This is a genomic window from Mycobacterium sp. 94-17, assembly GCF_035617725.1.
Classification (GTDB): Bacteria; Actinomycetota; Actinomycetes; order Mycobacteriales; family Mycobacteriaceae; genus Mycobacterium.
In genome coordinates, this window is record NZ_JAPIYN010000006.1 from 113,893 (window position 1) to 169,243 (window position 55,351).

61 protein-coding genes and 2 pseudogenes (2 of these 63 running past the window's edge) are annotated in these 55,351 nt (G+C 68.1%); 40 read left to right on the plus strand and 23 right to left on the minus strand.

What is annotated here, in order from left to right; all coding sequences use genetic code 11:
- The 3 genes from OQ789_RS09530 to OQ789_RS09540 all read left to right on the plus strand — a co-directional run.
- Positions 1–263 carry the final stretch of an FAD-binding oxidoreductase gene (locus OQ789_RS09530; RefSeq protein WP_324685244.1) on the plus strand. Its footprint begins 1,171 nt before the window's first position, so the window shows 263 of its 1,434 coding nt (coding positions 1,172–1,434); its start codon lies beyond the left edge, outside the window; the stop codon is at positions 261–263.
- 149 nt (positions 264–412) lie between these two features.
- The gene (locus OQ789_RS09535) at positions 413–544 is read left to right on the plus strand and encodes a hypothetical protein (protein ID WP_324685246.1); all 132 of its coding nucleotides are present in this window, start codon (positions 413–415) and stop codon (positions 542–544) included.
- Between the two features lie 163 nt (positions 545–707).
- Positions 708–1,385: a Crp/Fnr family transcriptional regulator gene (locus OQ789_RS09540; protein WP_324685247.1), complete on the plus strand. Its 678-nt coding sequence runs from the start codon at positions 708–710 to the stop codon at positions 1,383–1,385.
- A 29-nt stretch (positions 1,386–1,414) separates the two neighbouring features.
- Here the strand turns inward: OQ789_RS09540 and OQ789_RS09545 are convergent.
- Positions 1,415–1,540: pseudogene (locus OQ789_RS09545) on the minus strand (alpha/beta fold hydrolase); the annotation flags it as partial.
- 88 nt (positions 1,541–1,628) lie between these two features.
- A complete protein-coding gene (locus tag OQ789_RS09550) occupies positions 1,629–1,991 on the minus strand; it encodes a nitroreductase/quinone reductase family protein (protein WP_420716075.1) in 363 nt (120 codons plus the stop codon).
- A gap of 135 nt (positions 1,992–2,126) precedes the next feature.
- Here OQ789_RS09550 and OQ789_RS09555 point away from each other — a divergent pair, with 135 nt between their 5' ends.
- From OQ789_RS09555 to OQ789_RS09570, 4 genes are read left to right on the plus strand one after another with little or no spacing between them, the layout of a single operon-like run.
- A complete protein-coding gene (locus tag OQ789_RS09555) occupies positions 2,127–2,855 on the plus strand; it encodes an esterase (protein WP_324685249.1) in 729 nt (242 codons plus the stop codon).
- A 29-nt stretch (positions 2,856–2,884) separates the two neighbouring features.
- Entirely contained in the window at positions 2,885–3,322 is a 438-nt protein-coding gene (locus tag OQ789_RS09560) for an SgcJ/EcaC family oxidoreductase (protein ID WP_324685250.1), read from the plus strand.
- Between the two features lie 42 nt (positions 3,323–3,364).
- The gene (locus tag OQ789_RS09565; protein ID WP_324685251.1) at positions 3,365–3,955 is read left to right on the plus strand and encodes an arsinothricin resistance N-acetyltransferase ArsN1 family B; all 591 of its coding nucleotides are present in this window, start codon (positions 3,365–3,367) and stop codon (positions 3,953–3,955) included.
- On the plus strand, positions 3,952–4,908 hold the full coding sequence (locus OQ789_RS09570; RefSeq protein ID WP_324685252.1) for a dipeptidase: 957 nt from the start codon (positions 3,952–3,954) through the stop codon (positions 4,906–4,908). Before OQ789_RS09565 ends, OQ789_RS09570 begins: the two co-directional genes overlap by 4 nt.
- Before the next feature lie 24 nt (positions 4,909–4,932).
- On the opposite strand, the gene OQ789_RS09575 is transcribed toward OQ789_RS09570, so the two are convergent.
- Positions 4,933–5,625 carry an Mce protein gene (locus OQ789_RS09575; RefSeq protein WP_324685253.1) on the minus strand — a complete coding sequence of 231 codons (693 nt, stop codon included), beginning with the start codon at positions 5,623–5,625 and terminating at the stop codon, positions 4,933–4,935.
- Positions 5,616–6,224, minus strand: coding sequence for a hypothetical protein (locus tag OQ789_RS09580; protein ID WP_324685254.1), 609 nt, complete (start codon positions 6,222–6,224; stop codon positions 5,616–5,618). Before OQ789_RS09580 ends, OQ789_RS09575 begins: the two co-directional genes overlap by 10 nt.
- Before the next feature lie 254 nt (positions 6,225–6,478).
- On the opposite strand from OQ789_RS09580, the gene OQ789_RS09585 reads away from it, so the two are divergent.
- The 3 genes from OQ789_RS09585 (at position 6,479) to OQ789_RS09595 (ending at position 8,616) form a co-directional block, all read left to right on the plus strand.
- On the plus strand, positions 6,479–7,738 hold the full coding sequence (locus OQ789_RS09585) for a TetR/AcrR family transcriptional regulator (RefSeq protein WP_324685256.1): 1,260 nt from the start codon (positions 6,479–6,481) through the stop codon (positions 7,736–7,738).
- A 263-nt stretch (positions 7,739–8,001) separates the two neighbouring features.
- Positions 8,002–8,226 carry a hypothetical protein gene (locus OQ789_RS09590; RefSeq protein WP_324685440.1) on the plus strand — a complete coding sequence of 75 codons (225 nt, stop codon included), beginning with the start codon at positions 8,002–8,004 and terminating at the stop codon, positions 8,224–8,226.
- A 9-nt stretch (positions 8,227–8,235) separates the two neighbouring features.
- On the plus strand, positions 8,236–8,616 hold the full coding sequence (locus OQ789_RS09595) for a hypothetical protein (protein ID WP_324685258.1): 381 nt from the start codon (positions 8,236–8,238) through the stop codon (positions 8,614–8,616).
- Between the two features lie 38 nt (positions 8,617–8,654).
- Here the strand turns inward: OQ789_RS09595 and OQ789_RS09600 are convergent, their stop codons facing one another.
- The 3 genes from OQ789_RS09600 to OQ789_RS09610 form a co-directional block, all read right to left on the minus strand.
- Positions 8,655–8,819: a hypothetical protein gene (locus tag OQ789_RS09600; protein WP_324685259.1), complete on the minus strand. Its 165-nt coding sequence runs from the start codon at positions 8,817–8,819 to the stop codon at positions 8,655–8,657.
- A gap of 132 nt (positions 8,820–8,951) precedes the next feature.
- The gene (locus tag OQ789_RS09605; protein ID WP_324685261.1) at positions 8,952–9,641 is read right to left on the minus strand and encodes a class I SAM-dependent methyltransferase; all 690 of its coding nucleotides are present in this window, start codon (positions 9,639–9,641) and stop codon (positions 8,952–8,954) included.
- An 82-nt stretch (positions 9,642–9,723) separates the two neighbouring features.
- Entirely contained in the window at positions 9,724–10,623 is a 900-nt protein-coding gene (locus OQ789_RS09610; protein WP_324685263.1) for a class I SAM-dependent methyltransferase, read from the minus strand.
- A 163-nt stretch (positions 10,624–10,786) separates the two neighbouring features.
- Here OQ789_RS09610 and OQ789_RS09615 point away from each other — a divergent pair, with 163 nt between their 5' ends.
- On the plus strand, positions 10,787–11,209 hold the full coding sequence (locus OQ789_RS09615) for a nitroreductase family deazaflavin-dependent oxidoreductase (RefSeq protein WP_324685264.1): 423 nt from the start codon (positions 10,787–10,789) through the stop codon (positions 11,207–11,209).
- 324 nt (positions 11,210–11,533) lie between these two features.
- Positions 11,534–13,093 (plus strand): SulP family inorganic anion transporter, encoded by a 1,560-nt coding sequence (locus tag OQ789_RS09620; RefSeq protein ID WP_324685265.1) that lies wholly within the window; start codon positions 11,534–11,536, stop codon positions 13,091–13,093.
- Here the strand turns inward: OQ789_RS09620 and OQ789_RS09625 are convergent.
- The gene (locus OQ789_RS09625; RefSeq protein WP_324685266.1) at positions 13,090–13,947 is read right to left on the minus strand and encodes an LLM class F420-dependent oxidoreductase; all 858 of its coding nucleotides are present in this window, start codon (positions 13,945–13,947) and stop codon (positions 13,090–13,092) included. The genes OQ789_RS09620 and OQ789_RS09625 overlap by 4 nt on opposite strands.
- 135 nt (positions 13,948–14,082) lie before the next feature.
- Between OQ789_RS09625 and OQ789_RS09630 the strand changes: the two genes are divergently transcribed.
- Both OQ789_RS09630 and OQ789_RS09635 read left to right on the plus strand, forming a co-directional pair.
- Complete coding sequence (locus OQ789_RS09630) at positions 14,083–15,006, plus strand: 2-hydroxyacid dehydrogenase (protein WP_420716079.1); 924 nt, start codon at positions 14,083–14,085, stop codon at positions 15,004–15,006.
- 145 nt (positions 15,007–15,151) lie between these two features.
- Positions 15,152–15,577: an ATP-binding protein gene (locus OQ789_RS09635; RefSeq protein ID WP_324685442.1), complete on the plus strand. Its 426-nt coding sequence runs from the start codon at positions 15,152–15,154 to the stop codon at positions 15,575–15,577.
- Positions 15,578–15,590: 13 nt separating this feature from the next.
- Here OQ789_RS09635 and OQ789_RS09640 read toward each other — a convergent pair whose 3' ends face one another.
- A complete protein-coding gene (locus OQ789_RS09640; protein ID WP_324685269.1) occupies positions 15,591–16,808 on the minus strand; it encodes a cytochrome P450 in 1,218 nt (405 codons plus the stop codon).
- Between the two features lie 113 nt (positions 16,809–16,921).
- Entirely contained in the window at positions 16,922–18,280 is a 1,359-nt protein-coding gene (locus OQ789_RS09645) for a wax ester/triacylglycerol synthase family O-acyltransferase (RefSeq protein WP_324685271.1), read from the minus strand.
- A 145-nt stretch (positions 18,281–18,425) separates the two neighbouring features.
- Here OQ789_RS09645 and OQ789_RS09650 point away from each other — a divergent pair.
- Positions 18,426–18,578, plus strand: a pseudogene (locus tag OQ789_RS09650) (methylenetetrahydrofolate reductase C-terminal domain-containing protein); the annotation flags it as partial.
- A gap of 9 nt (positions 18,579–18,587) precedes the next feature.
- Here the strand turns inward: OQ789_RS09650 and OQ789_RS09655 are convergent.
- Positions 18,588–19,919 carry an MFS transporter gene (locus OQ789_RS09655; protein ID WP_324685444.1) on the minus strand — a complete coding sequence of 444 codons (1,332 nt, stop codon included), beginning with the start codon at positions 19,917–19,919 and terminating at the stop codon, positions 18,588–18,590.
- Positions 19,920–20,205: 286 nt separating this feature from the next.
- Positions 20,206–20,781 (minus strand): hemerythrin domain-containing protein, encoded by a 576-nt coding sequence (locus OQ789_RS09660; protein ID WP_324685272.1) that lies wholly within the window; start codon positions 20,779–20,781, stop codon positions 20,206–20,208.
- Between the two features lie 288 nt (positions 20,782–21,069).
- Between OQ789_RS09660 and OQ789_RS09665 the strand changes: the two genes are divergently transcribed.
- From OQ789_RS09665 to OQ789_RS09675, 3 genes are all read left to right on the plus strand, one after another.
- Positions 21,070–21,954 carry a cyclopropane mycolic acid synthase family methyltransferase gene (locus tag OQ789_RS09665; protein WP_324685274.1) on the plus strand — a complete coding sequence of 295 codons (885 nt, stop codon included), beginning with the start codon at positions 21,070–21,072 and terminating at the stop codon, positions 21,952–21,954.
- Positions 21,955–22,079: 125 nt separating this feature from the next.
- Complete coding sequence (locus OQ789_RS09670) at positions 22,080–22,595, plus strand: hypothetical protein (RefSeq protein WP_324685276.1); 516 nt, start codon at positions 22,080–22,082, stop codon at positions 22,593–22,595.
- 67 nt (positions 22,596–22,662) lie between these two features.
- Positions 22,663–23,016 (plus strand): VOC family protein, encoded by a 354-nt coding sequence (locus OQ789_RS09675; RefSeq protein WP_324685277.1) that lies wholly within the window; start codon positions 22,663–22,665, stop codon positions 23,014–23,016.
- A 28-nt stretch (positions 23,017–23,044) separates the two neighbouring features.
- Here the strand turns inward: OQ789_RS09675 and OQ789_RS09680 are convergent, their stop codons facing one another.
- Complete coding sequence (locus tag OQ789_RS09680) at positions 23,045–23,311, minus strand: YdeI/OmpD-associated family protein (RefSeq protein ID WP_324685278.1); 267 nt, start codon at positions 23,309–23,311, stop codon at positions 23,045–23,047.
- On the minus strand, positions 23,308–24,201 hold the full coding sequence (locus tag OQ789_RS09685; RefSeq protein WP_324685279.1) for an SCO6745 family protein: 894 nt from the start codon (positions 24,199–24,201) through the stop codon (positions 23,308–23,310). The genes OQ789_RS09680 and OQ789_RS09685 overlap by 4 nt, the downstream gene beginning before the upstream one ends.
- A gap of 61 nt (positions 24,202–24,262) precedes the next feature.
- Here OQ789_RS09685 and OQ789_RS09690 point away from each other — a divergent pair, with 61 nt between their 5' ends.
- On the plus strand, positions 24,263–24,982 hold the full coding sequence (locus OQ789_RS09690) for a CoA pyrophosphatase (protein ID WP_324685280.1): 720 nt from the start codon (positions 24,263–24,265) through the stop codon (positions 24,980–24,982).
- A 34-nt stretch (positions 24,983–25,016) separates the two neighbouring features.
- Here the strand turns inward: OQ789_RS09690 and OQ789_RS09695 are convergent, their stop codons facing one another.
- Positions 25,017–25,772: a haloacid dehalogenase type II gene (locus OQ789_RS09695; protein ID WP_324685282.1), complete on the minus strand. Its 756-nt coding sequence runs from the start codon at positions 25,770–25,772 to the stop codon at positions 25,017–25,019.
- A gap of 94 nt (positions 25,773–25,866) precedes the next feature.
- Between OQ789_RS09695 and OQ789_RS09700 the strand changes: the two genes are divergently transcribed.
- Positions 25,867–26,757: an SAM-dependent methyltransferase gene (locus OQ789_RS09700; RefSeq protein ID WP_324685284.1), complete on the plus strand. Its 891-nt coding sequence runs from the start codon at positions 25,867–25,869 to the stop codon at positions 26,755–26,757.
- Positions 26,758–26,844: 87 nt separating this feature from the next.
- On the opposite strand, the gene OQ789_RS09705 is transcribed toward OQ789_RS09700, so the two are convergent.
- A complete protein-coding gene (locus tag OQ789_RS09705) occupies positions 26,845–27,450 on the minus strand; it encodes a PadR family transcriptional regulator (RefSeq protein WP_324685286.1) in 606 nt (201 codons plus the stop codon).
- Positions 27,451–27,571: 121 nt separating this feature from the next.
- Here OQ789_RS09705 and OQ789_RS09710 point away from each other — a divergent pair, with 121 nt between their 5' ends.
- Both OQ789_RS09710 and OQ789_RS09715 read left to right on the plus strand, forming a co-directional pair.
- Positions 27,572–27,994 (plus strand): nuclear transport factor 2 family protein, encoded by a 423-nt coding sequence (locus tag OQ789_RS09710; RefSeq protein ID WP_324685288.1) that lies wholly within the window; start codon positions 27,572–27,574, stop codon positions 27,992–27,994.
- A gap of 11 nt (positions 27,995–28,005) precedes the next feature.
- Entirely contained in the window at positions 28,006–29,043 is a 1,038-nt protein-coding gene (locus tag OQ789_RS09715) for an LLM class F420-dependent oxidoreductase (RefSeq protein ID WP_324685289.1), read from the plus strand.
- 21 nt (positions 29,044–29,064) lie between these two features.
- On the opposite strand, the gene OQ789_RS09720 is transcribed toward OQ789_RS09715, so the two are convergent.
- Positions 29,065–30,279: an MFS transporter gene (locus tag OQ789_RS09720; protein WP_324685290.1), complete on the minus strand. Its 1,215-nt coding sequence runs from the start codon at positions 30,277–30,279 to the stop codon at positions 29,065–29,067.
- A gap of 240 nt (positions 30,280–30,519) precedes the next feature.
- Between OQ789_RS09720 and OQ789_RS09725 the strand changes: the two genes are divergently transcribed.
- From OQ789_RS09725 to OQ789_RS09740, 4 genes are all read left to right on the plus strand, one after another.
- On the plus strand, positions 30,520–30,801 hold the full coding sequence (locus tag OQ789_RS09725; protein WP_324685292.1) for a hypothetical protein: 282 nt from the start codon (positions 30,520–30,522) through the stop codon (positions 30,799–30,801).
- Between the two features lie 125 nt (positions 30,802–30,926).
- A complete protein-coding gene (locus tag OQ789_RS09730; RefSeq protein ID WP_324685446.1) occupies positions 30,927–31,709 on the plus strand; it encodes an ABC transporter ATP-binding protein in 783 nt (260 codons plus the stop codon).
- Positions 31,706–32,671, plus strand: a complete 966-nt coding sequence (locus OQ789_RS09735) for an aliphatic sulfonate ABC transporter substrate-binding protein (protein ID WP_324685293.1) — start codon at positions 31,706–31,708, stop codon at positions 32,669–32,671. Before OQ789_RS09730 ends, OQ789_RS09735 begins: the two co-directional genes overlap by 4 nt.
- A gap of 53 nt (positions 32,672–32,724) precedes the next feature.
- Positions 32,725–33,426 carry an ABC transporter permease gene (locus OQ789_RS09740; RefSeq protein WP_324685294.1) on the plus strand — a complete coding sequence of 234 codons (702 nt, stop codon included), beginning with the start codon at positions 32,725–32,727 and terminating at the stop codon, positions 33,424–33,426.
- Here the strand turns inward: OQ789_RS09740 and OQ789_RS09745 are convergent.
- Positions 33,371–34,039 carry a DUF998 domain-containing protein gene (locus tag OQ789_RS09745; protein WP_324685296.1) on the minus strand — a complete coding sequence of 223 codons (669 nt, stop codon included), beginning with the start codon at positions 34,037–34,039 and terminating at the stop codon, positions 33,371–33,373. The genes OQ789_RS09740 and OQ789_RS09745 overlap by 56 nt on opposite strands.
- Positions 34,040–34,140: 101 nt before the next feature.
- Between OQ789_RS09745 and OQ789_RS09750 the strand changes: the two genes are divergently transcribed.
- Positions 34,141–35,091, plus strand: a complete 951-nt coding sequence (locus OQ789_RS09750) for an alpha/beta hydrolase (RefSeq protein WP_324685298.1) — start codon at positions 34,141–34,143, stop codon at positions 35,089–35,091.
- A 15-nt stretch (positions 35,092–35,106) separates the two neighbouring features.
- On the opposite strand, the gene OQ789_RS09755 is transcribed toward OQ789_RS09750, so the two are convergent.
- From OQ789_RS09755 to OQ789_RS09765, 3 genes are read right to left on the minus strand one after another with little or no spacing between them, the layout of a single operon-like run.
- Entirely contained in the window at positions 35,107–36,324 is a 1,218-nt protein-coding gene (locus tag OQ789_RS09755; protein WP_324685300.1) for a GNAT family N-acetyltransferase, read from the minus strand.
- A gap of 47 nt (positions 36,325–36,371) precedes the next feature.
- Complete coding sequence (locus OQ789_RS09760; RefSeq protein WP_324685302.1) at positions 36,372–37,583, minus strand: acyl-CoA dehydrogenase family protein; 1,212 nt, start codon at positions 37,581–37,583, stop codon at positions 36,372–36,374.
- Positions 37,580–38,230, minus strand: coding sequence for a TetR/AcrR family transcriptional regulator (locus tag OQ789_RS09765; RefSeq protein ID WP_324685304.1), 651 nt, complete (start codon positions 38,228–38,230; stop codon positions 37,580–37,582). Before OQ789_RS09765 ends, OQ789_RS09760 begins: the two co-directional genes overlap by 4 nt.
- Positions 38,231–38,395: 165 nt before the next feature.
- Between OQ789_RS09765 and OQ789_RS09770 the strand changes: the two genes are divergently transcribed.
- The 11 genes from OQ789_RS09770 (at position 38,396) to eccA (ending at position 51,101) form a co-directional block, all read left to right on the plus strand.
- The gene (locus OQ789_RS09770) at positions 38,396–39,724 is read left to right on the plus strand and encodes a HAMP domain-containing sensor histidine kinase (RefSeq protein ID WP_324685448.1); all 1,329 of its coding nucleotides are present in this window, start codon (positions 38,396–38,398) and stop codon (positions 39,722–39,724) included.
- Positions 39,725–40,096: 372 nt separating this feature from the next.
- Positions 40,097–40,408 carry a PE domain-containing protein gene (locus tag OQ789_RS09775; protein ID WP_324685306.1) on the plus strand — a complete coding sequence of 104 codons (312 nt, stop codon included), beginning with the start codon at positions 40,097–40,099 and terminating at the stop codon, positions 40,406–40,408.
- Between the two features lie 36 nt (positions 40,409–40,444).
- Positions 40,445–41,623 carry a PPE family protein gene (locus tag OQ789_RS09780; RefSeq protein WP_324685308.1) on the plus strand — a complete coding sequence of 393 codons (1,179 nt, stop codon included), beginning with the start codon at positions 40,445–40,447 and terminating at the stop codon, positions 41,621–41,623.
- A gap of 96 nt (positions 41,624–41,719) precedes the next feature.
- Positions 41,720–42,040 carry a WXG100 family type VII secretion target gene (locus OQ789_RS09785; RefSeq protein WP_324685309.1) on the plus strand — a complete coding sequence of 107 codons (321 nt, stop codon included), beginning with the start codon at positions 41,720–41,722 and terminating at the stop codon, positions 42,038–42,040.
- Between the two features lie 44 nt (positions 42,041–42,084).
- Positions 42,085–42,372: a WXG100 family type VII secretion target gene (locus tag OQ789_RS09790; RefSeq protein WP_324685310.1), complete on the plus strand. Its 288-nt coding sequence runs from the start codon at positions 42,085–42,087 to the stop codon at positions 42,370–42,372.
- A gap of 41 nt (positions 42,373–42,413) precedes the next feature.
- Positions 42,414–43,244, plus strand: coding sequence for an ESX secretion-associated protein EspG (locus OQ789_RS09795; protein ID WP_324685311.1), 831 nt, complete (start codon positions 42,414–42,416; stop codon positions 43,242–43,244).
- 128 nt (positions 43,245–43,372) lie between these two features.
- Positions 43,373–44,398: a MinD/ParA family protein gene (locus OQ789_RS09800; protein WP_324685312.1), complete on the plus strand. Its 1,026-nt coding sequence runs from the start codon at positions 43,373–43,375 to the stop codon at positions 44,396–44,398.
- Positions 44,395–45,924, plus strand: a complete 1,530-nt coding sequence (gene eccD, locus OQ789_RS09805) for a type VII secretion integral membrane protein EccD (RefSeq protein ID WP_324685313.1) — start codon at positions 44,395–44,397, stop codon at positions 45,922–45,924. The genes OQ789_RS09800 and eccD overlap by 4 nt, the downstream gene beginning before the upstream one ends.
- 41 nt (positions 45,925–45,965) lie before the next feature.
- Positions 45,966–47,570, plus strand: coding sequence for a type VII secretion-associated serine protease mycosin (mycP, locus tag OQ789_RS09810; RefSeq protein ID WP_324685450.1), 1,605 nt, complete (start codon positions 45,966–45,968; stop codon positions 47,568–47,570).
- A complete protein-coding gene (eccE, locus tag OQ789_RS09815; protein WP_324685314.1) occupies positions 47,567–49,180 on the plus strand; it encodes a type VII secretion protein EccE in 1,614 nt (537 codons plus the stop codon). Before mycP ends, eccE begins: the two co-directional genes overlap by 4 nt.
- Positions 49,181–49,250: 70 nt before the next feature.
- Positions 49,251–51,101: a type VII secretion AAA-ATPase EccA gene (eccA, locus tag OQ789_RS09820; protein WP_420716080.1), complete on the plus strand. Its 1,851-nt coding sequence runs from the start codon at positions 49,251–49,253 to the stop codon at positions 51,099–51,101.
- Positions 51,102–51,104: 3 nt separating this feature from the next.
- On the opposite strand, the gene OQ789_RS09825 is transcribed toward eccA, so the two are convergent.
- Positions 51,105–51,545: a nitroreductase family deazaflavin-dependent oxidoreductase gene (locus OQ789_RS09825; protein WP_324685315.1), complete on the minus strand. Its 441-nt coding sequence runs from the start codon at positions 51,543–51,545 to the stop codon at positions 51,105–51,107.
- A 146-nt stretch (positions 51,546–51,691) separates the two neighbouring features.
- Here OQ789_RS09825 and sigI point away from each other — a divergent pair, with 146 nt between their 5' ends.
- Complete coding sequence (gene sigI, locus OQ789_RS09830; protein ID WP_324685317.1) at positions 51,692–52,549, plus strand: RNA polymerase sigma factor SigI; 858 nt, start codon at positions 51,692–51,694, stop codon at positions 52,547–52,549.
- Here the strand turns inward: sigI and OQ789_RS09835 are convergent.
- Positions 52,546–53,727, minus strand: coding sequence for a MinD/ParA family protein (locus OQ789_RS09835; RefSeq protein WP_324685318.1), 1,182 nt, complete (start codon positions 53,725–53,727; stop codon positions 52,546–52,548). The two genes, sigI and OQ789_RS09835, sit on opposite strands and share 4 nt — an antisense overlap.
- A gap of 605 nt (positions 53,728–54,332) precedes the next feature.
- Between OQ789_RS09835 and gltB the strand changes: the two genes are divergently transcribed.
- A protein-coding gene (gene gltB, locus OQ789_RS09840) for a glutamate synthase large subunit (RefSeq protein ID WP_324685319.1) crosses the window boundary here: on the plus strand, positions 54,333–55,351 show its 5' portion. The gene runs 3,577 nt beyond the window's last position; 1,019 of the gene's 4,596 nt are visible here — the first part of the coding sequence; its start codon is at positions 54,333–54,335; the stop codon falls past the right edge of the window.

The window sequence follows — 55,351 nt, forward strand, 5'->3', positions numbered from 1 at the left end:
CGCCGGGCGCCACCGCCTTTCCGTGGCGCCGGCAGTCGGCGCTGGTGCAGTGGTATGTGGAGACGGGTGATCCCGCCGCCGCAACAAACTGGCTCAGCACGGCACATCAAGCGGTGCAACAATATTCGGTCGGCGGCTATGTGAACTACATCGAGGCCAACCAGTCGCCGTCGCGCTATTTCGGCCCGAACCTGTCCCGGCTGAGCGCCGTCCGGCAGAAATACGATCCCGGCCGGGTGATGTTCTCGGGGCTGAACTTCTAGCCGCCGAACGCGGATGCGGCGCGGGCGCTGCGGCGCGTGACATTCGATGGTTAGCCCGGCTCTGCGCCGGGTACTACCAGTGAGTCTGTGGCGAGCTAAGGGGTTGGCGAATGGCAATCGAGCACGGTCGTGCACGGTGCCCGCGTTGCATGGCGTGGGCGCAGTACCGGTTCATTGAACGCGATGACGACAAGCTCGAGTATCAGGTCGATTGCGATGCGTGCGGTCACCTGTACTCCGAGGTGACCGTCGCGTCGACCGTCACCACGCCGGCCGCCTGACCTTCCCGTCCGGCCGCCGCTGCGCACCGCGACGGCCCGCCCGACCTGCAACGTTTACCATTCCGCCGGCCGTGTAAGGTCGGGACAGCGAGCCGTGACGCCCCCACATTGGTGCAGCGCCTAGTGCGCGCAACGCCGTGCGAAACGCGTTGAAAGGGGCGGCGTGAACGAAGTACTGGCGAGGGCCGGGATCTTCCAGGGAATCGCTCCCGATGCGGTCGATGCGCTGGCTCAGCATCTGCAGCACGTCTCGTTCCCGCGCAGGCGCACCGTCTTCGTCGAAGGCGAAACCGGCGAGGATCTCTACGTCATCTTGTCGGGTGCGGTGAAGATCCGCCACCAGACGCCGGACGGTCGCGAAACCGTCTTCGCGGTGCTGGGCCCGGGCGACGTGTTCGGTGAGCTCGCGTTGTTCGATCCCGGCCCGCGGACCTCGACCGTGATCACCCTGACCGAGGTGGAAGCCGTCCGGATGGACCGTCAGGCACTACGGACATGGATCGTCGAACGCCCCGAAATCGTCGAGCAGCTGCTGCGGGTGTTGGCGCGCCGTCTCCGTCACACCAACAACGCGCTGTGCGACCTCATCTTCACCGATGTGCCCGCCAGGGTAGCCAAGCAAATCCTTGACCTGGCAATGCGATTCGGCACCAGCAGCGGGGGCGCGGTGCTCGTCGAGCACCATCTCACCCAGAAGGAGCTCGCTCAGCTCGTGGGCTCCTCGCGTGAAACGGTCAACAAGGCGCTGGCGGATTTCACCCAACGCGGATGGATCCGCCAGCATGGCAAAGCGCTCATCGTCGACCAACCCGAAAAGCTGGCCCGCCGCGCCAGGGCCTGACGTCTCGGGTAGGCCCGTCAGGTGATCGACCCGTGCCCGGACAGATCCGGCACGATCACCCGATGGGTGCCGGAGAAGAACGGCGCGAAGTGGTCCCACCAGCCTGAATACGCTCCGCCGCGGTGGCCGAGCACCACCGGCGGTTGGTCAGCGGACGACCGGCATTTGGCGCGGACGGGAAACCTCCGTATGCGAGCGCTCAAACGCCTTGTCGTGAGGGGGCTTTCGCCCGATGTCGCCGGTTCAAGAATCGGTGAGCCGCACCGTGACGGTGACCGCGCCCTTGTCGTCCCGGGTGGCGATGGCGTGCCCCTCGCGCTCGGTCTCGTCCAGTCGCAGCGTCAGGGGCCCGCCGGTGTCGAGGAAGTTCCGCCACCAGGTCTTCGCCTCGGGCATGCCGACGCTGACGACGATGTCGTCCCCGGCCCGCGTGTAGGCCACCGGAATGCTGTATGTGCGTCCGGAGCGTCGACCCGTGTAGGTCAGCATCGTGATGTTGCGATTGATCAACCGGCCAAAGCGGCGAGAGTTGGCCAGTGCGGATATCGGCGCGTTGAAAACAGGTGCGGCTCGCATCAGGAGGCGGCCGAGTTCGTTGGGACCCACGTGGAAAGTATTGCAGCTATTGCCGACCAATAGTTCAACGCGGGAATCGGGGTGATGCCGGCCCGGCGCACATGCAGGTAGCATCCCCGCGCAGATGCTCCGGCGGTTGCCGTAGGACGAGGAAGAGGGCACTGGATGACTGGCTCTGGCGGTGGGCGGCGTACCCGTGCGCGGTGGATAGCGGTGATCGTGGTCCTGCTCGCATGGGTGGCTGCTTTCACCGGCATGGCTGTGGCCGGTGCCGACGCGCAACTGTGTAACCCGGCGAGCGTCGACGCCAATCAGATGTGCCACTTCGATGCCTCAGGACCGTTCTCGGACATCAGCATGGTGTTTCCGGCCAACTATCCCGATGAGCAGACCATAATCGGCTACCTGACCAAGACCAGTGACGATTTCGCCAATGCCCGCGGGCCTCTGAGCGCATTGAAATCGCCGACGGCGCTGAAGGCTACCGGTACCCGATACAGCTCCGGTACTCAGGCGACGGGTACCCAGTCGGTGGTCACCGAGGTCTACCAGAACCTGGGTGCGGCTCACCCCTTGGTCTGGTACAAGTCCTTCAATTACAACCTGGCCAACCAGCAGCCGATCACCTTCGACGCGTTGTTCCAACCGGGATCCCAGCCGCTGCAAGCCATCCTGCCGATCGTGCAGAAGACCTTGGCCGACCGCTACCGGGCGCCCGTGTCGATTCCTCCGGCCACCGGACTCGAGCCGGCGAACTACCAGAGCTTCGCGATCACCAATGACGCGATCGTGTTCTTCTTCGACCAAAACGCGCTGCAGCCGGCGATGGAGGCCACGCAGGTGTCGGTGTCGCGCAGCGCAATCGCGTCGATGATCAGCCCCGACATCGCTTAGCCTCAAGCGATGCAACTGCGGGAGGCATAATGACAAACTGCGACCAACGAGCCGACGAGGACGCCATTCGCGCGCTCATCGATCGGCAGGTAAAGGGTTGGGCCGCAGGTGATCCGGCCGCCTACGCCAGCGTCTTCACCTCGGATGCCGATTACGTCACCTTTCTGGGCAGCCATCACGCGGGACGCGACGCGATCGCATCATCGTATGTTCCCCTCTTCAAAAAGCTGCTCAAGGGAACGCAGCTGCGGATAGACATTATTCAGGTCCGGTTTCTCACAGCGGACGTCGCGCTCGTCCATTCGAACGCATCGGTCGTCAAAGGGACGCGACGACACAATCGGCGTAATTCTCGAGTGAACACCAGCGTAGCGGTGCGGACGGATGGTCGCTGGCGACTTGCCGCCTCGCAAAACACCACCCACCGGCGGCTCGCCGAAAAACTCGTGGCCAAATTGTTTTCCTGAATATTGCCGTCCGACTAGCGTTGTGTGGTCATGAGGGTACGAATGGCGACACCGCAGGATGCCGGCGCGGTGGCGGAGATCTATCTGCCCTATGTGCGTGACACGGCGATCTCCTTCGAGACGATGCCCCCCGGCGTCGACGAGATGCGCTCGAGGATCACCACGACGCTCGCATCCTTGCCCTGGCTGGTGGTCACCGATGATGAGCGCGTCAAAGGGTATGCCTATGCGAGCCCGCATCGAGCGCGGGACTCCTACCGCTGGTGCGTCGATGTTTCGCTATACCTGGACGAATCCATTCACCACCAAGGCCACGGCCGCCGACTCTATACCGCGCTCTTCAATGTGCTTGTCGCGCAAGGCTATGTCAACGCCTACGCGGGCATCACACTGCCTAATCCCGCCAGCGTAGCGTTGCACGAAGCACTGGAGTTCACGCCCGTCGGCGTCTTCCGCGGTGTGGGTTTCAAGCACGCAAGGTGGTGGGACGTCGGCTGGTGGCATCGCCGGCTGATCGACACACCGCGGACCCCGCAGGAGCCGGTGACCTGGTCCCAGCTATCCGATCGGGGCCTCGACTCCGCCCTCGCGGCCCATACGGATTGCGGTAGACGGGGGATTACACACCAATGACCACGCTCATGTGGGACCAGCACACCTGTCTACCGCTCAAGACGGATGCCGACATCGACCCGCTGACTCGCTACCAACGCGGTGCCGGCACTTTGCTTTCGGTCAATGCGGGATACTCACCCCACAGCTTCAGTGATGCAGTGGCGCTACTGCGCCATTTCCGTGCCGCGGTCGACGCCCGCCCAGACTTCGAATTGGCCGCCACCGTCGACGATGTGGACGCGGCGGCGCAGGCGGGGCGCGTAGCGGTGGTGTTCGACCTGGAGGACTCACGGCCGTTGGACGACGACCTCGCGAATGTGCGAAGGTTGGCCGACCTCGGTGTGCGCACCCTGTTGCCGACCTACAACCACGCGAACCGCGCCGGTAGCGGTTGCCTCGACCGCACCGATGGCGGCCTGACCGCATGGGGCCGCGCGATCGTTGGCGAGCTGAACACCGCCGGCGTGGTCCCGGACGGCTCCCACTGCAGCGCTCGCACCGGCCTGGATATGTGCGAAGTTTCCACCGGCCCAGTCATTTACAGCCATTCGTGCATGCGCGCACTCTGGGATCACCCGCGCAACATCACTGATGATCAGGCGCGTGCCTGCGCGGAAACCGGCGGCGTCGTCGGCATCACCGGAGTCGGCATCTTCCTGGGACCCAACACGCCCACCCTGGATGCGATGACGCGACATTTGGAATACGCCGTGGACCTCATCGGCGTCGAGCACGTCGGTGTCAGCACCGATTTCTCCTTCGACGCCGCCGACTTCATCGATGAGCTGGGCCGCAATCCGCATCTGTTCGACGACAGCTACACCCGCTGGGGGCCGATCCAATGGATGTCCCCGGAGACCTTCCTGACGCTCGGCGAGCACCTCCGCGCCAGGGGGTGGAGCACCCGCGATATCAGCGCGGTGCTGGGCGGGAACTTCCATCGGGTGGCCCGAATGGCTTGGCGCTCCTGATCGCATCGCCAGTGGCACAACGGTTTACGGCAGATCGACCTTGCTGGCCAGCCACCGGCCGTCGACCTTTTCCATGGTCATCTTGACTCGGCTGCGGTCCAGCTGCGGCGCCGGCGCGGCACCGTTGCTCACCGACTGGTCGACGAACAGCACGACATCCACCTTGTCATCGGTGGCGGACTGGACCGCGGCGTCGATCACGCTGCCGTGCGCCGCCGCCTTGTTGTCGATGAGCGTCTGACGCAGCTGTGCACTCGATTTGGTGTACATGTCTTTGAACTCGCCGGTGGAGCCGTCGAGGACATCGGCGAAGTTCTTATCGATCGCGTTGGTGTCCACACTGGTCAGCGTGGTGATGTATTTCTTCGCGGCGTCCAGTGCCTGCGCGGCGGCGACATCCCGCTGGTGATGTTGAAACAGGAGCCAGCCTTCGTAGCCCGCGCCGGCCAGCACGACGGCCAACAGCGCGGCGGCGGCCCGGCGTACGACGTTGGTGCGCCGCGCTTTTCGGCTATCGGGGCGCAGCTGGTCGGCGACGTCCTCGTCCGTGTCGGGCGGCGTCGTATCGTCTTCCGCCGCGTCGGCTTCGGCGGCCGGGTCTGATGGCTGCTCCGCTTCACCTCCGGAGCGCGCGGTGGCGTCCCGGAAGCGACTCACCAACCATGTTCCCGGGTTGCCGGCTGTTCGTATCGATGCGAGGTAGTTCATCAGTTGCATGCGCCGGAGTCGCGCAGCGCGTTCGACCAACCGGTGGCCGAGACGATGTTCGCGTGGGTGACTCCGGACGGATCTCTTCTCTTGATGCTGTCGCTGATCCGCGAGAGCTGGAATACCAAGTGCGTCATCGACTCGCCGCCGTACACCGGCGAATACGGCCCGAAGTTGTCGGGCTGGTTGGTGATGATCAGCGGCTTCACTCGCGGCGCCAGGAAGGCCGTCGACTGGTCGATATTGGCGGCCACCGCGTGAGCGTTGGCCTGCACACCACCGACCGAGTAGTCGTCATGTTGGTCGCCGAGGTACCGGTTGAAGTCGTTGATCTGACCCATCAGCGGATCGAACTGCGCCTTGAACCATTGGCAGGAGTCCGACATTCCGCCGATCATCTCCGGTGTCACCCGGGCGGTGAAGGTGTTGTACGGCCAGATCTCGAAGTTCGGTGACCAGTCGCTGGGTGCCGGCGTGAACGCGGGCAACGGCGGCGGAAGCTGACCCGGGTCGGCGGTCGCCTGCCCGGAGAGCACCATGGCGGCGACGAATACCGGCCCGGCGCACGCCAGGCCGCGACCAGCCCACCGCAACCTCGTCAGTTCCATCCGCTCTTCCCCAACCAATACGGTATCCCGCGGTCACCGAAAACCGAACCGTCAATTCCATCGTCGCGCATTCCGCTCGCCGCGCTCAGCTCGGTGCTGCGCCCGGAATACGGCGGAGCATAACGAGGCCGGACGTCTGATGACCTCGCGTGCACCGCTGCGCCCGGCCCTGCGTGTCCCCGGGTCGCCGGCCCCGCAATTGCGGCCGTCCACGAATCATCTGCACTTCCGCCGCTGCGGCTACGGTGATCTGTATGCCCTCGGTAAGCCGCTCGTCCGCAGATCGAGTAAAGCGGCGCCCGAAGGACCGCAAGAGCCAGATCGCCCGCGCGGCGACCGATGCGTTCAGCGAGTTGGGCTATCACGCGGTCAGCATGGAAAACATCGCTGCGCGGGTCGGGATCTCCGCGGCCGCGCTGTACCGGCACTCGCAGGGCAAGTACGACCTGTTCCGGCACGTCTTCCTGGCGCTGGGGCAGCAGCTGGTCGACGCCACCGCCTTCGCGGATGCCCTGCCCGCCGACGGCGATCCCGAGGAGCAACTCGACGCGCTCATCGATGCGCTGATCGACACCACGATCCTCAACCGGACCGCCGGTGGGATGTACCGGTGGGAGGGCCGGTACCTGCGGGGTGACGACCAGCGCGCGCTGGCCGAACAGATCAAACTGATCAACCGGCGCCTGCAGCGCCCACTGATGAGGCTGCGGCCGAAATTGACGTCGCCGCAACGCTGGATCCTGTCGGCGGCCACGATGAGCGTCGTCGGCAGCATCACCGACCATCGGTCGCGCCTGGGCAATGCCGAGATCCGCGCGACGCTGACCGATATCGCGACCGCGGTGTTACGCGCCGAGGTGCCGACCCGGCGTGGTCGCGGATCCGAACAAGCGCAGGCGGCGGCGCTGACCAGCGCCGCAGGCAGCTATGAACTCCTGTTGCACGAGTCGATGCGCTTGTTCAACGAACGCGGCTATCGCGAAACCGGGATGGAAGACATCGCCGTGGCGGTCGGCATACCGGTTGCCACCATCTACCAATACTTTCCGGGCAAGGCGGCCATCCTGGCGGTCTACTACCGGCGCGCCGCCGACCAACTCTCCGGCGACCTGTTCAGCATCCTGGCCGCCAACGCCGACCCGGAACAGGCACTCGCGCAGCTGATCGAGGCCTACGTCACCCGGTCGTTCGCCAATCCCGAGCTGGCCTGCGTGTACTACACCGAGCGGCACAACCTGCCCGACACGGACGCGGTGCTGCTCTACAACATTCGGCGCTCGACCGTCGAATCCTGGGCCACCCTGGCCGTCGCGGCCAGCCCGGAGCTCACCCTGGGCCGGGCCCGGTACGCCGTCCACGCCGCGTTCGCGCTTGCGATGGACATCGGCCGAATGTTCTACCCCGACACCAGCGCCGCCGCCGGCCTCACGATGCGGCGCCTGATGGAGGTCACGGTGCTGGGACGACCGGCGGCGTCGGCCGCCGCACCTCGCGGCGGCCGGCAGCGCCGCTGACGGGCCTTCGCGGCGTGGGACTCGGAGAACCCATCTCCACTTGCCGGTTGCGGATTCACCCTCTCACTGCGCGCCTGGGCGTTGAACGCGCCGTCCGGCACCGCATCTCACCGTAGCCGATCGGCCTCACGTACTACCGAATCGCCCGAACGATCATTAACATAGAACGGGTCTAATCCGCGCGCCGGCACGTGGTTGAGGTCCTCATCCCTGTGGTGCGGGCCGGCTTCGGACCCGGCAGCGCCCGCGCGAAAGGCATGCCCATGCTCGCCAGGATTCGTGCACTCCTGGAGTATCAATTGTCCATCGCCGAACTGCTGGGACTGGGAATCATTCTGGGGACGCCGTACCTGATCGTCGGCGTCATCTGGTCGAGCACCCACACCCAGCATCTGCATGACATGCACGGCGCTGATTTGGTGGTCTCTTTCCTCGGCTCGATCGTGTCGTGGCCGGTGCTGCTATTCGCCAACGTCTGCATGACCTAGGGGGCGCGCATGACCAACCACAGGCCGCCCATCGTCTTCGCCGCGGCGCTGCTGCTGGCCGGGGGTCTGTTCGCCCTGTACTACCCGGTCTTCATCGACGCCTACGACCAGTTCGGCTGGCAGATCAAGTGCGGCAACGGCTTTGCGGCTGACCTGGCGCAGGCGTCGAGAGCGCTCAGCACGGCCGGTGACAACGTCGTCGGGCGGTGCGACAGCGCGCTGATAGCCCGGCGACTGTGGGCGATTCCGATGGCGGTCCTGGGCGCGGCGATATTGACGTGGGAGTCGGCAGCCGCGCTCGCGCATGATTACCATCGGCCGATCCCGTCCGGCGACGCGTCGCAATCAGCCCGGGTGGCGTCTCAGCACAGCGGAATACCCTGCGAATAAGCCGCTTTCGCGATCCGAGGCCTGGAAGGGAGCGCGGGCTAGCGAGTGCTTTCGTCGGGCAGGTCGTGCCGGGACTGGTGTAGTCCCGGCCCGTCCGGATCCTCGTCCTGGTGCTCGAGTTGCTCCTGGCGCTTGCGCTGTTCCTCGGTCGCCTTCCGCGCGTCCTCGGGCGCGGGGGGGTCGACGTCGCCGTGTTGATCCACCGAGATCTCCTCCGAACGTGTGCACTGCGTCCACTGAGGGTGGCCCGAATGGCGGGCGACGAAACCCGGCCACGTCCGTCGAAGCCGAGTGCGCTGCTCACGGCGCCGGACCGCAGGTCGCGCGGCGCGCCGTCAGCCGAGGTGCGCGGACAGCAACCAGGCGCCCACGGACTTGCGGCCGTTGTCCTCGTCGCGAATGTCGCCGCCGCTGAAGGCCTCGAAGCCCGCCAAAAATCCCTCCGGCACGTTGGCGTGGATGCGGGCCGGCCGGATCTCGTCGATCACCCAGTACTTCGAGACCACATCGCGCAACTCGGTCTCGGTGACCGCGTTGATGGGGCCCTCGGCCGGCAGCGCGGCGCGGTCGAAGACCAGCACGAAGTACGAGGCTCCCGATGCCGCGGCCCGCACGATCGACCGCTGGTAGCCCTCGCGCAGCTCAACCGGCATCGAGTGAAACAGCGTGCTGTCGACGATGGTGCCGAAGCGGCCGTCGTAGCCGGTGAAGGCGCTGATGTCCGCGACCTCGAAGGCGGCGTTGGTCAGGCCGCGCCGGGTGGCCTTCTCGGTCGCCATCGCGATGGCGGTGGGTGACTGGTCCAGCCCCACCGTGGTGAAGCCGCGCTCGGCGAGGTACAGCGACACCGCCGCCTCGCCACAGCCGGCGTCGAGCACGTCGCCGTGGAACTTGCCGTCCCCGATGAGGGCCGCGATCTCGGGCTGCGGCTCACCGATGCTCCACGGCGGCCGATTGCCCTCGCCCATCTCGGGAGCCTCGCCCCGGTAGGCGGATTCGAACATCTCTTGAGTCGGTTGCGTCATGACATCCGTTATATCAATGCGCCTGATATGCGTCAACCTGCTTGATACTCGCGGGCCGGCCGTCGCGCGGCTCGGGATACTCCTACTGCCAGGTCGCCGTCAGGTAACCGGATGAGTCGCCGAATGAGGCCAATTCGTCGTCCGGCACCGCGAAGCCGTGTGCGCGAAACGCCAGCTCGGTTGTCCGTATATCGACCCGCCAACCATGTGCGGCCAGATATTCGGCGGCGGTGTTGCGCTCACCGGTGTAGAACAGCGCGGCCAGGTCGATGTTCGAGCCGATGCGCGCGGAGCGCTCGGTCAGCTTCCGCGCCCAGTCGGAGGGGACGTTGCGCAGGTCCATGTGTTCGGTGGCGATCCGGCTGCCCGGAGCGGACGCGGCGGCGATGTTGTCGAACAACCGGTCCTGGGCCGCGGGCGGCAGGTACACGAGGAGTCCCTCGGCGCTCCACGCGGTCGGCTGGTGCGCGTCGAACCCGGCGGCCACGAGGGCCGCCGGCCAGTCGTCGCGCAGGTCGATCGACACGGTGCGGCGCTCGGCAGTGGGTGTGGCGCCCAGATCGGCCAGGGTCCGGGTCTTGAATTCGATCACCTCGGGCTGGTCGATCTCGTAGACGACCGTGCCCGCCGGCCAGGACAGCCGATAGGCCCGGGTATCCAGGCCGGACGCCAAAATGACCGCTTGCGGGATGCCCGATTCGGTCGCTTGCATGAAGAAGTCGTCGAAGAATCGGGTGCGCACCGTGATCTGCTCACGCACGGCCCGGCGGTTCAGCAGCGGGTCGTCGCTGCGGTCAGGCTGGTTGCCGAGGAACTTGATGAAGACGTCGGTGCCCACCGCGCGAACGAGGGGATCGGCCCATGGATCGTTCAGCAGGGCGTCGGGGCCCTGGGACGCGATCGCCCGCTGCGCGGCGACCGCTGTCGCGGTAGCTCCGACGCTGGACGCCAGGTCCCAGGTGTCGTTCTCGGTGCGGGACATGCCCGTCTCCTTTCCGCGCCGCACGCGTCTCCCCGACCCGTGCGCATTTAGTTAGCTTGGTTAATTGATTGTTACCCCACCGTACTCCGCGCCGCGGGGCCCGCGGCGCCGTCCGGCGCGACCCGGGGAATGCGGTAGCAGTGCCCCGGTGTTCGCTGGAGGTATGGCTGACAACATCGAATTGAGCCCCAGGGGTTGGGTGCGCGACCAGACCGAACGGATCCTGAGTCAGGGCTCCACCGATGGGGTCGAGGTCTTCGACCGGCCCGTCGTGCTGGTGACCGTCACCGGGGCCAAGACCGGCAAACTTCGTTACGTACCCCTGATGCGGGTGGAGAAGGATGGCCGCTACGTCGCCGTCGCGTCGCACGGCGGCGCGCCGAAGCATCCGGTGTGGTATTTCAACCTGAAGGCGAATCCGGCGGTGACGGTGCAGGACGGCGACCAGGTCGTCACGCTGACGGCCCGCGAGCTCGACGGCGCCGAGCGCGAAGAGTGGTGGCAGCGCGCCGTCGAGGCCTTCCCTCCCTACGCGGAATACCAGCAAAACGCGCCACGACAGATCCCCGTTTTCGTTCTGGAGTAACCGCTTTCCGCCCTACGTGCCGGCGGCCCGCAACGGGCCCCGAAAAATTTGCATTCAATATGCGCTCGGCCCGTCCGGTTGACCCCTCACGTTCCCCGCCATACCGTCGAACGCATAGGCCAGGCGTGTCCCGGCGAACAATGACGTTCGTGGTAGTTGTAAGTGCCTGCGCTGCACGGCTTTAGCGTTTTTCTACCTGCCGTGACCGGGGTGGATGTCCAAAAGCCCACCGCTACTGACCAATTCAGAGGAGGGCCGATGCAACACGCAAAACAGCCTGTCGGCCAAGGCGGAAGGGACGAGACTTTGTCCCGCATCGGCCGCATGCGCGAGACGCTTCAGTACGACCTGCCGGCCTCGTTGGTGGTCTTTCTGGTGGCGCTTCCGCTGTCGCTGGGTATCGCGATCGCCTCGGATGCACCGGTTCTCGCGGGCCTGATCGCGGCGATCGTCGGGGGGGTGGTCGCGGGATGGATCGGCGGCTCGCCGCTGCAAGTGAGCGGGCCGGCCGCGGGGCTCACCGTCGTGGTCGCTGAACTGGTCGACCAGTTCGGCTGGGCGATAACATGTTTCGTCACCGTGATCGCGGGGATCCTGCAAGTCCTGTTGGGGCTCAGCCGGATCGCCCGGGCCGCGCTGGCGATCTCGCCCGTCGTGGTGCACGCCATGTTGGCCGGCATCGGGATCACCATCGCTCTGCAGCAGGTGCATGTCTTGCTGGGTGGCGCTTCGGAAAGCTCGGCGTGGAGCAATGTCACCGGCCTGCCCGCGCAGATCCTCGGCGCGCACCGCCCGGGACTTGCGTTGGGCCTGCTGGTGATCGCCATTCTGGTCGTGTGGCGCTGGGTTCCGGCCCGGGTGGCCAAGATTCCCGGCCCGCTCGTCGCGATCGTGGTGGTGACCGCCATCTCGGTGATCTTCCCGTTCAACGTGTCCCGCATCGTGCTGGAGGGTTCGGTGCTCGAGGCGCTGCACCTGCCGTCGTTGCCGCACGGGAACTGGGGAGCCGTTGTGATCGCCGTCATCACCGTCACCCTGATCACCAGCGTGCAGAGCCTGCTGACCGCGGTATCGATCGATCGGATGCACACCGGACCGCGAACCGACTTCAACCGCGAGCTGATCGGGCAGGGCGCGGCGAACATCGCCTCGGGCGCGGTCGGTGGGCTGCCCATCGCGGGCGTCATCGTGCGCAGCGCGGCCAACGTGAATGCCGGCGCTAAGACGCGGGCCTCGACGATCCTGCACGGTATTTGGGTGCTGCTCTTCGCCGTACCGTTCGCGGGACTCGTCGAGAAGATCCCCACGGCGGCGCTGGCCGGCCTGCTCATCGTCATCGGCATCGAGCTGTTGAAGCCGGCACACATCGAAACCGCTTTGCGCAACGGCGATCTCGCCGTCTACCTGGTGACCGTGGTCGGTGTCGTCTTCCTCAATCTGCTGCACGGCGTGATGATCGGACTCGCGTTGGCCGTCGCGGTGACCGGGTGGCGGGTGGTGCGGGCCAGGATCGAGGCCACGCCCGTGGGCGACGGATGGCACGTCGTCGTGGAGGGCGCCTGTACCTTCCTGGCGCTGCCGCGGCTGACCGGCGTGCTGGCATCGGTTCCCGAACGCACTTCGGTCACCATTCACCTGCTCACGAACTATCTCGATCATGCCGCCCACCAGGCGATCAGCGACTGGCAGCGGCGGCACTGCGCCACCGGGGGGCAGGTCCACATTCGTGACACCGTCGACACGAACTCCGACGCCCTGGCAAGCAGTGAGCTCACGGAACCCGTTGGCCGCATGCGCAAGTCGCCGAAGGCCCACCGTCGCAACGTTCACCTGAGCCTGGTCGAGGAGTTGTCGGCGTCGGGCGTTACGCCGACCGTCCGCTAGGTCAGGTCGGCGGCGACCTGCTCCAGGGCGGCGAGGTGTTCGTCGACATCGGCGAAGCCGGCCTTCATGGTGTTCACCGAAAGATGGGTGGCGCCTGCGTCTTTCCATGCGGCGATGGTGGCGGCGAGCTTGTCGCGGTCTTCGGTCCAGCTGACCCGGCCTTCCATCCCGAGGCTGCGCGGGTCGCGGCCCGCCGACTCGGCCGCGCGGTTCACCTGTTCGAGCGCGTAGTCGAGGCCGGGGCCGGGCTCGACCATCGGAAACCAGCCGTCGCCGAGTCGACCGGCACGTTCGTAGGCGCGATCGGAAGCCGCGCCGAACCACACCGGTATCGGCCGTTGGACGGGCAACGGGGCCAGGCCGGCGCCGGTGACCGTGTGGTACCTGCCGTGGTAGGTGACCGACCGTTGCGTCCACAGCCTGCGGATGACCTCGACCTGTTCCTCGGAGCGTTTGCCGCGGTTGGTGAACGACTCCCCGAGCGCCTCGAATTCGACGGCGTTCCAGCCCAACCCGATCCCGAGCCGGAAGCGGCCCGCGGTGAGCAGGTCGACCTCGGCGGCCTGCTTGGCCACCAACACCGATTGGCGTTGCGGCAAGATGATGACCCCGGTGACGAGTTCCAGTGAGGTGATCGCGGCCAGGTAGCCGAGCATGACGAACGGCTCGTGAAACGTCGAGTCGATGTCGTACGGGCCCGCGAACCCTTGATGAACCTTCGGGTCGGCGCCGACGACGTGGTCGTAGGTGAGGACGTGGGTGAACCCCAGTTCCTCGACGCGCGCGGCGTACGTGCGCAGCACGGCGGGGCTCGAACCGAGCTCGGTTTGTGGGAAGACGACTCCAATACGCATTCGCGGTGCAACCACGCCGCATCAGGTTTGCTTCCCGCGCAACGGGAGACGCCGCGCACCACCCGCCGGACCGGCATCGACCATGATGTACTCGTGACGGCGAAGAAGGTCAGTGGAGTCCTGCGGGTCGGCGAGATGGAGCCGACATTCGAACGCGAGTTGGCCGCGCGCTACGAGATTCCCACGCTTCCCGACGGGCCCGCGCGAACCGGGTTCCTGGCCGAGCACGGCGCCGGGGTGCGCGTGCTGGTGACCTCCGGCTCGCCCGGCGTCGATGCCGCCACCATGGCGGCGCTGCCCGGCCTGAGGGTCATCGTCAACAACGGGGCCGGGGTGGATCTGATCGACTTGGATTCGGCGAAGCGCCGCGGGATCGGCGTGAGCAACACACCCGACGTGCTGTCGGACACGGTAGCCGACACCGCGGTTGGCCTGATCTTGATGACGCTGCGGGGTTTCGCCGCCGCCGACCGCTACGTGCGTGCCGGCCGATGGGCCCGCGAAGGCCCGTTCCCGTATGCCAGAGACGTCAGCGGCCTGCGGGTCGGGATCTTGGGCCTGGGGCGGATCGGGTCGGCGATCGCGACCAGGCTCCTCGGATTCGACTGTGCCATCGCATATCACAACCGCCACCGCATCGACGGATCACCGTTCCGCTATGCCGAGTCGCCCGCGGAACTCGCCGAATCGGTCGACGTCCTGGTCATCGCCACCACGGGCGATCGCCACACGCACAAGCTCGTCGACCGCGCCGTGCTGCGGGCCCTGGGCCCCGAGGGCTACCTGATCAACATCGCGCGGGGCAGCGTCGTCGACCAGGACGCGCTGGTGGAACTGCTGGCCGGCAAGGAACTGGCGGGCGCGGGGCTGGACGTCTTCGCCGAGGAGCCGCGGGTACCGGCCGAATTGTCCGGCCTGGACAACGTGGTGCTGCTCCCGCACATCGGCAGCGCCACCGCGCGGACCCGGCGGGCCATGGCGCTGCTGGCGATCCGAAACCTCGACAGCTACCTCGAGACCGGCCGATTGGTCACACCCGTCTTGCCGCTGCGTCGGTAATTGACCGCAGCTCGCGGCCGTGAGCTGGTCATTCTCCGGCGGCGATGCACTGTGGCCGAAGCGATACCCGCGGGAGGTTATCACCCCCGCCGCATCTGGGTATCCGGCATTCATGAGTTCACTGTGGCCGGAATCCACCCCGCCGGTGCGTCTGACGCTCGCGGGCACCGCGCGCCCCAGCACGGCGGCGCAGTGGCGCCGTGCTCTGCAACGGTGGCTGCAACAGGAGGTGCCCGCGCCAGAAGAACTCCATGAGGACGTCGTCCTGGGCGTCAACGAGGCGCTGGCGAACTGTGTCGAGCACGCCTATCGCGCGCATCATCGGCCCGGCGTCATGAAGCTGCAGGCGAGCTACGACCCCGACTCCGCGTCCATCCGGATCTGCATCAGCGATCGCGGAAGCTGGCGCAAACCCGCCCTGCGACACTCCAACGATCCGCGTGCGTCGCGGGGCATCATGCTGATGCACCGGCTCGCCGATCACTGCACCATCCATGCCCGTCCCGACGGCACCAGCGTCTACCTGGATTACGTCACCGACGCGCAGCTCGTCGGCGACGCGCAGCGTTGAAGCCCCGCCGGGATCAGGCGCCCATCCTCGCCGACGGCGTGAACTCGACCGGCATCCGTTCCAGACCGCTGACAAAGTTCGCCGGGCGCAGCGGCAGCGGTTCCCCGGTGGCCAACCGCATATCCGGCAGGCGTTTCAGCAGCCGTTCGAGCATCATCGACAGCTCCAGGCGCGCCAGCTGATTGCCCAGGCAGAAGTGGGTTCCGAACCCGAACGCCAGATGGTTGTTGGGATAGCGGTCGATGCGGAAGTCGTCCGGATCGCCGAACACCGCCTCGTCGAAGTTCGCCGACTCGAACAGCAGAATGATCTTCTCGCCCTGGTTGAGCTGCGTGCCGTGAAACTCCAGGTCCGCGGTCATGGTGCGGGCCATGTTCTTGACCGGGGCGGTCCACCGCAGCATCTCCTCGATCGCGTTGGGTAGCAGCGCCACGTCGTCGACCAGCCGCCGATGCTGTTGCGGATGCCGCAGGATCTGCGCGGTACCGCCGGACAGCGTATGCCGGGTCGTCTCGTCGCCGCCGATGAGGAGCAGCAAGACCTCGGTGACGATCTCGTGGTCGGCCAGCTTGGCGCCGTCCACCTCCGCGTGCACCAGCACGCTGACCAGGTCATCGGTCGGCTCCGCCTGGCGGGCCGCGATCATGCGCGTCATGTATTCGGTGTAAGCGGCGAACGCGTCCACCGAGACCTGAAAATCCTCCTGCGCGGTGGTGCTGCTGAGCAAGGTGACCATGTCGTCGGACCAGCGCAGGAACATCTGGCGTTCCTCCGGCAGCACCCCGAGCATGTCGCCGATCACCGCCATGGGGAGTGGGGCGGCGAGGTCCCAGACGAAGTCGCACTCGCCCCGTTCGCAGACGTTGTCGATCAGCGCATCGCACAGCACGCCGATCGAGTGCTCCCGGTCCTTGACTCGCTTGCGGGTGAACCCCGCGTTGACCAGCTTGCGCCGCAGCAGGTGCGCGGGGTCATCCATCGCGATCATCATCGGCGGCGCGTCCTGGTCCGGCCGGATGCCCCCGGCGTTGGAGAACAACTCCGGAGCACGCTCGGCGTCGATCACCGCCTGATAGGTCGCCGCGGCCGCCAGCCCGTTGCGGTCCCGGAAGACCGGCTCGTTCTCGCGCATCCATCGATAGGCCGGCCGTGCGTCGCCCGCGTAGAAGGCGCCGTCGGTCAGGTCGATGTCGGGCCGCCGGCGGTTGCGCGTCTCGATAGTGGTTGGCACGGGCTCACCCACCTCCCCGCAGGTACGGATTTACCGTGGACCTTACAGTAGGAACGGTGGCATTCCCCGCGGATGGCTTCTGTTCACGCTCGCATCAAGCGATGCAACGCATCTCAGACGCCCGCGGCGAGTTCAAGATCCTTCAGGGCCGCCTCCAGGTGGCCGAGCATCCGCTGCAGGTGCGGGACGCTGCGACGGCAGCCGACCAGACCGAAGTCGAGGTTCTCCGCATTGTTGGTGACGGTGATGTTGACCGCCTGGCCGTCCAGCGGGATCGACAGCGGGTAGTTACCGTCCAATCGCGCTCCACGCCAATATAATTGGTCGGACTCGCCGGTCGAGACGTTGGAGATGACGATGTTGAACGGCGGTGCGCCCGCGGACAGGTAGCCGGGGATCAGGCCGAAGAACAAGCCCCCGATGTTGAAGGCGGACAGCGCCAACTGCTGCACCGCGGGCAGCTGCCAGAACACCTCTTTGGTGTCGCGGATGGACGCGCTGATCGTGTCGAGGCGCTCCGCCGGGTCGTCGAGGTCGGTCGCGAGGTTGCACAGGAAGGTCCCGACGTTGTTCCCGGCGCTGTCGTCGCCGTCCTTGCGCAGATTGACCGGGACCATGGCGGTCAGCGGCTCGTCCGGGAGGGCGTTCTGGTCCAGGAGATAGGCGCGCAGGGCGCCGGCGGACATCGCGAGGACGATGTCGTTGACCGTCGCGCCGGTGGCCGACTTGACCGCCTTGATGCGCTCCAGCGAGTAGGACTGGGCCGCGACGCGCCGGGCACCGCCGATCCGCACGTTGAACATGGAGCGCGGCGCTCGGAACGGCAGGGTCAGTTGTTGCTCGAGCAGCGCCGCGCGGGCGAGCTTGAGCGTCGACGGCGCCAGGGCGAGCGCCGATCCCGCGGTACGCCCGAGGCGGTCCAGGAGGGACGCCTGTTGCCGCCGCCCGCCGCGCTTGCGCGGGGCCAGGCTCCACGGAACCCGCACCTCGTCGTCGTGTGGATCCGATGTGAAGGCGCGCTGCACCAGGCGAAGCGCCGAGACGCCGTCCATCAGCGAGTGGTGGTACTTCGTGTAGACCGCGTACCGCCCGTCTTTGAGGCCCTCGACGAGGTGCGCCTCCCACAGTGGGCGGTGCCGGTCGAGCAGGCTGCCGTGCAGCCGGGATGTCAGTTCGAGCAGGTCACGCACTCGTCCGGGTTCGGGAAGCGCCGACCGGCGAAGGTGGTAGTCGAGCTCGACGTCCTTGTCGATGGACCACGCCACATTGCTGAGGCCGCCCACGAAGGCCGGATGCTTTCGGAAGGACGGCTGGATGTCGGTGCACTCGAGCATCGCCTGATACGAGTCGCGCACGAAATGCGGACCGGCGTCCTCCGGCGGTTCGAAGAGCTGCAGCGAGCCTACGTGCATCGGATGTTCGCGGGACTCGCCGATGAGGAACAACGCGTCGGTCGGTGATATCGGTTCCATGGTCGCTCCCCGTCCCTTTGGCTGTGCCGGCCGTCAGCGCAGGCCCCTTCGTATTAGCCGCGGCGAGCGATTGCTAACCGCGAACGGGCGTTCGGGCGCGCTTGCGTGCGCGGTCGTTTGGGCACTGCCGCTCGAGGGGGTGCAGATGCCGGCGGACGCGGGTTGTCCCAAGCGGATGGAATTCGGGCCCTGCGGCGGCGTGCGCCCGGACGGGCAGTGCGAGATGCGCCCGGGTCCGTGCGCGTTCGGCGACGTGGTGCCGTGGTCGGGTCCGCGCCTCGCGGCCCGGCCCGCGAGTGGGCGGCCGCTAGCTGACATCCTCGGCGAGCGCACGGGCCTCCCGCTCGGTTTCCACCGCGGGCCCGGAGCCCGGCAACGGCTTGCCCGCGACTTCCGGGGTGAACAGCAGCGTGATGGCTCCCACCACGCCGCCGAAGATCAGCATGTAGGCAGGCACCATCACGTTGCCGGTGCCCGACACCAGCGTCTGGGCGATCAGCGGCGTGATACCGCCGACGAGAGAGATCGAGATGTTGTACGAGATCGCCAGCGCCCCGTAGCGCACGTTGGTGGGGAACAGGGCGGGCAACATCGCCGGCCCGGTGCTGTCGAAGCACAGCTCCATCAGGCCGATCAGCAGCACGCCGAGAAAGATGATCGGGTACACGCCACCGAAGCGGATCAGCAGGAAGGCCGGGATGGAGGCTCCGATCAGCAGTGCGCAGCCCGTCCACATGATGGGCTTGACGCCGATGCGGTCGGACAGGGCGGCGACGAGCACCACGGTGGCCATCAGGATCGCCAGCGTCGACACGATCATGACCAGTCCCGCGGTGTGCCCGACGCGCACGAAGAGCCGGAGGTACGTCGGCAGGTATCCGGTCAGCATGAAGTCGGCGACCTGTGAGGTCAGCACCAGCGCCGCGCAGATCAGCATCGGGCGCCACTGGGCCGCGACCGTGCGCAGCACTTGGCGCCGGCCCCGCTTACCCGGCGCGGGCGCCGTGTCGCTCGCGCTCTGGTAGGCGGAGGACTCCTTGAGCCGAAGCCGCAGGAACAGGGCGACCAGGCCGAACGGCAGGCCCAGCAGCAGCGGAATCCGCCACCCGTACGACAGCATGTCGTCGTCGGGCAGCCAGGTCTGCAACCCCGTCACCAGCAGCCCGGCCAGGACGAACCCCACCAGGTTGCCCATCGGCAAGAACCCCACCATCATGCCGCGTTTGTGGTCGGGGGCCTGCTCGACGAGATAGGTCATCGCGCCGACGTACTCGCCACCGGTCGACAGTCCCTGAAAGATCCGCGCGACGACGAGCAGGATGGGTGCCCAGATGCCGATGGTGCTGTAAGTGGGCAGCAGGCCGGTCATGGTGGTGCTCACCGTCATCATCAGGATGGTCACCACCAGTACCCGGTGACGTCCGATCCGGTCGCCCAGCGGGCCGAAAATGAAGCCGCCGAGCGGGCGCACCACGAACGCCGCCGCGAGCGTGCCGAAGGTCGCGATGAGGTGGACGCCGCTGACGCTCTTGCCGGGGTAGAACACCTGCGCGATGGTGGTGGCGATGTAGCCGTAGACCCCGAAGTCGTACCACTCCATGAAGTTGCCGATCGCGGTGCCCATGATGGTCTGGCGCATCGCCGGATCGGCGACCCTGATGTCCTTACGTGCCCATTTCCTCCGGCGGCGTCGAGTACCCATCGAATGATGGCTTACCCGAAACAATCCCGGGACGAACAGGCGGGGTGGGCCAATCGCGCCCCTTCCCCGGGCGCCGCCGGGCGCCTCGCCGGGCGCGGGCGCGCCTGACCGCGTCCGGAAATGCCAGCTAGGCGCCCGTCACTGTGCCGCGGGCGCCGACATCGCGCCGCCGCCGGAGGCCGAGATCGTTATTCGTGTCACGTCCGCCCGGCCGCGACGCGGCTCATTGGCCTTTCAGGCTCCCAATACGCAGCGAGAAGTCGGCGGGCGCGGGCCGCGACGGACCCTCGAACTGCTCGACGTAGCCACGGGGGTCACGGTCCTTGATGGGCAGCCCCTCGGTGGTGGGGTGCTCGGCCATGAACTCGCTGTATTGACTCCCCAGCGCCTCGCGAAGCCCGATGGGGGCGTTGCGGCGAAAGTCCGACAGCCCCTCGCGCTCCTCCTCGCCCATGTGGTCATCGTTGGCCACCCGGGCACGCCCGACCGCGGCCCACCACTGCTCACTGCCGACCGACGCGGCGTTGGCGTCGCGCACGCCGTCGCGGATGTCGTTGTGATCGCCGATCGCGTCCAGGGTCTCGCCCTCGGCGTCGTCGCCGCCGCGTTTGAGCAGTTGCGGGTAGAAGATCTTCTCCTCGATATAGGCGTGCACGTCCAGCTTGTCCGCGAGCGGGCGCCACACTCGCTCGAGCGCGGCCGGGTCGTCGGGACGCTGCGCCTGCAGCTCATCCAGCCGGGCAAATTGCTGACGGAACCACTCGTGGTCGGCGAGGATCAACATGGTGATGTCTGCCATCGGCGAGTCCCGCCTCTCTGAACGCCGGTCAGCCGGGGCGTACCCGCTATACGAGCTGAGGTAACAACCGGGCGCGGGATCCGTCAACCGCGTGTGCCGCCCGCGCCGTCGCGTGTTCGTCGGGTTGCGCTGCGACGCAACACCAATTTGACGCGGAGGTAAGCGACCGCCGGCCCCGAACGGGAACTCGAGGGCGGGCCGAGATTGTCCCGGCGGATACACTGGGCCGTCAGTCAGGCGATTCGATCGCACCCGCTAGTCCAATAAGAATCAGTCAGAGGTTGTGCCTTGTCCGAAATACCCGGCGACGCCGCCAGCTTGGAACCGCATTTCGAGGACGTACAAGCGCACTACGACCTGTCCGACGAGTTCTTCGCGCTCTTCCTGGACCCGACCAGGACCTACAGCTGCGCGTATTTCGAGCGCGACGACATGACGCTGGAAGAGGCGCAGTTCGCCAAGGTCGACCTCTCGTTGGGCAAGCTCGGCCTGCAGCCGGGCATGACGTTGCTCGACATCGGGTGCGGGTGGGGCACCACCATCGTGCGCGGCCTGGAGAAGTACGACGTCAACGTCGTAGGCCTGACGCTCAGCCGCAATCAGCAGGCACACGTGCAGCGCCGCCTGGACAGCCATCCTTCGCAGCGGTCCAAGCGGGCGCTGTTGCGCGGGTGGGAGCAGTTCGACGAGAAGGTCGACCGGATCGTGTCGATCGGTGCCTTCGAGCACTTCGGCCGGGACCGCTACGACGAGTTCTTCAAGAAGGCCTACGCGGCGCTGCCGGCTGACGGTGTCATGATGCTGCACACCATCATCAAGCCCAGCGACGAGGAGTTCGCCGAGCGGGGCCTGCCCATCACCATGACCAAACTGCGCTTCATGAAGTTCATCATGGACGAGATCTTCCCGGGCGGAGACCTGCCGCAGGCCAAGGGCGTCGTGGAGCACGCCGAGCGCGCCGGCTTCGGCGTGAAGCTGATCCAGCCGCTGCGCCTGCACTACGCGCGCACCCTCGACACGTGGTCGGCCGCGCTCGAGGCACGCCGGGACGAGGCCATCGCGATTCAGTCCGAAGAGGTCTACGACCGGTACATGAAGTACCTGACCGGATGTGCCGACCTGTTCCGTGAGGGCTACACCGACGTCGCACAGTTCACCCTGACCAAGGGCTGACGCGCGAGCTCACGCGCCGGCCGGGCCGCGGTTTACCGGTCCGATTCCGCGGGTAATTGCACGGCAACAACCTGATTCGGTGGGTGCCGGTGTCCTTCGGCGCAGCGCCGCTGGAAGGACCGACCGTGAGCGCCAGACACCGCATGCCGCAGTCACCGGAACACAGCCCGACGTCGGCGCCTCCCCGTCGTCGGCGCGCGGTGTCCGGCGCCGCCGCGGTGTGCGACATCACTTCCGCCTCGCTGTTGTGCGCCGCCTGCCTGACGGTGCTGGTGCTCAATGGTGCCCAGCCCGGGAAGCGTGCCGTTGCCGCCGATCTCGAGCCGCCGGCCGGCTCGCAGCCGGTGAGTCAGGAAGGGACCGTGGTGGCCGCGTCGGCGGACTCGATGACCATGCGCGGCGCCGACGGGCATGTCCAGACCTACCGATTCACCCCGGACACCACCGTCGTCACGCGCGGCGCCAGCCAGCCCGTCACCGCCGCAACGCATTTCGCGGTCGACGACAAGGTCGTGGTGGTGGGCACGATCGTGGGCGGTACGGCGCTGGCGACCGCAGTGGCCTACCGTGGCACCGGCCACGGCGAGGCTCCCTCGCTGGATTACCTTGACGGGCAGGCGGTTCCGTCTGGCCCGGCCTGAGGTTCACCGCTCGCCCCGGCGCACAATCCGGGCCTAGTCTGGTAGCGATCCGGATACAGTAGGCGCCATGAGCGAGCACGAAGCGAAGATGATCATTCTGTCGACCGACGACCTGGACGAGTCGATCTGGTTCTACAGCGAAACCCTGGGCATGCCGCTGAAGTTCCGGGACGGTGCGCACTTCGCGGCCCTGGACGCCGGGCCGGTGACGCTGGCACTGGCCACAGCGGTCGACCATCCCATCCCCGGGCAGGTCGTGGTCGGCATCAAGACCGCGGACGTCGACGCCTCGGCCAAGGCGGTCGAGGCCGGCGGCGGCGGCATCGTGAAGGGCCCCTATGACGATGCCCATGAACGACGTGCCGTGGTCTACGACAACAAGGGCAACGGCCTGGTGTTCTACAAGCCATTGGCCCGCTAGCGTTCGCATCGAGAGTGCCGGTGCGCGTTCACTTTCCGGTGCGCTCGCGGTGTTTGCAGCCCGGCCAGCAGCACGGGCGGCGCTGGCCCTCTTCCAGCTCCTCCTGGGTGCGGCGGATGCGGCGCTGTCGGGTCGCCTGCTGCTTGGCATCCTCGACCCAGCAGATGAACTCGTTGCGGGCCAGCGGGGTGATGTCTTTCCAGGCGGCGAGTGCGGTGGCGTTGCCGATCAGCGACTCGCGCAGATCCGCAGGCAACTTGTGCACCACGCCGCCGGGCACGCGGGGGGCGATCACCGGCCCACCAGATGCGCACTGTCGTCGTGCAATTCGTCGCGGCGCAGCGCAACCGGGGTGAGGGCCGGGACATCGCCGCCGGCGATCACCGCGCGGGTGATCGGGGTGAGCGCACCGAACAGCGCCTCCACCTCGTCGTCGCTGAGCGCGTCGAGCGCGGACAGGGCCATCGTGTCGGTCGTCAATTCGATGTGTTCCTTCAGCTTTCGCCCGGCCGCGGTCAGCGATCCATCGCCGTCGAGCAACCCGCGCTCGGCAAGCCGTTGTTGGTGCTGACGCCAGGATGTCTCGTCGTAGTCGCGGGCGCGGGCGAGGTAGTCGCGCGAGACGTTGCCCGCCGCGGCGTGTAGCAGGTTGGACTCCCGGCCCGAGATACCGGCCGCGGCCAGCACCGCCACATGCGCGTCGCCACGGTGTTCGCGCAACAGCGTGGTGGCATGCCACAGGGCGGCCACCGGATCGTCCGGCCAGGGCAGCGCCAGGTTCGCGGCGAACAGCGGACGTGCGTCCAGCGGCGCGCCGCGCGCCGCACGGCCCGCCAGTTCGGCCGCGACGCGGACGTTTTCGTCCGAGCCGAGGCCGTAGCGGCGCAGGGCCGCCACCGCGGACTCCTGGCGGGCCTGCAACGCGGCCGCCGGATCCGCGATCTCCCACGCCGCCGGCAGCGCCTTGGCGACCCGCTCGGCTGCGAAATTGTAGAAGACCGCGGTGACCACCTCGCGGGGCACCGCGCCCAGCGGCGCCGAGCGGCCCGCGAAGTAACCCATCCAGAAACCCCGGTAACCCAGCGCGTCCAACGCCGCCCGCGCCTCCGGCGCGAAATACGTCACCGTATGCACCGGCTCGTAGCGATCGAAGAAACGTCGGGCCAGCACCGGTTGTCGTCGCATGCTCGCAGTTAACCACCGGCGCCGGACCCGACCAAGCACGGCCTCGGCCTAGGCTCGAGTGGTGACCATCCCGTACGACCAGCCGCTGCGTGAGCGGGTCGAAAAAAATCTCGGCGGCCACCACCGCCGCGCGGTAACCGATCCGACGAAGCGGCACGCGGCCGTCGCGGTGGTACTGGTGGATTCGGAGGTGGGGGAGGACCGGGTCGATCCCGTGTCGGTGGACGAGTGGAACGCCGGGCGCCCGATGCCCGCCGCGCATCTGGACGGCCGCATGGTCGACGTCTCCGGCGGGGCGGCATTTTTGTTGTGCCGCAGGGCATCTCGTCTCACGTCACATGCGGCGCAGTGGGCGCTACCGGGTGGCCGCCTCGACCCGGGCGAGGCGCCGGTCGACGCGGCGCTGCGGGAGCTGCGGGAGGAGGTGGGCGTCGAGCTGTCCGATTCGGCCGTGCTGGGGTTGCTCGACGACTACCCCACCCGATCCGGTTACGTGATCACCCCGGTGGTGCTGTGGGGAGGCGGACGGCTCGAGCTGCGCCCCGCCCCCGACGAGGTGGTGGCGGTCTACCGGGTGGGACTGCACCAACTCCAGCGCGACGACTCGCCGCGGTTCATCACCATCCCTCAAAGCCCGCGGCCGGTCGTGCAGATCCCGCTGGGCAACGACCTCATCCACGCGCCTACCGGCGCTGTGCTGCTGCAGTTGCGTTGGCTGGGCCTGGAAGGGCGGGCCGACCCGGTGGATGAGTTGGAACAACCGGTCTTCGCCTGGAAGTAGCCATCGCCCAACGCCTCCCGCGTGGCGGCCGGCGTCAGCGAGGGTGCGGCGCGCCGAACAGCAGGGCCGCCAATTCGATCAGCGATGTGCCCGAGACGTCCCAGGTGCCCGCGGGCGGGGGATCCGGCGGCCGGGCCGGCCCGTATTCTTCTGGCCTGGCGACGAAACCGGTGGCCAGGCCGCTGCTCTGGGCCGCCTCGAGGTCGGAGGGGTGTGCCGCCACCAGCATCACTTCACCGGGCGTCAGACCCAGCAGATGAGCGGGAGTTTGGTACGCACGCGGGTCGGGCTTGAAGGCCTTGCTGACATCGGATCCGAGCACCACGTCCCACGGCAGGCCGGCGTACTTCGCCATGTCGACCAGCAGTCCGGTGTTGCCGTTGGACAGCGGCCCGACGATGACGTGCCGCTTCATCGCCTCGATGCCCTCGACGCTGTCCGGCCATGGTGGCAGCCGGCGCCATGACCGGGCCAGGTCGTCCACGTCCACGCCGGGCAGCGCCTCGGCGGCGACGCCGACTTTCTCGAACGATGCGAGCAGGTTCTCTCGGTGCAAGACGTCGAGCGGCGCGAATTCCCGACGGCCCGCGAGGACTTCGGCCATCGACGGCACATAGCGGCTCCGCCATTCCAGCGCGAACGCGGCTGGGTCGAGGCTGAGGTGGTGGCGGTGCGCGAAATGCCCTACCGAGGCTGCGATCCCCGAACGCCAGTCGACGACCGTTCCGAAGGTGTCGAACAGCACGGCGCGCACGACCCGGCCGGTCGAGGGCGAGCGGTATTCGGTCATATCGCTCAGGCTAGCGCCCGCGCCCGGCGGTGCCCGGCGTACGCTATTGTTAGCAATGCGAACGAAATCTCTGAACTTTTGATGGGAGGCCGCTGTGGCCCGAAGTTCCGGCGACACCTGGGACATCGTGACGAGTGTCGGTTTCACCGCGCTGGCCGTTTGCGCGGCGCGTGCCCTCGACGCCGCTCTGCGGCCGCCGCTGGCGAACGACGCGTTCGCCGCGCGCTTCGTTGCCGCCGCCGGTGAGCCGAATCTTATTGCGGCAGTGGAGAACGCGGACATGAGTAGCGCCGCGGCGTTCAACGCGCAGTGGGTGGGCGTGCGGACGCGGTTCTTCGATGAGTTCTTCGCCGATGCCAGTCGATCCGGAGTACGCCAGGCGGTGATCCTGGCGGCGGGACTGGATTCTCGCGCGTACCGGCTCCAATGGCCGGCCGACCATGTGCTTTTCGAAGTCGACCAACCGAGAGTGCTCGAATTCAAGCAGCAGGTCCTGGACCGGCAGGGTGCTGCACCGTCGACCCGGCGTGTCACCGTCGCCACCGACTTACGCGACGACTGGGCGGGCGAACTGGGTACGGCGGGGTTCGACCCCGGCCGGCCGACGGCGTGGGCGCTCGAGGGCTTGCTGCCGTATCTGCCCGGGGCAGCGCAGGATGCGCTGTTCGACACGCTGCACGACCTGTCGGCGCTCGGCAGCCGGCTGGCCGCCGAGCTCGGACCGGCGCCCGGTGAAGTGCAGGAATTCGCCGACAACGTCCCCACCATCAGCCAGGACACCGGCCAGCCACCGGTCGCCGACCTGTGGTACGACGATCCGCGCTCGGACGCCAAAGCCACTCTGGCTCAGCGTGGTTGGCGCGTCACCGGGGTCGACCTGGTCGACAAGGCGGCCATCGAGTATGGCCGGCCCTTCCAGGAGCTGCCCGTCGTATTCGACCGCTTGCTGCGCACCAAATTCTTCACCGCCGTGCGTGAACGCTGACCGAAGAACGGTGCCTGCGGCTGTCATGTGAACCGACGAGACCACGCCCGTCGGCACCGAGCGGAAACGGTCTTTCCGAGGACCAATTCACCGGCGGGTAGTGGCCCGGCGCCTCGTCCGCCCGGACCGCGTTGCGCCGGCCGACATGCGCTGTTCGATGATGGGCAGCACCCGATTGGCCCATCGAATGTTCTCCTCCTCGAACGCGATTCCGCGCATCAGCGTCAGGTAGGGACCGATCCGTTCGGCCCGGGCGAAGTGCTGCTGCTCGTCTCGCCCGTCGAGAATGCGCGCCCGCAGTCGTTCGTACCGCTGCAGTTTGGCGGTGGACCACTGCAAGCGCTCGAGGAGAAATTCGTGGACGGCATGCATGTCGCCGGCGTCGCAGGCCTGGAGCTTGACCATCAGTTCGTCGCGGATCACCGAGGGCCTGGGGGCCTTCGCGGTGAACTGCCGGATCGCGTCACGGCCGGCCCGGGTCAGCGAGAACATGCGCTTGTTGGGCCGGCGTTCCTGCTCGACGACCCGGGCCTGGATGAGGCCTTGCGCGGCGAGCCGGTCGAGTTCGCGATACAGCTGCTGCGGGGTGGCCGGCCAGAAGTTGGCGACCGAGGCGTCGAAGTCTTTGGCCAGGTCGTATCCCGACGACTCGCCCTCGAGGAGGGCGGCCAACACCGCGTCACGCAGCGACATCGGTCGATGTTACAACGATTCGATTATTCAACAAAGTGACTAATCACACGCTGGACATCGGGCGGCGGGCACCCTAGCGTCGAACCCACCTATTCAACTAGTTGACTATGTGAGGCCGCCGATGCACCCGTTCCGCAAAGCCGTCGAAGAGCGCGACCAGCAGAGCATCGAGGCGATGCTGGCCGACACCGTCGTCTTCACCAGCCCGGTGGCGTTCAAGTCCTATGTCGGCAAGCCGATCACCGCCGCCCTGCTGCGAGGCGTGTTGCGAGTCTTCGAAGACTTCCGCTACATCCGCGAGATCCACGACGCCGGCGGTCGGGACCACGCCTTGGTGTTCGAGACCGGGATAGTCGGGCGGCCCGGGGTGAAGGTCACCGGCTGCGACTTCCTGCACTTCGACGACGACGGCCTCATCGACGACTTCATGGTGATGGTGCGGCCCCTGTCGGGCGCGACGGCGTTGTCCGACGCGATGGGCGCCCAGTTCGATCGCATCCAGCAGGAGGCGCTGGAATTGGCCAATCAATCCGGCACCGCGTAGAAGTAAAGACCATGCGGATTGGACTGGGCATCAACTATGCGGGCGGCTTCAAGGACGTGGCCGCCGAAGTGACCGACCTGGAGCGCGCCGGATTGGACATCGTCTTTGTCCCCGAGGCGTATTCGTTCGACGCGGTGAGTGCGCTGGGCTACCTGGCCGCGTGCACCGAACGGGTCGGGCTGGCGTCGGGCATCCTGCAGCTCTACACCCGGACCCCCACGCTGACCGCGATGACCGCGGCCGGCCTGGACTACGTCTCCGACGGCCGGTTCACCCTCGGGCTGGGCGCCTCCGGCCCACAGGTCATCGAGGGTTTCCACGGCGTTCCCTACGACGCGCCGATCGGGCGAACGCGCGAAGTGATCGACATCTGCCGCCAGGTGTGGCGGCGCGAGACCGTGCGGCACACGGGCAAGCACTACACGATCCCGCTGCCCGCCGATCGGGGAACCGGGCTCGGCAAGCCGCTCAAGCTGATCAATCAGCCTGTCCGCGAACGCATTCCGGTTCTGGTGGCCGCGCTGGGGCCCAAGAACGTCGAACTGGCGGCCGAGATCGCCGAAGGCTGGCAGCCGATCTTCTACCTGCCCGAGAAGGCGCGGGACGTGTGGGGAGACGCGCTGGCCGCCGGCCGGGCCAAACGCGACCCCGTCCTGGGTGAGCTCGAAATCTATGCCGGACCGGTGCTCGCCATCGGCGAAAATGTCGAGCCGCTAAGGGAATTCGTCAAGCCGCACCTGGCGCTCTACATCGGCGGAATGGGCGCCAAGGGCAAGAATTTCTACCACGCCCTGGCCACCAAATACGGCTACGGTCCCCAGGCGGACCGGATTCAGGAGCTCTACCTGGCCGGTGACAAAGACGGCGCCGCCAAGGTGGTCCCCGACGATCTGGTACGCGACGTCAACCTGATCGGCACAGCCGGATTCGTGAAGGAGCGCGTCGCGGCGTTTCGTGAGGCTGGGGTGACCACCCTCAACGTGGCCCCCATCGCCGCCACCACCGCCGAGCGGATCAAGCTGATCGAGACGCTGCGCGAACTGGTGTGATCGCCGGCCCGCCAGGCCGCATCAGTCCCGCCGGTGGATGTCCCGGCGCAGCCGCACCGCTCTGGCGATCGCCGCCGCCGCGGCCAGCATCGCCATGACGCACAGGATCACCGCGGAGGCCGCCGAGCCCACGGTGGCCAGAACCAGCGGTAGCGCGAAGCCGACGTACATGACGACATACAGCAGCCCGGTCAGGGCGCCGCGCAGGTGCGGAGGCGCGGCGGCCTCCAGATCGATCAATCCCTCGCGCAGACACAGCCCCGACGCGCAGCCGAGGACCAGCAACACCGGTAACCCGGACGCGGGGGTCAGGGTGGGCGGCGCCATCGCCGCTGCCGCGTAGCCGACCGCGGCCAGCACCGCACCCGCGGTACCCGCCTGCGGCCCCCACCGCAGGATGCGCGCCAGCACCTGCACGACGCCGCTGACCCCGTTGACGATCAGGGTGGCGGTGCCCGCCGCCATCGGGGCAGCGAGCGCGGTGTGCAACCGGGTGGGGATGGTGACGAATCCCAGTGTCGCCGAGGCGTATACCCACGGCGCCAGCGGCATGGCCCAACTCAAGGCCCTGCTGTATCCCCGCGGTGCCGGCGCGGTGGGTGCCGCCTGACCCGAGGCGCAGTCCGTCACCGCGCCGGCGCCTCGGGCCGTCGCGGCGACGGCGCACGCCCCCAGTACGACGAGGGCGGCGGCGACGCCGAACGACACCTGGACCCCGGATTGTCCGGCCCACACGATGAACCCCGCGGCGAACGGCCCGAGTGCGAAACCGGCCGTCAGCACCGCTCCGGCGGTCGCGGCGCCGGCCGGACCCCGCAGGTCCGACGCCCACGCGGTGCACGAGCTGATGGCGAGGCCCACACCGGTCCCTACGATCAGCCGGCCCAGCAGCAGCGGGCCGGCGTGCTGCGACAGCAGCATCACCGCCGTCCCCGCCACAACGGCGGCCGAGCCCGCCAGAGCCACCGACCGGCGCCCGAGCGCGTCCGACGCGCGCCCGCCGGCGAGCAGCCCGGGCAGCAGCCCCAGCGCGTAGATGCCGAAGATGCCGTCGATCGTGGCCGTGCTGAGGTGCTCACGGGCACTGATCACCGGCATCAACCCGACGAAGTGATTGGCTACCCAACCGGTCGCCAGCAGCAGGGCCAGCACACTGGCGAACAGGGCCCGGGTCCCCGCCGGCCGAGGGCCCCGGGCCGTCCCTTCTCGGTCGGTCCGCAGATGCGACGAGGTCACGAAGCTTCTACCCTCCTTGAGGCTCGACATGCGTGGGCGGCCGACCGCCGATGGTAGAACGCGATGCCACCCGCACCGTTATTCCCGCTGTGTGCGATCGCACCCGCCGCGGCGTCGCCGATCTCCCTGACGATGGGATGCCGCCTGCAAACACGGCGGCACCCGGTTCGCGGCGGCCTTCGTGGTTTGAAATCAGGCGGTTTGGTGTACTGATACCACTACCCGCACCCAGGAAGGCAAATGATGAAGTACATTGCGGCAGCCGCGATCGCGATCTCCGTCTTGCTGTCCAGCGCGTGTTCGGCCTCCGAGGTCATCAACACCGGCGGCGACACGAAGTGCAAAGATTTCACCACGCAGGACGAGAAGAAGCAGAACGACGAAGTCAGCAAGATGCTCAAGGACAAGAGCGGATCCGACCCGACCAATGTGGAGATCTCCGCGACACGGCTCTCGGTGGCGACGTACTGTCAGACGCTCGGCAAGCCCGACACCAAAATCTCCGAGGCGCCGCACGGCTGACGGCCGGATAGCCCGTTCCGGTTTCGGGGCCGGCATTCGAATCACGCTCACCTGAAACCTTTCAGCCGCGTCGGCAGCTTCCTTAGGCTGCGCGGGTGACGTCGACCAGTCCCGCGCCGGCACGTGTGTCACTTCGCGGCGTCAACCGCACCTTCGGAACGCACACCGTGCTGCGCGACGTCGACATCGAGATCGAACCCGGCGAGGTCGTCGCCTTGCTGGGGGCGTCGGGCAGCGGCAAGTCGACCCTGCTGCGGCTGATCGCCGGACTGGACGGTCCCACCGCCGGGCGCATCGAGATCGACGGCAAGGCCGTCCGGGGCATCGACTCGCGCTGCGCCGTGGTATTCCAGGAGCCCCGCCTGCTGCCCTGGCGGTCCGTGCGGGCCAACGTCGGATTCGGCCTACCGGCGGGCACTACCCGCTCGAAAGGTGCTGCGGCCGTCCAGCATTGGCTGGATGTCGTCGGGTTGACCCAATTTCGCGACCACCACCCGCGGCAGGTGTCCGGCGGCATGGCGCAACGCGCGGGTCTGGCTCGGGCTTTGGCCCGGCGGCCCGGCGTCCTGTTGCTCGATGAGCCGCTGGCCGCCCTTGACGCGCTGACCCGGCTGCGCATGCAGGACCTCCTCGACACCGTGCAAAAGCAGGCAGGCACCACCACCGTGCTGGTCACGCACGACGTGGACGAGGCGGTGATTCTGGCCGACCGGGTGCTGGTCCTGCGCTCCTGCCCCAGCGGCGGTGCCCGCGTCGCAGCGGAATTCGGCGTCGCGATCGCCAAACCCCGCGACCGCGCGGATCCGCGTTTCACGGCGCTGCGCGACCGACTGTTGGACGAACTCGGCGTGCCGCGCCGCGCCGTTGACGGCGCGCGGTCCGCCGTCGGGGAGGAGAAGGCATCGTGAAAGGTCCCTCGCTGGCCGCTATTTCGCTGATCGTCGGCGTCGTCGCGGTGTCCGGTTGCGGTTCCGATTCCGCCACGTCGGCCTCCAAGGACGTGCACCTGGATTACGCCTACTACAGCCCGCTCAGTCTGGTGGTGCGCGGTCAGCACCTGCTGGAAAAGCGGGGCTACCACGTGACCTGGGTGCTGTCGGCCGGGAGCAACAAGGCCAACGAAGGACTGCGGTCGAAGGCGCTCGACGTCGGATCGACCGCCGGCTCGGCCGCATTGGTCGCCCGGGCCAACGGGTCACCGATCAAGGCCGTCGACATCTATGCCGGGGGCGAGTGGACGGCACTGCTCGTCACCAAGAACTCGCCGATCAACACCGTCGCCGACCTCAAGGGCAAGAAGGTCGCCGTCACCAAGGGTACCGACCCGTATTATTTCCTGCTGCAATCGCTTGCCACAGCGGGCCTTTCGCCGAACGACATCGAGATCGTCAATTTGCAGCACGCCGACGGCAAAACCGCGCTCGAGCGCGGCAACGTCGACGCCTGGTCCGGGTTGGACCCGTTCATCGCGGAGACCATCCAGCAGCAAGGGTCCCGCTTCATCTACCGCAATCCCAGCTTCAACACCTCCGGGTTTTTGAACGCCCGGGAGGATTTCATCGCCAACCACCCGCAGTCTCTGCAGGCGGTGGTCGACAGCTATGAGGAGGCCCGCAAGTGGGCGAAGGCGCATCCGGGCGAGTTGGCGGCGCTGCTCGCCTCGCAGGCGAACATCCCGCTGAGCGTGGCGCAGGAGGAGTTGACCCGAACCCTGGTGGACATCGACCCGGTGCCGGGCGATCCGCAGCGCGCGGTGCTGACCCGGGTGGAGCCGCTCGCACTGGCCGACTCGGACATCAAATCCGACGAAGCCGGACGCGACGCGCTGAACACACTGATCGAGCCGAAGTACACCCGGCAGGCGCACTGACGCCGAAGGCACGCTCGGCGCTGGTCGGGCTGATCGTCCCGGCGCTGCTGCTGGTGATCTGGCAGCTGGCCACCGCGGTGACCGGATTCTTCGCTCCCAGTCAGCTGCCGCCTCCCGGCGACGTGGTGTCGGCCCTGGGCGGGCTGCTGCGGCACGGCGATCTGTGGACGCATCTGTCGGCCAGCGGTTCGCGGGTGCTGGCCGGCTACCTGGCGGGCGCCGCCGTCGCGCTCACGCTGGGTTCACTGGTCGGGCTGTCCGTCACCGCACGCAGGCTGCTAGCCCCGACGCTCGCGGCGTTGCGCACCGTTCCGTCCCTGGCGTGGGTACCGTTGCTGCTCTTGTGGTTTGGCATCGACGAGACACCGAAGGTCCTCATGGTGGCCATCGGGGCGTTCTTCCCGGTCTATACGACGACGGCCTCGGCGCTCGCCCATGTCGACCCGCACCTGCTGGAGGTGGGACGGGCCTACGGGCGGCACGGCGCTTCGCTGCTGACGACGGTGATGCTGCCCGCCGCGGCTCCGGAGGTGGTGAACGGACTGCGGCTCGGCCTGGCGAACGCCTGGCTGTTCGTGGTGGCCGCCGAGCTGATCGCCTCCTCGAGGGGGCTCGGGTTCCTTCTTCTCGACAGCCAGAACACCGGCCGCACCGACGTGATGCTGTTGGCCATCGTGCTGCTGGCCTGCTTGGGCAAGCTCACCGACGGCGCCCTGGCCGCCGTGGAGACCCGGATCGCGCGGCGGCGCGGCTAGTCCGGGCCAGCAGACCGGCCGCGGTGAGCAACTGCCAGGCGATGATCGAGTACACGCTTCCGCGTTCCCACACGCCGTCGGGCAGTAGCAACGTCCTGGACGTCTTCGAGTTGACCACCAGCATCGTCATGCATGACAGGCCGAGGGCGGCAAGGGTTTTCGACACGGCGCGATACCGGCGCCGGCCGGCGAGCGCCCCGATGGCATCGGGCCCGGCCGCGATGGCGGCGTTGCCCCCGGCGATCGCCAGCGCGGCGCCGCCGACGTGCGCCGTGCCGCTGTGCGCCGTCGCGATCACGACGTTGCCAACCGCGTTCGCGGCGACGGTGCCCAAAAACACACGGGCCCTGCGGTTGTCGGGCACACCCACGATCAGCGCGGCTCCGAGCAGGAACAAGATGCCCTGCAGACAGAACGCCGCATGCATCACATGGGCCCGGGGCGAGTGGACCGGCCGGCCGTCGACGAGCTTGCCGCCGGTCAGACCGAGATCACTGATGTAGTTGCGCGCATAGCTATAGGCGGGCGCGAAGCCCGCCGCGGCGACCGCCTCGAGGAGCAGGTAACCGATGGCCGCCACCACCCAGAGGACTGCTCCTCGCCTACTGGCCAAGTCGGGCCGATCCTTTCCGGCGGGGTGCAACGCGGACCGCCGTTGGTCCGTCTTTGCCGCCATGCTTCCACACGGGCCCGCTCACCCCGCACAATAACGCGATGTATGCCGTGCGGGAGATGTCAGAAGCCGCGGCACGCGCCGCCCGTCGATGCCTGGCGGCCGCCGCGTTGCTGGTGGCGCTGGTGGGATGTCGCGGGCCGGGAAGCGGAGCGGTGTCGGGCGGCGAGTTCGCGGGTCCGATCGACATCGGAGGCGCCCGGCACCTGTATCTGCAATGCCGTGGAAAAGGCACGCCCACCGTCATTTTGGAGTCCGGCTATCACAACTCGTCAGATCCGTGGAGTCAGTCCGACGCCGCCGCGCCTGCGACGGGCCCGGCGGTGCTGCCGTCCCTCGCCGCAGACCACCGGGTCTGCGCCTACGACCGGCCCGGCACCCTGCGCTTTCCCGATCCACCCAGCATCACCGACCGCAGCTCGCCGGTTGCGATGCCGCGAACCGCGCACGACGTCGTCGAGGATCTGCATGCGCTGCTGGCCGCCGCCCGTCTCCCGGGCCCGTACGTCCTCGTCGGGCACTCGCTGGGCGGGCTGTTCATCCGGCTGTATGCCCAGACCTATCCCGACCAGGTGCGGGCGCTGGTGTACGTCGATGCCTTTCCGGTCGAAATACCGGGCCTGATGGGATCGGACTGGCCGGCCTATCGCCGGGCGCTGGACCGGCCGCTGCCTCAGTTCGCGGATTCGCCGTCGTTCGAGGAGGTCGACATCGACAAGAGCGTCGCCCAGGTCGGTGCGGCCCCTCCTGTGCCGCCCGTCCCCTCCGTCGTGCTGACCAGGACCGAACCCTTCGCGGTCCCCGGCACCGTCTCCCCCGAACAGAGCGCGAAGCTTGAGCAGGTGTGGCGGGAGGCCTCGGCGGATCTGGTTGCGCTGCAGCCGCAGACGCCGCACATGATCGCCACCGGCAGCGACCACTTCCTGCAGATCCACCAGCCCGACCTGGTGGTGGCCGGTGTGCGTCTGGCGATACAGCGGTCGGACCGCTGACCGGGTTCGGCGATATCAGAAGAATGTCCCGGCGTGCGGCGCCGAGGGCACCGCGAACAGTTCATCGGCCACGTCCAGCGCCACCGGATCGTCCGCCCGGGCCAGGCCGGCCGCGGCGAGGCTGCGCCAGCTCGTGCCGCCGAGCAGCGCGGCACCCAGTCCCGCGATCCCGACGCGGATGTCGGCGCGCCGCGTTGCCGGTTCGGCTCCGTCGCCGGTGATCGTGAAGTTCGCCGAATTAGCTGGCAGCAGTGGGTCATTCACCGCGATGGTGACGGCTCCGTCGCCCGCGTAGGATCGCGCCGCCAGTGCCCGCCGTGCATCGATGACGCGCAGCCACGTTTCGTCGTGGACGGCGGTGACCTTCGCCGCCCGGCGATCGACGAACAACCAGGGCAGCGGGTCGTCGCTGGGCAGCATCCAAAACACCACCCGGTGAACAAGATCCAGGCCCAGCAGGAAACGTAGCAACCCCAGATAGGCGTCCGCGGTGGGCGCGAAGAAATCCTCGACCATGACGGTGCGCTGGTCGCTGCCGAACCAGTTTCCGGTGTCGACGGGCCGGTAGCGGGCGAATCCCGACTCGACCCCCGGTTCGCCGTGCACCGCGACATACCAAGGCCCGGGCGATGATTCGGCTCGGAGACGCACTCCCTCCCACCAGACCACGGGGCGGTCGATGGTCCCGGGCCGGGACGGACGATGGGAAGTGTAGACGCGGGGCAGAACCTCCCAGACGTCGGCGGCGCCGAGCAACCGCACCGGACCGCCCGGACCGACCTCGGGGCGAAACGCCGCCCGTGCGCTCGTAATCTCCACGCTCTGAGCGCAACTCGCCACGCCGTACCCGTACCGCTCATAGATGGTGGCCTCCGATGCCCGCAACGACGCGACCACCTCGTTGCGCGCCGCGATGTCGTGGAGCTGGTGGCGGATCAATTCGGTGGCGACACCCCGCCGGGTGAACGACGGCAGCACTCCGATGCGGGTCACGGCGGCGTGGCTGACGGTCGCACCGCCGGGCAGGGTCAGGTTGCTCGTCACCGCGTCGGCGGTGCCGACGAGTTGTCCGTCGACGAAGGCGCCGACGGTGCGGCCGGGCTCGAACAGCGTGCCGATCCGGCCGGGCGGCAGGTTCGGCATGGGCGGGAGGCCCACCATCGCGGTGCGAAACAACTGCGCCGCGGCGGCGAGGTCGGCCTCGGCGTCGAGAGTCCGGATCTCGGTGATCATCCGGCCATCATGTCGTGCCCGCCGCCCGGGGTCACCCCCGCCGCGCGCTAACGGATGGGCAGGCCGGTCACCGCCCGCGAGATCACCAGGCGCTGAATCTCGCTGGTGCCCTCGAAGATGGTGAAGATCTTCGCGTCGCGGTGCATCCGCTCGACCGGGTAATCGCGGGTGTATCCGTTGCCGCCCAGGATCTGTATCGCCTCGTCGGTGACGTAGACCGCGGTCTCACTCGCCACCAGCTTGGCCATCGACCCCTCCGCCGCGTCGAAGGATTGGTTGTTGCGCGCCATCCATCCGGCTCGCCACACCAGCAGGCGGGCCGCGTCGATCCGGCATTTCATGTCCGCCAGCTTGAACGCCACCGCCTGGAATTCGCCGATCTTGCGGCCGAATTGCTCACGCTGGCTTGCATAGTCGAGGGCGTACTCGTAGGCGGCTCGGGCCACGCCGACCGCCATGGCGCCGACCGTGGGCCGGGTGCGCTCGAACGTCTTCATGGCGGCCTGCCCGCGCGCCGAGGCGCCGGACTTGACGCGGGCGATCCGCGCTTCGAATTTCTCCCGGCCACCGAGGATGCAGTCCTCGGGCAGGCGGACGTCGTCGAGCACCACCTCGGCGGTGTGCGAGGCACGGATCCCGTGCTTCTTGAATTTCTGGCCCTGCGCCAGCCCCTTCACGTCGGCCGGGACGACGAAGGTCGCCTGGCCGCGGGTGCCGAGTTCGGGGTAGACCGATGCCACCACGATGTGCACGTTGGCGATGCCGCCGTTGGTGGCCCAGGTCTTGGTGCCGTTGAGCACCCATTCGCTGGTCGCCTCGTCGAAGCGGGCCCGGGTGCGGATGGCGCCGACGTCGGAGCCCGCGTCGGGCTCTGACGAGCAGAACGCGCCGAGTTTGGGATCGTCTGCGGTGCCGAACATCTCGGGCAGCCAGCGACCCAGTTGCTCCGGGGTGCCGTTGCCGGCCAGCGCCGCCGCGGCGAGCCCGGTGCCCATGATGGACAGGGCGATTCCCGCGTCGCCCCAGAACAATTCCTCGAACACCGTCAGCATGCCCAGGCCGGTGGGCTCGGCCGCCTGCTGGGCGAACAGGTCGGGGGAGTACAGGCCCACCTTCGCGGCCTCCTGGATCACCGGCCACGGCGTCGCTTCTCGTTCGTCCCATTCCGCGGCGGCGGGGCGGACGACGTCGGCCGCGAACTTGTGCACCCAGTCGCGTACTTCGATCACGTCGTCGGACAGTTGCAGTGAAAACGTCACGGGTTTGCTCCTGAATCATTGTTGTTCAACGGTTTTCGTGGATTTGCATAATGGTCGAGGACACTCACCGTCTGGTTGACCCAGGCCTCGAAGTAGCGCTCTTCGTCGGTGTTGCCGGGCAGGCGACCGGTCAGCGCCTGCAGGGTCGCGGCGTAGGACAGCGATCCGATCGCCACGGCAGCGGCCGCTTCGGGATCGGGAATGCTGGTGCGGCCGGACCGATTCGAGGCCGCGAGTTCGTCGGCGAAGCGTTGGTAGGCGTTGTCGGTGATCACCTGCCAGGTCTTGTCGTCGAGATCCCCGAGCTCGTCGGGCTCGCGCAGCATGACCTTGAGCAGATCCTCGCTCTGTTGGAGGTTGCCCCAGATCAGCCGGCCCGCGGTGCGCACCGCCCGCTCGACGCTGCCCGGTTGTCCCGCGTCGTATTCCTCCCGCGCGGCCACGATGCTGTCGATCCGGTGCGCAACAGCCGCCTCGAGAAGCTCGCGCTTGGAGCCGAAGTGCTTGTAGAGCGCGCCCGAGCCCGGCGCCAGGCCCGACTCCCGCTGGATGTCGGCCACCGACGTCGCCGCGTAGCCCTTGGCAGCGAACAGCCGCAGCGCTGTGGACAGCAGCCGGTCGCGTCCCCGACCAGGTCCAGTCAGCATGGTGAGAGAGTACTCACTCACCAAGCCTCGACAAAATCGGCCCGGTGTCGGCACGTGAGGGGAGGAGACGCGATGCGGCTAGCGTTAAATTCTTGCCAACCGCCGCTGCGCCGGCGATCCCTGAAGGAGCCCGACATCCGCGTCCTCCCGCGTGTACAGCTGCCGATGCGGGTGCTGTCGCTGCGCACCATCGTCATCGTCGCCGCCATATCGGTGATGACGCTCGTTGTCCTGCTGGGCACCTGGGTGTGGGTGGGCGTGACCAACGATCAGTACAGCCAGCTCGACCGGCGCCTGGATTCGGTCAGCAGCCTGGGCGACATCAGCAGCCTGCTCAACAATGCGGAGAACGCGAACCCGGACCGGCCCGCGCCGGACGGCAACCTGGTGCGCACCGCGCGCATCGGAGGGGTGACCGTGTCGGTGCCCAGCAGCATCGTGTTGCCCCGGCTGCCCGACGGCTACGCCAACACCACCATCAACGGCGTGCAGTACCGCGTCCGCACCTTCACCGCGGGCCCCGCCTCGATCGCGCTGGCGGCTCCGCTGGCCGAAGCTCAGCACCGGATCAACGAATTGCATCTGCGGGTGTTGCTGATCTGCGCCAGCGTGATCGGCGGCACGGTGGTCGTCGGCTGGGTGATCTCGTTGATCATGGTCAATCCGTTTCTGCTGTTGGCTCAGCAGGCCCGGGCGATCAACGCCCAGTCGAGTCCCGACGAGGTCCAGGTCCGCGGCGTGCGCGAAGCCGTCGAGATCGCCGAAGCGGTCGAGGGGATGCTGGCCCGCATCGGCAAGGAGCAGCAGCGCACCCGGGCCGCGCTCGAGTCGGCCCGCGACTTCGCCGCGGTCGCCTCCCACGAGCTGCGCACGCCGTTGACCGCCATGCGCACCAACCTGGAGGTGCTGTCCACCCTGGATCTGCCGCTCGAGCAGCGGCAGGAGGTGATCGGTGACGTGATCCGCACCCAGAGCCGCATCGAAGGGACACTGACCGCGCTCGAGCGGCTGGCCCAGGGCGAGCTGACGACCGTCGACGACTTCGTCCCGTTCGACATCACCGAGCTGCTGGATCGCGCCGCGCATGACGCCTTGCGCGTCTACCCCGACGTGGAAGTGTCGCTGGTGCCCTCCCCGACGGTGCTGATGATCGGACTGCCCACGGGGCTGCGGCTGGTGATCGACAACGCGATCGCCAATGCCGTCAAGCATGGCAACGCCCGCAGAATCCTGCTGACCGTCAGCGCGTCCGGTGAGGGCGTGCAGATCGCGATCGACGACGACGGCACCGGGGTTCCGGAATCCGAACGCACCGCCGTCTTCGAACGTTTCGCCCGAGGCTCGACGGCCGCACGATCGGGCTCGGGGCTGGGCCTGGCGCTGGTCGCCCAGCAGGCCGAATTGCACGGCGGCACAGCGGCATTGCAGACCAGTCCGCTGGGTGGCACGCGGTTGCTGTTGCGGCTGGCCGGTGATGGGCGTGGCCCCGCGTAGCTGCGGGTCACCAATCTCGCCCGCCGTTATGCCAATTGGGCGCGGCGGTGCGCCGTTCTTTCTCGCCGGGAATGAGTGTTGTCGGCATAGAAACACAAGCTCGCAGCATTTCCATCGGGCAAATTATCACCGCACCTGAGGTGCGACGCGATCGACCAATGGGCGATGACGGGATTGCCACCGGGCGACCGGGTTGCCTATGTGACCGCCGAGTCTTGAGTGGCAACTGAGGTCCGGTGACGACTTCCGCCGGGAATGCGCTGAATTGCGCGAATGAGTCCGGACGAACCGCTGCGAATACCCCAATGCCGCAACCCCACTACACTAATGCCGCGAGCACGTGCATTTGGGTTGAGCCTGCGGAGGGAAATCATGGGTCCTGTTACGTCGGTGCAGTCAGAGGCGGTTCTGGCGTCGGCGGGCACCGAGTCTGCGATCAGCGCGGAGACCGAGGCGGCGGCCTCGTCGGCCGCGCCGGTCCTGCTGGGGGTGCTGCCGATGGGCGGCGACCCGGACTCGGCGATGTTCGCGGCGGCGCTCAACGCCTGCGGCGGCAGCTACCTGGCGGTGGTGTCCGACCACGCCGCCCAGCGCGGCTTGTTCGCCGGCGCCCAGAGCATCGCGTCGAACACGTACGTCGTCACCGAGCTCATGCGCAGCCTGACGATGGCAATCGGGGCTTAGAAACCCGGCAGGCACGGAACAAGGGGGGAGGTGCGCATGGCCGATCCGGGGTGGGCTGCGCGTACGCCCGAGGAAAACGACATGCTGCTCAAGGCGGGCGCCGGCGTCGTCACGCACCTGGCGAACCAGGCCGCCTGGACCGCCTTGGCCGCCACGCACCACGGCTCCAGCATCGCGTCGACCATCAACACCGTCGCGACGGCGGCGAGCTGGACCGGGTCGGGTTCGCTTGCCTCGGCGTCGAATGCGACGGCGTTGAACGCGTCGCTGCACGGGCTGGCCGGCTGGGTCGACGTCAAGCCGGCGATCGTGTCGACCGCGGTCTCGGCGTATCAGCTCGCGTACGGCACGATGCGTCCCGCTCCGGAATGCATCGGCAACCGCACCGAGACCGCAGCCGACTACGGGATCAACCCCCTGGTTCTCGGCGCCCTGACACCACGCATCACGTCGCTGGAACTCGAGTACTTCGGGGTGATGTGGCCGAACAACTCCGCGGCCGGGGCCGGCTATGGAATGGTCTTGACCGCCCTGGGGGAAAGCCTCACCATTCCTCCGCCGATCCCGACGCTGGGTGCGTCACCGGCCGCACCGGCGCAGGCGGCCGCGGCGATCGGCGAGTCGGCGGCGGACGAAGGGGCCGGAGACGGCATGCGCGCCGCCATGCAGGGCGCGCAGGCGGGGACGCAGGGGACCAGCCAGGCGGCCTCGGGTGGCCAGGACGTCATGAGTCAGGCCAGCACGTTGCTGCAGCCGGCGCAACAACTCATGGGGGCCGTCCCGCAGGTGATGCAGGCGCCGATGCAGGTGATGCAGGCCCCGATGCAGATGATGCAGCCGCTGATGGGCATGTTCGCCAATCCCGGCGCCCTGGGCATGGGCGGAGCGACGCCGGCCGTGTCCGCGGTCTCGGCCACCACCGGACTTTCCGCAGCGGAGGCCGGGGCCGGCGGCGCATCCCTGAGTGGCGCGGCCATGCCCGCGACCAGTTTCACCCGTCCGGTCAGCGCCTTCGAGCCCGCCACCAGTGGCCGGCCTGTCGGGCTGCGGCCGGCCGGGGCTCTGGGCGCCGAGGCCATGCGACCGCAGACCACGACGACGGGCGGGGCCCCGATGGGTGGCATGCCCGTGGCGCACGGCGCCGGAGGCGACCGCGGCTCCCGTGACAAAGCCGACCGGCCCGCAACGGTGCGGGTCGTCGACGCTCGCGTGTAACCGCCTCGTGAAAGGTGAATCGACAGGTACAGACAGCCGCCATACACTTCGCATCATTGCCCTCGCGGGGGTGGCCAATTTCGACAAGGAGATTCCGTGACAATCAAAGTGACACCAGAAGTGCTGCGCGATGCGGCGAACGCGATCAAGCAGAACATGGAGCACGCGATCGCTATCGGCCAGGGCTACGTCTCAAATCACGAAAACGTGATGAACCCGGCCACCTGGTCCGGTGCAGCTGTGACCGCGTCATACTCGACGGCCACCGAGGTACAGAACGACCTGAACAAGGTCCTGCACGGCGGTTCGCGGCTGGCGGAGGGCCTCACGCAGGCGGCGGCGCTGATGGAACACCACGAGGCGGATTCTTCGCACGCCTTCACCGCGCTGTTCGGGGGCGCCGGCACCAACGTCTGACCCACCATCCGTTGCATCAATGTTCTTGGAGAAAGGAACGCACAATGAGCCAACCGATCACCTATAACCCCGGAGCCGTGGCCGACCACGCCACCGATATCGCTTCCCGCGCGGGACAGCTGCAGTCGATTTACGACGACACCGCCAATCGCACGCACGCGCTGCAGGAATTCTTCGCCGGCCACGGCGCCTCCGGCTTCTTCGAGGCGCAGGCGCAGATGTTGTCCGGCCTGCAGGGTCTCGTCGACACCATCCGCCAGCACGGCGCGACGACCTCGCACGTCCTGCACAACGCCCTCAGCACGGACCAGCACATCTCCGGTCTGTTCTGAGTCCGCCCGTCAGCGGGCTCACCGAGTAGGCGCGAGGCGACATGCTGACAACGACGGTCGACGGCCTCTGGGTCTTGCAGGTGGTCGCCGGGGTGGAGCAAACGTGCCCTGAGCTGGGGCTGCGCCCGCTTCTGCCGCGTCTGGAGACCCCGGAGCGGGCCAGAAGCCACCCCGCGGCCGCCGAGTTGAGGGCAGCCGGCGCGCTCGACGAGGCCGGCGAGGTCGACCCGATGATCCGGGAGTGGCTGACGGTCCTGATGCGCCGGGACCTGGCCCTCCTGGTGATTATCGGGGTCCCGGGCCGCGAGCCGACGCGCGCCTCGATCTGCCGCTTCGCGACGTGGTGGGTGGTTCTGGAACGCCACGGTGACATGGTGCGTCTGTATCCGGCCGGCACGGCGGGCAACGAGGCGTCGGCCGGCGACCTGCTGGTCGGTCAGATCGAGAGGCTGTGCGGCGTGGCCGAGGCGGCGCCGCTCAAGCCGGTCACGCTGGATACCGAGCAGTTGCTCAGTTCGGTGCGCGACACCGCGAGCCTGCGGTCTTTCCTGTTCGAACAGCGACTCGACGCCGACCAGCTGCAGATCGTCCTGGCGGCCGCCGATCCCGTGCGGTCCGCGCAGGCGAACATCGTCGGGTTGCAGGCCGGCGCCGGACCGGATGAATTGGCCCGGATCGCCGTCGGCGATGCCACGGTGTCCATCGTGGACACCCCGTCCGGGCGGATCTGCATCGAAAGCGTCACCTCGGGGCAGCGGCAGTATCAGATCCTCTCGCCCGGCTCGCGCACCGACATCGGTGGGGCGATTCAACGGCTCATCCGCCGACTGCCCGCCGGCGAGAAATGGCACTCGTACCGGCGAGTGGTGTAACGCCGCGCTTTGCTATCAATGATAAAAGTGACTCAGATAACCAAAGTCTTGGAATAACAACGTCTGTCGTACTCCGAAGGCTTCTGAGCGGGTAAACGCCGATTCGCCGACCGTGTTAGCATCGCGTCGTGACGAGCCCTTGGAATGACCCGAATATGTCGGACGAAGGAGCGCTCAGACGGGGGGATCCGTCAGGGGCCAGCAACTTCCCGGATTCGGTATCCGACACGATGCGAATTACCGATCTCGCCGCACCGCGGAAAATTCCACCGGGATCGGGATGGCGGAAATTCATCTACTCCATGTCTTTTCGCAAAATAAATCTCGGTGAGTCACCCCGCGAACGGCATTATCGCGATTTGCAGAATCGCATCCGGCGACACATTCGGCGCCAATACGTCATCACGGTCGTCGCCGGGAAGGGCGGCGTGGGGGTCACCACACTCGTCGCGTGCCTCGGCGGGGTGTTCCGGGAATGCCGCCCGCAGAACGTGATTGCGATCGACGCCGTCCCGGGCTTCGGGACACTGGCCGACCGCATCGACGAGTCGCCGCCCGGGGACTACACCGCCATCATCAACGACACCGACGTCCAAGGTTACGCCGACATTCGAGAACACCTGGGCCAGAACGTCATCGGCCTTGACGTCCTGGCCGGCAACCGGACCTCCGACCAGCCCAGGCCGTTGGTGCCCGCGATGTTTTCCGGGGTGCTGTCCCGGCTGCGCCGCACGCACACGGTGATGATCGTCGACACTTCCCCCGACCTCGAGCACGAGGTGATGAAGCCGGTGCTGGAAAACACCGACACCCTCGTGTTCGTCTCCGGCATCACCGCGGACCGCTCACGCCCGGTGCTGCGGGCGGTGGATTACCTGCGATCGCAGGGCTACCACGAGTTGGTCTCGCGCAGCACCGTGGTGGTGAACCACACCGACCAGCTCACCGACAAAGACGCTCTGGCGTACTTGACCGAGCGGTTCACCAAGGTCGGGGCGACGGTCGAAGAGTTGCCGTTCGATCCGCACCTCGCCAAAGGCGGCATCATCGATACGGTTCACGAACTGAAAAAGAAGACGCGATTACGTCTCTTCGAAATCACCGCGGGACTGGCCGACAAATACATCCCTGACGCCGAGCGGTCGGTGCCGTGACAGCGCCGCATAAGGTCGCCTTCCCGGCGCGTTGTGCGGTCAACATTTCGTACGAAAAGCATCTGTGTTCGCAGGTGTTCCCCGCCGGAATTCCGATGGAGGGATTCTTCGAGGGAATGGTCGAGCTGTTCGATGCCGACCTGAAGCGCAAAGGCTTTGACGGCATCGCATTGCCCGCGGGCAGCTATGAACTCCACAAGATCAACGGCGTGCGCCTCGATATCAATAAAAGCCTCGACGAGTTGGGCGTCCAGGACGGCGACACCCTGGTGCTGGTGCCCCGGGTCGACGGTGAGTCGTTCGAACCGCAATACGAGTCGCTGTCAACGGGTTTGGCGGCCATGGGCAAGTGGCTGGGCCGCGACGGTGGCGATCGGATGTTCGCGCCGGTGACGCCGCTGACGGCCGCGCACACCGCGGTCGCGGTGATCGCGATGGCCGCCGGGGTCACCGTGGCCCTGACGTTGCGGGCGCGGACCTTCACCGACGGCCCGGTCCCGGCCGCGGTGGCGGCCGCCGTCGGTGCCCTGCTGATGGTCGCGACGCTGGTGGTGCGACGGGGGTGGCGGGAGCGGCGCGACCTGTTCAGCGGGTTCGCCTGGCCCGCGGTGCTGTCGCTGGCCACCGCAGGCGCCTGCGCGCCCCCAGGCGCGCTCGGCGCCGCCCACGGGCTGATCGGCGCCGTCGTGGTGATACTGGGCGCCGTCGCCATCGGCGTGACCGCGCGACACCGTTGGCAGACCGCCGTGGTCGCCGCGGTGGTCACGGTGTGCGGGATTCTGGCGGCGGTGGCAGCCGTCCGGATGTTCCGGCCGGCCTCGGCTCAGACGCTCGCGGTCTGCGTGTTGGTCGGATTGGTGGTGCTGATCCGGATGGCGCCGCTGATCGCGTTGTGGGTGGCGCGGGTCAGACCGCCGCATTTCGGATCGATCACCGGTCGGGACCTGTTCGCGCGCCGCGAGGGGATGCCCGTCGACACGGTGTCTCCGGTCAGTGAGGACGAATCCGAGGACGAGGACAACGAGCTGACCGACATCACCGCGCGCGGCACCGCGATCGCGGCCTCGGCGCGGTTGGTCAACGCGGTCCAGGTGGGCCTGTGTGTGGGGGTGTCGATCGTCCTGCCCGCCGCGGTGTGGGCGGTGCTGACGCCGGGACGCCAGTGGGCGTGGCTGGCGCTGGTGGTGGCCGGGCTCGTGGTGGGCATCTTCCTCACCCAGGGGCGCGGATTCGCCGCCAAATACCAGGCCATCGCGCTCGTGTGCGGGGCGTCGGCCGCGGTGTGCGCGGGGGTGGTCAGATACGCCGTAGCCGCGCCGAAAGACGCCGTGAGCGGGTTGATGTGGCCCGTGGTGGCGGTGGCGGCTTTCGCCGCGCTGGGTCTGGCCGCGGCACTTCTGGTGCCGGCCATGAGGTTTCGGCCGTTCATCCGGCTGATGGTGGAGTGGGTGGAAGTGCTCGCGTTCATCGTCTTGCTGCCGGCGGCGGCGGCTTTGGGAGGGCTCTTCACGTGGATTCGCCACTGAAACGGGCCGCCGCGGTCACCGCCGCCGTCGTGCTGGTCGCGATGTCAGCCGAAATTCCTGCCGCACTTGCCATTACGCCACCATCGGTGGATCCGGGGATGGTTCCGCCGGATGGGCCGCCCCGGCCCGATCAGCCGATGCGCCGCGCCAACAGCTGCTCCAGCCCGATCACCGTGCGAAACCCCGATGTGGCGCAGCTGGCCCCGGGCTTCAACTTGCTGAACATCACCAAAGCGTGGCAGTACAGCACCGGCAACGGTGTGCCCGTGGCGGTCATCGACACCGGGGTGTCGCCGAACCCGCGGCTACCGGTGGTACCGGGCGGCGACTACATCATGGGCGAGGACGGGCTATCGGATTGCGACGCCCACGGCACGATCGTCGGATCGATCATCGGCGCTGCGCCGCAAGGGATCTTGCCGATGCCCCGGCCCATGCCCGCCGCCCCGGCATTCCCCGCGCCCGCCGGCCCCCCGCCGGTCACCGGAGGACCGCCCCCGCCGGTCGAGGTGCCACCCCCGATAGCGCCCCCGCCCCCGCCGCCGCCGGTGACGATCACCCAGATCCTGCCGCCTCCGCCCCCACCGCCGCCCCCGCCGCCAGAAGGCGGCGGCGCGACGGCCGCGTCGAACGGGCCCGCCGATCCGCAGACCGAGGACGAGCCGGCCGTGCCGCCGCCTCCCCCGGGAGCGCCCGACGGAGTGGTGGGGGTGGCCCCGCACGCGACCATCATCTCGATCCGGCAGTCGTCGCGCGCCTTCGAACCGGTCAATCCGCCGCCCGGCGATCCCTACTCCGACGAGAAGGTGAAGGCCGGAACGCTGAATTCCGTTGCGCGCGCGGTGGTTCACGCCGCGAACATGGGGGCCAAGGTGATCAACATCTCGGTCACGGCGTGTCTGCCCGCGGCCTCGCCGGCCGATCAGCGGGCGCTGGGCGCGGCGCTGTGGTACGCGGCCACCGCGAAGGACGCGGTGATCGTGGCGGCCGCGGGCAACGACGGGGAGGCCGGCTGCAACAACAACCCGATGTATGACCCGTTGGACCCGTCGGATCCCCGGGACTGGCATCAGGTCAAGATCGTCTCGGCGCCCTCGTGGTTTTCCGACTACGTCCTGTCGGTGGGCGCCGTCGATGCCGCGGGCGCCCCACTCGACAAGAGCATGTCGGGCCCCTGGGTCGGTGTGGCCGCACCCGGCACCCACATCATGGGCCTGTCGCCCCAGGGCGGCGGCCCGGTCAACGCCTATCCGCCGTCACGGGCGGGCGAGAAGAACATGCCGTTCTGGGGCACCAGTTTCTCGGCGGCCTACGTCAGTGGCGTCGCGGCCTTGGTGCGGGCGAAATTTCCCGACCTCAGCGCGCATCAGGTGATCAACCGGATCATGCAGTCGGCGCACAATCCGCCTGCGGGCGTTGACAACAAGGTCGGGTACGGGTTGGTGGACCCGGTCGCCGCCTTGACCTTCAACATCCCGCCGGGCGAACGGACGCCCCCCGGCGCCCAGAGCCGGGTCATCACCCCGGCCCCCCCGCCGCCGCCGCCCGACCACCGGGCCCGCAACATCGCCATCGGAGTCCTGGGGACCGTGGCCGCCGGTGTGCTCGTCTTCGCGATTGCGGCGCGATTGCGGCGGGCTCGATGAGGCCCGATCTCACCGGGTTCGGCCGCGGCAGCAACCGGCGGGTGGCCGGCGTGTGGGCGGTGTTCGCCCTCGCCGTCGTGGGCTGGCTGGTGGGCGGTTACATCGGCGCGGCTGTCGCCGTGGTGGCCGGGGTCGGGCTGGTCTTCGTGCGCTGGTGGGGCCAGCCGGCGTGGTCGTGGGCCGTCTTGTGGCGCCGCGGCCGGCGCCCGATCGACTGGACCGCGCCGATCACCGTGGCCAACAACCGATCCGGGGGCGGCGTGCGCGTGCAGGACGGCGTTGCCGTGGTCGCGGTGCAACTGCTCGGCCGGGGACACCGGGCGACGATGGTGACCGGTTCGGTGACGGTCGACACCGAAAACGTGCTCGACGTCGTCGAACTGGTGCCGATGCTGCACCAGGTCCTGGGCCTGCAACTCGATTCGATCAGCGTCGTCACCGCCGGCTCACGGCACGGCACCACCGGCGACTTTCCGCGGGTCTACGACTCGGAGATCGGCACGCCACCCTATGCGGGCCGCCGCGAGACCTGGCTGATCATGCGGCTGGCGGTGATCGACAACGCCCAGGCCCTGTTCTGGCGCACGACCGTTGGGGCGGCGGCGGTTTCGGCCGCGCAGCGCATCGCAGGCCTGTTGCGCTGCCACGGGATGCGGGCAAAGGTGGCCACGGCCACCGACCTCGTCGAGCTCGACCGCCGGCTCGGGCGGGACGCGGTGTCGGGAAACATGCAGAGGTGGAGAGGCATTCGCGGGGAAGCGGGCTGGATGACCACCTACGCATACCCGGCCGAGGCGATCACATCGCGCAACCTCTCGCAGGCGTGGACGCTGCGCGCCGACGAGGTGATCCAGAACGTGACGGTGTTCCCGGATGCCGCATGCACCGCGACGATCACGGTGCGCACGCCGACGCCGGCGCCGACGCCGCCGAGCGTGATCCTGCACCGGCTCAACGGCGAGCAGGCGGCCGCGGCGGCCGCGAACATGTGCGGTCCGCTTCCGCACCTGCGCGGCCTCCGGCGCAGCCCCCTGCCCGCCCAGCTGATCACCGAGGTGGGGCCGTCGGGCGTCTTGGTCGGCAAGCTGAGCAACGGTGACCGGATGCTGATGCCGATCACCGACGCCGGCGAGTTGTCACGGGTGTTCGTCGCGGCGGGCGACCCGATCGCCAAGCGGATCGTGATCCGCACCGCTGGCGCCGGCGAGCGGGTCTGCGTGCACACCCGTGACATGTCGCGCTGGGTCAGCGTCCGCATGCCGGAGATCAGTGTCGTGAGCGGGTCCCGTCCCGCGCCGCGGACCACCGTGAGCGTGGTCGAGTACGCTGCGCGACGGGGCGCCGGCTTCGGTGCGGCCGAAGGCAGCGGGGCCGTCGAGGCCGCGATCGCACCCACGCCGCGACCGGCGACGGTGATCACCGTCGCACCGGCGGGGACCAGACTCTCGGAAGGGCAGCGGCACGGTTTCGAGGTGATCATCGAGCAGATGGGGCCTGCGGTGGTGAACGTCAGTGCGGCAGGCAAGAATTGGGTCGTTGAGATGGACATGTTCCGCGCCGAGAACCGCTACGTCAGTCTCGAGCCGGTGGGCATGTCGGTCGGCATGTAGCAGCTCGCTGGAAGGCAGAGGCACGGTGTGATGAACGCGGGTCGCGGTGAGCGTATCCCCGGTGCCCGGGATGGGGGACGTGATGGGTGATTTGCAAACCGCCCGAAGGCATTTCGACCGCGCCATGGCGATCAAGAGCCGCCAGGGCCGGGCTGCGGCGTTGCCCGAGTTCGCCGCCGCCACCGACGCCGACCAGTCGATGGCCGACGCGTGGCTGGGGCGCATCGCGTGCGGTGACAACGAATTGGCCTCGCTGCGTCGGCTCTATGCCACCAGCGAGTGGCTGCACCGCGAGACCACCCGCATCGGCCAGACGCTGGCCGCGGAACTGCAGCTGGGTCCCTACATCGGCATCACCGTCACCGAGGCATCACAGGCCGGGCTGGCGTTGTCGTCGGCGTTGACGATCGCCGGGGAGTACCACGAGGCCGACAAGCTGCTGGCCGACGGTGAACTGCTGGATTCGTGGACCAGCCACCAGTGGCACCAGCTGGCCCGGACCTTCTTGATGTACCGCACGCAACGTTGGCCGGACGTGCTGCTGGCCGCCGCCGAGGAGCTGCCCCCGCAGGCCATCGTGATGTCGGCGGTGACAGCGTCGATCTGCGCGCTGGCCGCTCACGCGGCCGCCCACCTCGGGCAGGGCCGGGTCGCCCTGGACTGGCTGGACCGCGTGGACATGATCGGGCAAAACCAGTCGTCGGCACGCTTCGATGCCGACGTGTTGACGGCCTCGATCAGCCCGGCCGAAATCCCGTTGCTCGCCGCCGATCTGGCCTATGTGCGGGGGATGGTGCACCGGCAGCTGCGGGAGGAGGACAAGGCCCAGGTATGGCTGTCCAAGGCCACCATCAACGGCGTCCTGACCGACGCCGCCAAGGAGGCGTTGGCCGACCCAAATCTGCAATTGGTCGTGACCGACGAACAAACCATCGATCGCCGTACCGACCGCTGGGATGCCTCGTCGGCCCCGAGCCGCGAAGAACTCGATCACGACGTCGCCGCCGGCCGCCGCGCCGAGCTGCTGGCCGAGGGGCGCAGGCTGTTGGCCAACCAGGTGGGGCTGGCCGCGGTCAAGGCGGCGGTGGCGGCGCTGGAAGACCAACTCGAGGTGCGCACGATGCGCCTCGAGCACGGCCTGCCGGTGGAGGGCCAGACCAACCACATGCTGTTGGTCGGCCCGCCCGGGACCGGTAAGACGACCACCGCCGAAGCCCTGGGCAAGATCTATGCCGGCATGGGGATCGTGCGCCACCCCGAGATCCGCGAGGTGCGCCGTTCGGATTTCTGCGGCCACTTCATCGGTGAGTCGGGGCCCAAGACCAATGATCTGATCGAAAAGTCTTTGGGGCGAATCATTTTCATGGATGAGTTCTATTCGCTGGTCGAGCGCCATCAGGATGGCACGCCCGACATGATCGGCATGGAGGCCGTCAACCAGCTCCTGGTCGCGCTGGAGGCGCACCGATTCGATTTCTGTTTCATCGGGGCGGGCTACGAAGACCAGGTGGACGCGTTCCTCACGGTGAACCCGGGCCTGGCCGGCCGGTTCAACCGCAAGCTGCGCTTCGAGTCCTATTCACCGGCGGAGATCGTCGAGATCGCGCACCGCTACGCCACGCCGCGCGCCAGCCTGCTCGATGACGGTGCGCGCGAAGCGTTCCTGGACGCGGCGACGACCATCCGCGACTACACCACACCAGGCGGGCGCCACGGCATCGACGCCATGCAGAACGGCAGGTTCGCCCGCAACGTCGTGGAGCGGGCCGAGGGCTTTCGGGACACGCGGGTGGTCGCGCAAAAGCGTGCGGGCCGGCCGGTGACGGTCGAGGACCTGCAGATCATCACCGCGGCCGACCTTCAGCCCGCGGTGCGCAGCGTGTGCTCGGACAACCGCGACATGGCGGCCATCGTCTGGTGATGGTCAGGCCGGATCGAAGCGGAAGACGGCGAGTCGCCCCGCCAGTGCCTCGAATTCGTCGGCCGTACCCTTGCGCACCATTCCCGACTGTTTCGCGAACTTCACCCCGACGGGCACCTTGGCGGGGAACTCCCGCAGCACCGGGCGGGCCTGGGCGGGGGCGAGTTCGACGATCCGGACGGGGCGTGACCGTCGGCCCCGCCGAAGGGTGCCGGCGCCCGCCGCCCGGGCGTTGGCCGCCCAGTCGGCGCCGGGATAGCCCGCCACCACGTAGAGGCCGCCCTGGAAGTCGAACGGCGTCATGGGCGTGCTACGCGGCTGACCCGACTTGCGGCCGGGCACGGTGAGCACCATCGCGGGCCCGGTCGGAATGCCGAGCCGTTGCAGCGCCATCATCAGCTTGTTCATCGGCTTGAGGAAGCGCGGGGGGCGTGGGTCGGTCATGTCAGACTCCTTGTTGCCGTGACGGCGGCGGTCATCAGGGGTTCCCTGCTGAATTTTCTTGCACTGCCGAAACGACGGGGTGGACGGTGGGAAAGTTACATCGGTTCCGCCCGTAACTTTTCGGCCCGCCGGATCGTCGAAGAGTCATGAACCAGTTGCCGCCGGCCGGCGACCGGGTCGGCGAGGCGTGGCGCCGGCACCGCCCGTACCTGATCAACCTCGCCTACCAGATGCTGGGTGACATCGGCGAGGCCGAAGACGTCGCGCAGGAGACGTTTCTGCGGCTTTCGCGTGCCGACATCACCGGGATCGAGGATGTCCGCGGCTGGCTGACCGTGGTGGCAAGCCGCCTCTGTCTCGACCAGCTGCGCTCGGCCCGCGCCCGCTACGAACGGCCCGGCGACGTCGGGGAGCAACCGGCACCGCGCCACTTCGACCCGGCCGACCGGGTCACCCTCGACGACGAGATCCGCGCGGCGCTGCTCGAAGTCCTGCGCAGGCTCAGTCCGGGTGAACGGGTCGCCTTCGTGCTGCACGACGTGTTCGGCGTCCCGTTCGAGTCGATCTCGGACACCGTCGGTCGCCCGGTTGGCACCTGCCGTCAGCTGGCGCGGCGCGCACGGTCGAAATTCCGTGCGGCGCAACCGAAGTCGGTCGACATCGCCCCGGCCGAGCACCAGCTGGTCACCGAAAGGTTCATCACCGCGTGCGGCAACGGTGACCTTCGCGCGTTGGCCGCCGTGCTGGATCCGTCGGTGTGGGGCGTGGGCACGATCCTCGCGGACCCGGCACCGCCACCCCAGATCAACCACGGCCCGGATGCGGTGGCCGCCAACCTGTTGCGTTACCTGTGGCCGGGCGTGAGCCTGGTGAGCGGCCCGGCCGGGCAACCGGTGCTGCTGGCCTTCAGCGAGCGCCGCCTGTTCGCCGCCATCGTGCTGACGATCCGTGAATCCCGGGTGCTCAAGATCGAGGCGGTCGCCGACCCGTCGGCGCGGGCTTAGTCCTGGCCGTGCCGCCGGTCCTGCGCGTCGTCGCGCCGGCTGGCGAAGTAGCCCACGATGGTCGCGGTGACCTCGAGGAACTTGCGCCGCGTCGCCGGGGCCATCTCGTGGCCTACGTCGATGACGCCGCCGGGGCGCAGGTGCGGGTCGAAAGGCACCTCGATGACCGGCCGCCCGTGATCGATGAACTCGCGGGCCAGCAACGCCCGGGTGCGTTTGTCGGCGTGCCCGTCGGAGTCATTGAGCACCACGATGCTGTGCCCCAGCAGCGTGGTCAGGCCCTGATCGGCCAGCCACTCCATGGTCCGCGCCGCGGCGGAGGCGCCGTCGGCCCAGGGCGATGACACCACGATCAGGGCATCCAGGTCGAGCAGCACCTCCCGGGTGAGTGGCGCGTCCATCGACGACCCGCAGTCGATGACCGAGATGGTGAAATGGCGGTCCAGGCGCAACGCCGCCTCCCGGTAGATGGCCGGGTCAAGCACCCGGCGCGGGCCCGACGCCGGTTCGCCGGCGAGCACGTGCAGGCCCGCGGAATTACGGCCCAGCCGCGCCACCGCGTCGTCGAAGGACCGCAGGTTCTTGTCGGCCGTGAGCTCCCAGAACGAGCTGCTCGACCCCGGATCGATGCGGCTGCTGAGCCGGCCGAAGGCGGTGTCGGCGTCGATCGCCACCACGTGGTCTTGCCTGCGCAGGGTGGCGAGCAGCGAGCCCACGCTCGCGGCCACCGACGTCTTGCCCACGCCGCCCTTGCCCAGGACGCCGACCTTGTAGTTGCCGTGCAGGCGGGTGCGGATGGCCGCTTCGAACTCGGCCTCCTGCAGCTGGGCCGGTGACGGCCCCAGCTTGACCAGGCCGAACGTGACCAGCCGTAGGGTGCGTCGCCAACCGCGGTCCACCGGCTCACCGCCATTGGGCAGCTGCGGCGGAGACTCCGCGTGGGGCTGCGGCGGAGCGGGCGCCGCCGACTGGGCCCGGGGTTGCGGCGGCGACCGAAACGACGGCGCGGCGGCCGGAGCCGACCGGGTGGGCGGCCGGGCCGGCGCTGGCGGCGCGGGAGCCGACGGCGGACGTGGGGGAGCGGGCCAGGCGGCGGCGGGGGGCGCGGCGGGCCGGGCCACATGGGGGGTGGGCTCGGGCTGCAGACGGTCCCGCAGGAATTCGTCGCGCTCGTTCATGGGCTCCTCGCGTGCCGGGCGTACTGCGTGATGTGCGTGACAAGCGCCAACGTCGCGCCTGGGGCGCCGGGTGCTTCACTACCCGTCCAGTATCTCCTGTCGCCCCGTGGGCGCGAACCTGCAAACCCGGCCGCCCGCGGCCGACAGGCGCCTGGCTGGCCGCTGAGCACGCTCGTACCGGCGTCCAGCAACTCGACGGGCCGGTCAAGCGGGGCCGTCAGCAAACGCTGTGGGCGATACCGGCCCCGGGCGGGACCTGCCGGAACGCGCCCGGCCGGATAGCGAAGTCGTGCCCCCGGGCCGAGGGGCGGCGGAATTGGGGATCGGCGTCGCCCGCGAAATTTACGAGGCCGCCGACTGGGAGTTAGACTTGGCGAAGTTGGCATGTCAGGCGGGTATTGTCATATCGTTTTATGACTTGTCGAGACCGGTTCCAGGCCACCGTTCAGAGCTGCACGGACATCCCTGACAGGAGCGTCTCCGCCTGGGGCACAGCCCATCGAGACAAGACCGAAGGGGTTCTAGCCCGCAACCTCCGGGGTGTGACCTCGTCGGGTCGGCTGCTAACGGCCGCGCAAAACGTTCAGGTGAAGGGTCAGGTGCATATGACGCCCAAGCGCGTCGGGTTATACAACCCCGCGTTCGAGCACGACGCGTGCGGGGTTGCCATGGTCGTCGACATGCACGGCCGACGTAGCCGCGACATCGTGGACAAGGCAATCACCGCGCTGCTCAACCTCGAACACCGGGGTGCTCAGGGCGCCGAGCCGCGCAGTGGTGACGGCGCCGGCATCATGCTTCAGGTCCCGGACGCATTCCTGCGCGAGGTCGTGGACTTCGAGTTGCCCGCCGAGGGCAGCTATGCCACCGGCATCGCGTTCCTGCCGCAGTCGTCCAAGGACGCCGCGGCGGCGTGCGCGGCGGTGGAGAAGATCGCCGAAGCCGAGGGCCTGACCGTGCTGGGCTGGCGCAACGTGCCCATCGACGACTCGTCGCTGGGTGCCCTGTCCCGCGACGCGATGCCGACCTTCCGGCAGGTGTTCATGGCGGGCGCATCCGGTATGACGCTGGAGCGCCGCGCGTACGTCGTGCGCAAGCGCGCCGAGCACGAACTCGGTACCAAGGGCCCCGGCCAAGATGGGCCGGGCCGCGAAACCGTCTATTTCCCAAGCCTTTCCGGCAGGACATTCGTCTACAAGGGCATGCTGACCACCCCCCAGCTGAAGGCGTTTTACCTTGACCTGCAAGACGATCGGGTGACCAGCGCACTGGGTATCGTGCATTCCCGGTTCTCTACCAACACCTTCCCGTCATGGCCGCTGGCGCACCCATTCCGCCGCGTCGCACACAACGGCGAGATCAACACCGTCACCGGTAACGAGAACTGGATGCGGGCCCGCGAGGCCCTGATCAAGACCGACGTCTTCGGGGCGGAAGCCGACGTCGAAAAGCTGTTCCCGATCTGTACGCCGGGGGCGTCCGACACCGCGCGCTTCGATGAGGTGCTCGAGCTGCTCCACCTCGGCGGGCGCAGCCTGGCCCACGCGGTGTTGATGATGATCCCCGAGGCCTGGGAGCGCAACGAGTCGATGGACCCGGCGCGGCGGGCGTTCTACCAGTACCA

Coding starts and splice junctions, on each gene's coding strand:
- OQ789_RS09775 (WP_324685306.1), top strand. CDS start 40,097: ATGGGTCCTGTTACGTCGGTGCAGTCAGAGGCGGTTCTGGCGTCGGCG.
- OQ789_RS09715 (WP_324685289.1), top strand. CDS start 28,006: ATGCGGATTGGACTGGGCATCAACTATGCGGGCGGCTTCAAGGACGTG.
- OQ789_RS09750 (WP_324685298.1), top strand. CDS start 34,141: ATGTATGCCGTGCGGGAGATGTCAGAAGCCGCGGCACGCGCCGCCCGT.
- OQ789_RS09655 (WP_324685444.1), bottom strand. CDS start 19,919: ATGCGCCAGACCATCATGGGCACCGCGATCGGCAACTTCATGGAGTGG.
- OQ789_RS09675 (WP_324685277.1), top strand. CDS start 22,663: ATGAGCGAGCACGAAGCGAAGATGATCATTCTGTCGACCGACGACCTG.
- OQ789_RS09770 (WP_324685448.1), top strand. CDS start 38,396: ATGCGGGTGCTGTCGCTGCGCACCATCGTCATCGTCGCCGCCATATCG.
- OQ789_RS09565 (WP_324685251.1), top strand. CDS start 3,365: ATGGCGACACCGCAGGATGCCGGCGCGGTGGCGGAGATCTATCTGCCC.
- OQ789_RS09825 (WP_324685315.1), bottom strand. CDS start 51,545: ATGACCGACCCACGCCCCCCGCGCTTCCTCAAGCCGATGAACAAGCTG.
- mycP (WP_324685450.1), top strand. CDS start 45,966: ATGTCAGCCGAAATTCCTGCCGCACTTGCCATTACGCCACCATCGGTG.
- eccE (WP_324685314.1), top strand. CDS start 47,567: ATGAGGCCCGATCTCACCGGGTTCGGCCGCGGCAGCAACCGGCGGGTG.
- OQ789_RS09620 (WP_324685265.1), top strand. CDS start 11,534: ATGCGCGAGACGCTTCAGTACGACCTGCCGGCCTCGTTGGTGGTCTTT.
- OQ789_RS09630 (WP_420716079.1), top strand. CDS start 14,083: ATGGAGCCGACATTCGAACGCGAGTTGGCCGCGCGCTACGAGATTCCC.
- OQ789_RS09585 (WP_324685256.1), top strand. CDS start 6,479: ATGCCCTCGGTAAGCCGCTCGTCCGCAGATCGAGTAAAGCGGCGCCCG.
- OQ789_RS09645 (WP_324685271.1), bottom strand. CDS start 18,280: ATGGAACCGATATCACCGACCGACGCGTTGTTCCTCATCGGCGAGTCC.
- OQ789_RS09570 (WP_324685252.1), top strand. CDS start 3,952: ATGACCACGCTCATGTGGGACCAGCACACCTGTCTACCGCTCAAGACG.
- eccA (WP_420716080.1), top strand. CDS start 49,251: ATGGGGGACGTGATGGGTGATTTGCAAACCGCCCGAAGGCATTTCGAC.
- OQ789_RS09575 (WP_324685253.1), bottom strand. CDS start 5,625: ATGCAACTGATGAACTACCTCGCATCGATACGAACAGCCGGCAACCCG.
- OQ789_RS09710 (WP_324685288.1), top strand. CDS start 27,572: ATGCACCCGTTCCGCAAAGCCGTCGAAGAGCGCGACCAGCAGAGCATC.
- OQ789_RS09590 (WP_324685440.1), top strand. CDS start 8,002: ATGCTCGCCAGGATTCGTGCACTCCTGGAGTATCAATTGTCCATCGCC.
- OQ789_RS09580 (WP_324685254.1), bottom strand. CDS start 6,224: ATGGAACTGACGAGGTTGCGGTGGGCTGGTCGCGGCCTGGCGTGCGCC.
- OQ789_RS09705 (WP_324685286.1), bottom strand. CDS start 27,450: ATGTCGCTGCGTGACGCGGTGTTGGCCGCCCTCCTCGAGGGCGAGTCG.
- OQ789_RS09605 (WP_324685261.1), bottom strand. CDS start 9,641: ATGACGCAACCGACTCAAGAGATGTTCGAATCCGCCTACCGGGGCGAG.
- OQ789_RS09560 (WP_324685250.1), top strand. CDS start 2,885: ATGACAAACTGCGACCAACGAGCCGACGAGGACGCCATTCGCGCGCTC.
- OQ789_RS09685 (WP_324685279.1), bottom strand. CDS start 24,201: ATGCGACGACAACCGGTGCTGGCCCGACGTTTCTTCGATCGCTACGAG.
- OQ789_RS09535 (WP_324685246.1), top strand. CDS start 413: ATGGCGTGGGCGCAGTACCGGTTCATTGAACGCGATGACGACAAGCTC.
- OQ789_RS09790 (WP_324685310.1), top strand. CDS start 42,085: ATGAGCCAACCGATCACCTATAACCCCGGAGCCGTGGCCGACCACGCC.
- OQ789_RS09625 (WP_324685266.1), bottom strand. CDS start 13,947: ATGCGTATTGGAGTCGTCTTCCCACAAACCGAGCTCGGTTCGAGCCCC.
- OQ789_RS09755 (WP_324685300.1), bottom strand. CDS start 36,324: ATGATCACCGAGATCCGGACTCTCGACGCCGAGGCCGACCTCGCCGCC.
- OQ789_RS09555 (WP_324685249.1), top strand. CDS start 2,127: ATGACTGGCTCTGGCGGTGGGCGGCGTACCCGTGCGCGGTGGATAGCG.
- OQ789_RS09780 (WP_324685308.1), top strand. CDS start 40,445: ATGGCCGATCCGGGGTGGGCTGCGCGTACGCCCGAGGAAAACGACATG.
- OQ789_RS09835 (WP_324685318.1), bottom strand. CDS start 53,727: ATGAACGAGCGCGACGAATTCCTGCGGGACCGTCTGCAGCCCGAGCCC.
- OQ789_RS09595 (WP_324685258.1), top strand. CDS start 8,236: ATGACCAACCACAGGCCGCCCATCGTCTTCGCCGCGGCGCTGCTGCTG.
- OQ789_RS09610 (WP_324685263.1), bottom strand. CDS start 10,623: ATGTCCCGCACCGAGAACGACACCTGGGACCTGGCGTCCAGCGTCGGA.
- sigI (WP_324685317.1), top strand. CDS start 51,692: ATGAACCAGTTGCCGCCGGCCGGCGACCGGGTCGGCGAGGCGTGGCGC.
- OQ789_RS09615 (WP_324685264.1), top strand. CDS start 10,787: ATGGCTGACAACATCGAATTGAGCCCCAGGGGTTGGGTGCGCGACCAG.
- OQ789_RS09765 (WP_324685304.1), bottom strand. CDS start 38,230: ATGCTGACTGGACCTGGTCGGGGACGCGACCGGCTGCTGTCCACAGCG.
- OQ789_RS09795 (WP_324685311.1), top strand. CDS start 42,414: ATGCTGACAACGACGGTCGACGGCCTCTGGGTCTTGCAGGTGGTCGCC.
- OQ789_RS09725 (WP_324685292.1), top strand. CDS start 30,520: ATGATGAAGTACATTGCGGCAGCCGCGATCGCGATCTCCGTCTTGCTG.
- OQ789_RS09695 (WP_324685282.1), bottom strand. CDS start 25,772: ATGACCGAATACCGCTCGCCCTCGACCGGCCGGGTCGTGCGCGCCGTG.
- OQ789_RS09660 (WP_324685272.1), bottom strand. CDS start 20,781: ATGGCAGACATCACCATGTTGATCCTCGCCGACCACGAGTGGTTCCGT.